General features: G+C 73.6%; 52 protein-coding genes and 1 pseudogene (1 of these 53 running past the window's edge). 17 read left to right on the top strand and 36 right to left on the bottom strand.

Annotated elements, in window-relative coordinates:
• On the top strand, positions 1-845 hold the 3' portion of the coding sequence (locus LWC33_RS13585) for a 2-oxoacid:ferredoxin oxidoreductase subunit beta (RefSeq protein WP_233304722.1). It extends 220 nt beyond the left edge of the window; 845 of the gene's 1065 nt are visible here — the last part of the coding sequence; the start codon falls outside the window, past its left edge; its stop codon occupies positions 843-845.
• A gap of 160 nt (positions 846-1005) precedes the next feature.
• On the opposite strand, the gene LWC33_RS13580 is transcribed toward LWC33_RS13585, so the two are convergent.
• Complete coding sequence (locus LWC33_RS13580) at positions 1006-1668, bottom strand: FadR/GntR family transcriptional regulator (protein WP_233304721.1); 663 nt, start codon at positions 1666-1668, stop codon at positions 1006-1008.
• A gap of 148 nt (positions 1669-1816) precedes the next feature.
• On the opposite strand from LWC33_RS13580, the gene LWC33_RS13575 reads away from it, so the two are divergent.
• From LWC33_RS13575 to LWC33_RS13565, 3 genes are all read left to right on the top strand, one after another.
• Positions 1817-2704, top strand: a complete 888-nt coding sequence (locus tag LWC33_RS13575) for a fumarylacetoacetate hydrolase family protein (protein WP_233304720.1) — start codon at positions 1817-1819, stop codon at positions 2702-2704.
• A gap of 43 nt (positions 2705-2747) precedes the next feature.
• Positions 2748-3509, top strand: a complete 762-nt coding sequence (locus LWC33_RS13570; protein ID WP_233304719.1) for an alpha/beta fold hydrolase — start codon at positions 2748-2750, stop codon at positions 3507-3509.
• 67 nt (positions 3510-3576) lie between these two features.
• Positions 3577-4872 (top strand): metal-dependent hydrolase family protein, encoded by a 1296-nt coding sequence (locus tag LWC33_RS13565; protein WP_233304718.1) that lies wholly within the window; start codon positions 3577-3579, stop codon positions 4870-4872.
• Positions 4873-4923: 51 nt separating this feature from the next.
• Here the strand turns inward: LWC33_RS13565 and LWC33_RS13560 are convergent, their stop codons facing one another.
• Positions 4924-5439, bottom strand: a complete 516-nt coding sequence (locus LWC33_RS13560) for a hypothetical protein (protein ID WP_233304717.1) — start codon at positions 5437-5439, stop codon at positions 4924-4926.
• A 45-nt stretch (positions 5440-5484) separates the two neighbouring features.
• Positions 5485-6036 carry an OmpA family protein gene (locus tag LWC33_RS35980; protein WP_233304716.1) on the bottom strand — a complete coding sequence of 184 codons (552 nt, stop codon included), beginning with the start codon at positions 6034-6036 and terminating at the stop codon, positions 5485-5487.
• Between the two features lie 151 nt (positions 6037-6187).
• On the opposite strand from LWC33_RS35980, the gene rarD reads away from it, so the two are divergent.
• Entirely contained in the window at positions 6188-7129 is a 942-nt protein-coding gene (rarD, locus tag LWC33_RS13550; RefSeq protein ID WP_233304715.1) for an EamA family transporter RarD, read from the top strand.
• Between the two features lie 85 nt (positions 7130-7214).
• Here rarD and LWC33_RS13545 read toward each other — a convergent pair whose 3' ends face one another.
• The 18 genes from LWC33_RS13545 to LWC33_RS13460 form a co-directional block, all read right to left on the bottom strand.
• Positions 7215-8213, bottom strand: a complete 999-nt coding sequence (locus LWC33_RS13545) for a polyprenyl synthetase family protein (RefSeq protein ID WP_233304714.1) — start codon at positions 8211-8213, stop codon at positions 7215-7217.
• A gap of 29 nt (positions 8214-8242) precedes the next feature.
• Complete coding sequence (nuoN, locus tag LWC33_RS13540; protein ID WP_233304713.1) at positions 8243-9859, bottom strand: NADH-quinone oxidoreductase subunit NuoN; 1617 nt, start codon at positions 9857-9859, stop codon at positions 8243-8245.
• Positions 9856-11514 (bottom strand): NADH-quinone oxidoreductase subunit M, encoded by a 1659-nt coding sequence (locus LWC33_RS13535; RefSeq protein ID WP_233304712.1) that lies wholly within the window; start codon positions 11512-11514, stop codon positions 9856-9858. The genes nuoN and LWC33_RS13535 overlap by 4 nt, the downstream gene beginning before the upstream one ends.
• Positions 11511-13505: an NADH-quinone oxidoreductase subunit L gene (gene nuoL / locus LWC33_RS13530; protein ID WP_233304711.1), complete on the bottom strand. Its 1995-nt coding sequence runs from the start codon at positions 13503-13505 to the stop codon at positions 11511-11513. Before nuoL ends, LWC33_RS13535 begins: the two co-directional genes overlap by 4 nt.
• An 18-nt stretch (positions 13506-13523) precedes the next feature.
• Positions 13524-13823 carry an NADH-quinone oxidoreductase subunit NuoK gene (nuoK, locus tag LWC33_RS13525; protein ID WP_233304710.1) on the bottom strand — a complete coding sequence of 100 codons (300 nt, stop codon included), beginning with the start codon at positions 13821-13823 and terminating at the stop codon, positions 13524-13526.
• Positions 13820-14674 carry an NADH-quinone oxidoreductase subunit J gene (locus LWC33_RS13520; protein WP_233304797.1) on the bottom strand — a complete coding sequence of 285 codons (855 nt, stop codon included), beginning with the start codon at positions 14672-14674 and terminating at the stop codon, positions 13820-13822. Before LWC33_RS13520 ends, nuoK begins: the two co-directional genes overlap by 4 nt.
• A gap of 20 nt (positions 14675-14694) precedes the next feature.
• The gene (gene nuoI, locus LWC33_RS13515) at positions 14695-15252 is read right to left on the bottom strand and encodes an NADH-quinone oxidoreductase subunit NuoI (protein WP_233304709.1); all 558 of its coding nucleotides are present in this window, start codon (positions 15250-15252) and stop codon (positions 14695-14697) included.
• A 3-nt stretch (positions 15253-15255) separates the two neighbouring features.
• Positions 15256-16527 carry an NADH-quinone oxidoreductase subunit NuoH gene (gene nuoH / locus LWC33_RS13510; RefSeq protein WP_233304796.1) on the bottom strand — a complete coding sequence of 424 codons (1272 nt, stop codon included), beginning with the start codon at positions 16525-16527 and terminating at the stop codon, positions 15256-15258.
• 26 nt (positions 16528-16553) lie between these two features.
• Positions 16554-19019, bottom strand: coding sequence for an NADH-quinone oxidoreductase subunit G (locus tag LWC33_RS13505; RefSeq protein ID WP_233304708.1), 2466 nt, complete (start codon positions 19017-19019; stop codon positions 16554-16556).
• Positions 19016-20386: an NADH-quinone oxidoreductase subunit NuoF gene (gene nuoF, locus LWC33_RS13500; RefSeq protein ID WP_233304707.1), complete on the bottom strand. Its 1371-nt coding sequence runs from the start codon at positions 20384-20386 to the stop codon at positions 19016-19018. Before nuoF ends, LWC33_RS13505 begins: the two co-directional genes overlap by 4 nt.
• A 1-nt stretch (position 20387) precedes the next feature.
• Positions 20388-21206: an NADH-quinone oxidoreductase subunit NuoE gene (nuoE, locus tag LWC33_RS13495; protein WP_233304706.1), complete on the bottom strand. Its 819-nt coding sequence runs from the start codon at positions 21204-21206 to the stop codon at positions 20388-20390.
• Positions 21203-22540 (bottom strand): NADH-quinone oxidoreductase subunit D, encoded by a 1338-nt coding sequence (locus LWC33_RS13490; protein ID WP_233304705.1) that lies wholly within the window; start codon positions 22538-22540, stop codon positions 21203-21205. The genes nuoE and LWC33_RS13490 overlap by 4 nt, the downstream gene beginning before the upstream one ends.
• Positions 22537-23391, bottom strand: a complete 855-nt coding sequence (locus tag LWC33_RS13485; protein WP_233304704.1) for an NADH-quinone oxidoreductase subunit C — start codon at positions 23389-23391, stop codon at positions 22537-22539. Before LWC33_RS13485 ends, LWC33_RS13490 begins: the two co-directional genes overlap by 4 nt.
• 4 nt (positions 23392-23395) lie before the next feature.
• Positions 23396-23947 (bottom strand): NuoB/complex I 20 kDa subunit family protein, encoded by a 552-nt coding sequence (locus tag LWC33_RS13480; protein WP_233304703.1) that lies wholly within the window; start codon positions 23945-23947, stop codon positions 23396-23398.
• 10 nt (positions 23948-23957) lie between these two features.
• The gene (locus LWC33_RS13475; protein WP_233304702.1) at positions 23958-24323 is read right to left on the bottom strand and encodes an NADH-quinone oxidoreductase subunit A; all 366 of its coding nucleotides are present in this window, start codon (positions 24321-24323) and stop codon (positions 23958-23960) included.
• A 126-nt stretch (positions 24324-24449) separates the two neighbouring features.
• Positions 24450-25847: a geranylgeranyl reductase family protein gene (locus LWC33_RS13470; RefSeq protein WP_233304701.1), complete on the bottom strand. Its 1398-nt coding sequence runs from the start codon at positions 25845-25847 to the stop codon at positions 24450-24452.
• Positions 25848-26319: 472 nt separating this feature from the next.
• Positions 26320-27012: a demethylmenaquinone methyltransferase gene (locus LWC33_RS13465; protein WP_233304700.1), complete on the bottom strand. Its 693-nt coding sequence runs from the start codon at positions 27010-27012 to the stop codon at positions 26320-26322.
• A gap of 277 nt (positions 27013-27289) precedes the next feature.
• Entirely contained in the window at positions 27290-27865 is a 576-nt protein-coding gene (locus LWC33_RS13460; protein ID WP_233304699.1) for a hypothetical protein, read from the bottom strand.
• 87 nt (positions 27866-27952) lie between these two features.
• Here LWC33_RS13460 and bla point away from each other — a divergent pair, with 87 nt between their 5' ends.
• Positions 27953-28855, top strand: a complete 903-nt coding sequence (gene bla / locus LWC33_RS13455; RefSeq protein ID WP_233304698.1) for a class A beta-lactamase — start codon at positions 27953-27955, stop codon at positions 28853-28855.
• A 28-nt stretch (positions 28856-28883) separates the two neighbouring features.
• On the opposite strand, the pseudogene LWC33_RS13450 reads toward bla, so the two are convergent.
• Positions 28884-29969 (bottom strand): annotated as a pseudogene (locus LWC33_RS13450) (glycosyltransferase); the annotation flags it as partial.
• Between the two features lies 1 nt (position 29970).
• Complete coding sequence (locus LWC33_RS13445) at positions 29971-31122, bottom strand: glycosyltransferase family 4 protein (RefSeq protein ID WP_233304697.1); 1152 nt, start codon at positions 31120-31122, stop codon at positions 29971-29973.
• Between the two features lie 156 nt (positions 31123-31278).
• Between LWC33_RS13445 and LWC33_RS13440 the strand changes: the two genes are divergently transcribed.
• Positions 31279-32076 carry an inositol monophosphatase family protein gene (locus tag LWC33_RS13440; protein ID WP_233304696.1) on the top strand — a complete coding sequence of 266 codons (798 nt, stop codon included), beginning with the start codon at positions 31279-31281 and terminating at the stop codon, positions 32074-32076.
• On the opposite strand, the gene LWC33_RS13435 is transcribed toward LWC33_RS13440, so the two are convergent.
• Positions 32055-32540 carry a DUF3592 domain-containing protein gene (locus LWC33_RS13435; RefSeq protein ID WP_233304695.1) on the bottom strand — a complete coding sequence of 162 codons (486 nt, stop codon included), beginning with the start codon at positions 32538-32540 and terminating at the stop codon, positions 32055-32057. The genes LWC33_RS13440 and LWC33_RS13435 overlap by 22 nt on opposite strands.
• 79 nt (positions 32541-32619) lie before the next feature.
• Between LWC33_RS13435 and LWC33_RS13430 the strand changes: the two genes are divergently transcribed.
• Positions 32620-33822, top strand: coding sequence for an isochorismate synthase (locus tag LWC33_RS13430; RefSeq protein ID WP_233304694.1), 1203 nt, complete (start codon positions 32620-32622; stop codon positions 33820-33822).
• A gap of 1326 nt (positions 33823-35148) precedes the next feature.
• Here the strand turns inward: LWC33_RS13430 and LWC33_RS13425 are convergent.
• From LWC33_RS13425 to LWC33_RS13415, 3 genes are all read right to left on the bottom strand, one after another.
• Positions 35149-36567 (bottom strand): hypothetical protein, encoded by a 1419-nt coding sequence (locus tag LWC33_RS13425; RefSeq protein ID WP_233304693.1) that lies wholly within the window; start codon positions 36565-36567, stop codon positions 35149-35151.
• Positions 36568-36767: 200 nt separating this feature from the next.
• Entirely contained in the window at positions 36768-38447 is a 1680-nt protein-coding gene (menD, locus tag LWC33_RS13420; protein ID WP_233304692.1) for a 2-succinyl-5-enolpyruvyl-6-hydroxy-3-cyclohexene-1-carboxylic-acid synthase, read from the bottom strand.
• Positions 38448-38518: 71 nt separating this feature from the next.
• The gene (locus tag LWC33_RS13415) at positions 38519-39235 is read right to left on the bottom strand and encodes a PIG-L deacetylase family protein (RefSeq protein ID WP_233304691.1); all 717 of its coding nucleotides are present in this window, start codon (positions 39233-39235) and stop codon (positions 38519-38521) included.
• 32 nt (positions 39236-39267) lie between these two features.
• Between LWC33_RS13415 and LWC33_RS13410 the strand changes: the two genes are divergently transcribed.
• From LWC33_RS13410 to LWC33_RS13390, 5 genes are all read left to right on the top strand, one after another.
• Positions 39268-40962, top strand: a complete 1695-nt coding sequence (locus tag LWC33_RS13410; protein WP_233304690.1) for an ABC-F family ATP-binding cassette domain-containing protein — start codon at positions 39268-39270, stop codon at positions 40960-40962.
• 164 nt (positions 40963-41126) lie between these two features.
• Entirely contained in the window at positions 41127-41453 is a 327-nt protein-coding gene (locus tag LWC33_RS13405; RefSeq protein WP_233304689.1) for an ArsR/SmtB family transcription factor, read from the top strand.
• The gene (locus tag LWC33_RS13400) at positions 41450-41959 is read left to right on the top strand and encodes an SRPBCC domain-containing protein (protein WP_233304688.1); all 510 of its coding nucleotides are present in this window, start codon (positions 41450-41452) and stop codon (positions 41957-41959) included. The genes LWC33_RS13405 and LWC33_RS13400 overlap by 4 nt, the downstream gene beginning before the upstream one ends.
• Entirely contained in the window at positions 41956-42249 is a 294-nt protein-coding gene (locus LWC33_RS13395) for a YciI family protein (protein ID WP_233304687.1), read from the top strand. Before LWC33_RS13400 ends, LWC33_RS13395 begins: the two co-directional genes overlap by 4 nt.
• A 33-nt stretch (positions 42250-42282) precedes the next feature.
• A complete protein-coding gene (locus LWC33_RS13390) occupies positions 42283-43179 on the top strand; it encodes an oxidoreductase (protein WP_233304686.1) in 897 nt (298 codons plus the stop codon).
• A gap of 167 nt (positions 43180-43346) precedes the next feature.
• Here the strand turns inward: LWC33_RS13390 and LWC33_RS13385 are convergent, their stop codons facing one another.
• The 9 genes from LWC33_RS13385 to LWC33_RS13345 all read right to left on the bottom strand — a co-directional run bounded on the left by LWC33_RS13385 (position 43347) and on the right by LWC33_RS13345 (position 52631).
• Complete coding sequence (locus tag LWC33_RS13385; protein ID WP_233304685.1) at positions 43347-43664, bottom strand: adhesin; 318 nt, start codon at positions 43662-43664, stop codon at positions 43347-43349.
• Positions 43665-43726: 62 nt separating this feature from the next.
• On the bottom strand, positions 43727-44560 hold the full coding sequence (locus tag LWC33_RS13380; protein WP_233304684.1) for an aldo/keto reductase: 834 nt from the start codon (positions 44558-44560) through the stop codon (positions 43727-43729).
• A 45-nt stretch (positions 44561-44605) separates the two neighbouring features.
• Complete coding sequence (locus LWC33_RS13375) at positions 44606-45286, bottom strand: DUF998 domain-containing protein (RefSeq protein ID WP_308190944.1); 681 nt, start codon at positions 45284-45286, stop codon at positions 44606-44608.
• A gap of 6 nt (positions 45287-45292) precedes the next feature.
• Positions 45293-46111 (bottom strand): ATP-binding protein, encoded by an 819-nt coding sequence (locus tag LWC33_RS13370; protein ID WP_233304683.1) that lies wholly within the window; start codon positions 46109-46111, stop codon positions 45293-45295.
• 72 nt (positions 46112-46183) lie between these two features.
• Positions 46184-49090, bottom strand: a complete 2907-nt coding sequence (locus LWC33_RS13365) for an FAD-binding and (Fe-S)-binding domain-containing protein (RefSeq protein WP_372476606.1) — start codon at positions 49088-49090, stop codon at positions 46184-46186.
• A 4-nt stretch (positions 49091-49094) separates the two neighbouring features.
• The gene (locus LWC33_RS13360) at positions 49095-49631 is read right to left on the bottom strand and encodes an FmdB family zinc ribbon protein (protein WP_233304682.1); all 537 of its coding nucleotides are present in this window, start codon (positions 49629-49631) and stop codon (positions 49095-49097) included.
• A 69-nt stretch (positions 49632-49700) separates the two neighbouring features.
• Complete coding sequence (locus LWC33_RS13355; protein WP_233304681.1) at positions 49701-50990, bottom strand: hydroxyacid-oxoacid transhydrogenase; 1290 nt, start codon at positions 50988-50990, stop codon at positions 49701-49703.
• The gene (locus tag LWC33_RS13350) at positions 50987-51799 is read right to left on the bottom strand and encodes an N-acyl homoserine lactonase family protein (protein WP_233304680.1); all 813 of its coding nucleotides are present in this window, start codon (positions 51797-51799) and stop codon (positions 50987-50989) included. The genes LWC33_RS13355 and LWC33_RS13350 overlap by 4 nt, the downstream gene beginning before the upstream one ends.
• Positions 51800-51905: 106 nt before the next feature.
• On the bottom strand, positions 51906-52631 hold the full coding sequence (locus LWC33_RS13345) for a GntR family transcriptional regulator (protein WP_233304679.1): 726 nt from the start codon (positions 52629-52631) through the stop codon (positions 51906-51908).
• 226 nt (positions 52632-52857) lie between these two features.
• Between LWC33_RS13345 and LWC33_RS13340 the strand changes: the two genes are divergently transcribed.
• The 4 genes from LWC33_RS13340 to LWC33_RS13325 form a co-directional block, all read left to right on the top strand.
• Positions 52858-53193, top strand: a complete 336-nt coding sequence (locus LWC33_RS13340) for an ANTAR domain-containing protein (RefSeq protein ID WP_233304678.1) — start codon at positions 52858-52860, stop codon at positions 53191-53193.
• 2 nt (positions 53194-53195) lie between these two features.
• Positions 53196-54116 (top strand): 1,4-dihydroxy-2-naphthoyl-CoA synthase, encoded by a 921-nt coding sequence (locus LWC33_RS13335; protein ID WP_233304677.1) that lies wholly within the window; start codon positions 53196-53198, stop codon positions 54114-54116.
• A gap of 102 nt (positions 54117-54218) precedes the next feature.
• Entirely contained in the window at positions 54219-55370 is a 1152-nt protein-coding gene (menE, locus tag LWC33_RS13330; RefSeq protein ID WP_372476605.1) for an o-succinylbenzoate--CoA ligase, read from the top strand.
• A 134-nt stretch (positions 55371-55504) separates the two neighbouring features.
• The coding region (locus LWC33_RS13325) for a DUF8814 domain-containing protein (protein ID WP_233304676.1) at positions 55505-57107 on the top strand (1603 nt) is incomplete at its 3' end.

Raw genomic sequence — 57107 nt, 5'->3', positions numbered from 1 at the left:
GCCGCTTCCCCTACTACCTGAACACCTACGGGATGCACTCCATCCACGGCCGCGCCCCGACCATCGCCACCGGCCTGGCCGTCTCTCGCCCGGACCTGTCGGTGTGGGTCGTGACCGGGGACGGCGACAGCCTCTCGATCGGCGGCAACCACCTGATCCACGCGCTGCGCCGCAACGTCAACCTCAAGATCCTGCTGTTCAACAACCGGATCTACGGGCTGACCAAGGGCCAGTACTCGCCCACCAGCGAGGTCGGGAAGGTCACCAAGTCCACCCCCATGGGCTCGCTGGACCACCCGTTCAACCCCATCTCACTGGCCCTCGGCGCCGAAGCGTCGTTCGTCGGGCGGGCGCTGGACTCCGACCGCAAGGGCCTCACCGAGGTCCTCGGCGCCGCCGCGGCCCACCGCGGGTCGGCGCTGGTGGAGATCTTCCAGGACTGCCCGATCTTCAACGACGGCTCCTTCGACCTGCTGCGCAAGCCGGAGACCAAGGACCAGCGCCTCGTCCCGGTCCGGCATGGCGAGCCGATCACCTTCGGGCCCGAGGACGACACGTTCGCCGTGGTCCAGCGCGGGTTCCGGCTCGAGGTCGTCAAGGCCGCCGACGTGGACCCGGTGGAGATCATGGTCCACGACGCGCGCAACCACGAGCTGGCCTTCGCCCTCTCGCGGCTGTCCGACCAGGACCTCAACCACACCGTCACGGGCATCTTCCGCAACGTCGACCGCACCACCTACGACGACGCCGCCCGCGCCCAGGTCCAGCAGGCCAAGGACAACAACCCCAACGCCGACCTGCAGGCCCTGCTCAACGGCCGCGACACCTGGACGATCGCCGGCTGACGCCTGCTTTCACCGCACCGGACCGGCGACGGCCCGACTCCCCTCCGGAGTCGGGCCGTCGCCCTTTCCGAGGGTGCCGACCCGGTGCCCGTCGCCGTGCTCAATCCGGTCCTCGGTGGTGTCCTCGGTGCCGCCCTCGGTGCTGCCCGCGGTGCCGCCCTCAGTGCCGCCCGAGCAGGTTGTCCGAGACGTGTTCGAGGTGCCGGCGCATCCCCGCCTCGGCGGACTCCGGGTCGCGATCGCGCAGCGCCTCGACGATCGCCGTGTGCTCCTCGTGGTAGCAGCGGCGCCGTTCCGGACTGGACGTGCGGCGCTTGAGGGTGCCCCACACCGGAAGGGCACGGGCGGTGGTCAGCACGTCGAACATGTTCATCAGCAGGCCGTTGTGGGCAGCGCTGGCGATGGCGCGGTGCAGCCGCGCGTCCCAGGACTCGAAGCCCTCGAAGTCCTCGCTGGCGCCCCCGCCGGCGAGACTCTCGCCGATCCGGTCGAGATCGGCCTGGGTGGCCACCCGCGCAGCCAGCGCGGCGACCCCGGGCTCGAGCAGCAGCCGGACCTGCATGATCTCCGCCGGGCTCGTGTCGGCCGGCGCGCCGTCGACCTGCTGGACCGCGGCCTCGGTCAGGAAGGTGCCGCGCCCGACGTGCCGGATCACCACACCGTCGCGCTCGAGTGTTTCCAGGGCCCGGCGGATCGCCGACCGCGGGACGGCGAGCTGCTCGACCAGGGCCCGCTCGGTCGGCAGCTTCGAGCCGGGCCGGAGGCTGCCGTCCTGGGCGCCCTCGGTCAGCAGGGCACGCAGGGACTGCTCGACCGTCTCCATCGCCCCACCTTACCCGTCGAGCAGAACCAATCAAGACCAATAGTGCACGGATCGAACCTGCCGAAATCTGCGCTCGACAGCTCCTCCCTTCCCGGCGTACGGTCTCACCCGGCCCCATTGGTTCGATTGGTTCAGATTGGTTCGCAGAATGAAGCTGGTGACCTTCACCGCCGAGGGAGCAGCGGCCCGGGTCGGAGTGGTCGACGACGACGCGGGCGAGCTCCGCGACGTCGGTGACCTCCTCCCGCCGGGCGCGGGGCTGCTCGAGGTGATCGACGGCTGGGCGGAGCTCGGCCCGCTGCTGGCGGGGCGGACCGCCGCGCTGCCGGCCCGGGCGCTGGACTCGGTGCGGCTGCTCGCGCCGATCCCGGTGCCGCGGCGCGACGTCTTCTGCGTGGGCAAGAACTATCGGGAGCACGTGGCCGAGTTCGGCCGCAGCGGCTACGACCAGCCCGACCGCTCGGAGGCGCTGCCGGAGCACCCGGTGGTGTTCGCGAAGGCCACGACCGCGGTGACCGGCCCCTTCGACGAGGTGCTGTCGCACCCGGGCGTGACCGCGGAACTCGACTACGAGGCCGAGCTCGCCGTGATCATCGGCACGGGCGGGCGCGGGATCTCGCGGGACGCGGCCTTCGACCACGTCTGGGGGTACACGATCGTCGACGACGTCACCGCCCGCGACCTGCAGCGCAAGCACAAGCAGTGGCTGCTGGGCAAGTCGCTGGACACGCACTGCCCGATGGGGCCCTACGCCGTGTCGGCCGACGAGATCCCCGACGTGACCGCGCTGCAGGTGCAGAGCCGGGTCAATGGCGAGCTCCGCCAGTCGGCCGCGGTGAAGGACCTGATCTTCGACATCCCCGAGCTGATCGCCACCATCTCGGCCGGCATCACCCTGCTGCCCGGCGACGTGATCGCCACCGGCACCCCCGCCGGGGTCGGCATCGGGTTCGACCCGCCGAGGTTCCTGGCGGCGGGCGACGTCGTCGAGGTGTCGATCACCGGCCTCGGCACGCAGCGCAACCGCATCGGCTGATCGGCCCGCCGGCACGCACACCCACCACCACCGAAGGAGAGACGTGAACGTCAACGGCAAGGAACTGGCCGTCGAGATCGAGGGCGAGGGCCCTGCGGTCCTGTTCGTGCACGGGCTCGGCGGGACCTCGAACTTCTACCAGGTCCAGGCCGACGCGCTCGCCGGCTCGCACACCGTGATCCGGGTCGACTCCGCCGGCGCGGGCCGTTCCCCGGTCGCCGACGGGATCGACATAGGGTCGCACGCCGACGACCTGGCGGGCGTGCTCGACCAGGCCGGCGTCGCGACGGCGCACGTGGTCGGGCACTCGATGGGCACCCTCGTGGTGCGCGAGTTCGCCCGCCGGTACCGCGACCGCGTCAGCTCCCTGACGCTGCTCGGTGCCGTCCGCGAGCCCGCCGAGGCCGGTCGCCAGGCGCAGCGCGACCGGGCCGCGGTCCTGCGCGAGCAGGGCACCGCCGCCGTCGCGCCCGGCGTCGTCGCCAACGCCCTGTCCGAGACCACCCGGACCGAGAAGCCGGAGGTCGCCGCGTTCGTCCGGGAGCTGGTCATGCGCCAGGACCCGGAGGGCTACGCGCGCAACTGCGAGGCCCTCGCCGACGCCACCGATCCGGGCCCCGTCGACCCCGCGCTGCCGCTGCTGCTGATCACCGGCGACGAGGACAAGGTCGGCCCGCCCGAGGCCAGCCGCGAGCTGGCCGAGGCCCACGGGTCCGCGACCGTCGAGATCCTGCCCGGTGTCGGCCACTGGACCGCGCTCGAGGCGGCCCGCCCGGTCACCGACCACCTGCTCAAGTTCCTCTGACCCACCCCTGCCCGGGGCGACCGCCCGGGGTGAGCCCGCCAGAACCTCAAGGAAGAGGAGGGGCACCGTGCCCACCACGACCAGCAAGACCCTGTTCCGTGACGTCTCGATCCTCGACTCCACCGGCGCCGACCCGTACCGCGGGGACGTCCTGGTCGAGGGCGACCGGATCACCGCGGTCGGCAGCGTCGACCCGTCCCGCACCGACGGGGCACGGGTGGTGGAGGGCCGCGGCCGGACCCTGATGTCCGGGCTGTGCGACGCCCACACCCACTTCACCTGGAACAACTCCGCCGACCTCGACGGCCTGGGCACCATGCCGGTCGAGGAACACCTGCTCTTCGCCATCGAGTCCGCGCGGACCTACATCGACTCCGGCTACACGATGTGCCTCGGTGCGGCCTCGGCCAAGGACCGGCTCGACGTCGTCTGCCGCGACGCGATCAACGCCGGCCGCATCCCCGGCCCCCGCTACCTGGCCAACGGGCCGGAGATTGCGGTGACCGGCGGGGCGCTGATCAAGTCGATCACCAAGTTCGCCGACGGGCCGGAGGGCATGCGCAAGGCCGTCCGCGAGCTGATCGACATCGGTGTGGACCAGATCAAGCTGTCGATGACCGGCGAGGAGATCACCGGCACCCAGCGCGCCGAGGACACCTACTTCTCCGACGAGGAGGTGGCCGCCGCCGTCGCCGAGGCGCACCGGCGCGGCAAGCGGGTCTGCGCCCACGCCCGCAGCGCCGAGAGCGTGAAGATGTGCGTGCGTCACCACGTCGACGTCATCTACCACGCCAGCTTCACCGACGCCGAGGGCATGGACATGCTCGAGGCCAACAAGGACTGGGTGTTCGTCGCACCCGGGATCAACTGGCTCGTCGCCACCCTGTACGAGGCCGAGGCCTTCGGGTTCCCGCAGGAGGCCGCCGAGGCCGTCGGGTACAAGAAGGAACTGGAGATGGCCATCGCCGGGCTGCGCGAGATGCACCGGCGCGGGATCAAGGTCCTGCCCGGCGGCGACTACGGCTTCGCCTGGACCCCGCACGGCACCTACGCCCGGGACCTGCAGCACTTCGTGGAGCTGCTGGGCTTCACCCCGATGGAGGCGATCATCTCCGCCACCGCCTGGGGCGGCGAGATCATGCTGCGGCCCGACGAGCTGGGCAAGGTCCAGCCCGGCTACCTCGCCGACCTGCTGCTCGTCGACGGCGACCCGCTCGCCGACATCACCGTCCTGCAGGACCGGACGAAGCTGCACTACATCATGAAGGACGGGAAGTTCCACAAGGAGGCCGGCGACGACGTGGCCGCCACTCCGCCGCTGCCCGGCAACGTGGACCGCAACCAGGCTCCGGCCGGGGTCTGACGGCCGCTCCCCGTCCGGGATCGAGGGCTGCCGCCCGACGCCGCGCCACGGTCAGCGCCGGTCGTCCGGGGGCTCGCGGCGCGGCGGGACGTCGGGCGGCTCGTCGGGCTCGGGTGCGCGCGGCTCGGGCGGGGTGAACAGGGCGTGCCCACGGTCCTGCGGCGGCACGACCGGCCCGTCGGAGCCGCCGCCACGCGGGCCGGGACCGGGCTGCGGTGGCACGACGGGCCCGTCGCCGGCCGCGTGCGACGCCCCCTCCGGGGTGCCGTGCCGCAGCCGGGCCGGCGCGCCGAGGGCCGACGAGCCCGACCGACGTCGGCGGCCGAGGGCGGGCAGCGCGTCGCCGTCGCGGGAGGTCCGGGCGTGCCGGGGCACGCCGGGGATCGGCGTCGGCGGGGCCTGGGCCGCGCGGACGGGATCCACCGGCTCGTCGCGACGTCCGGCCGCCGCCCGGGCGCGCGCCGCCTCCCGGCGGGCCGGACGGGCCACCAACAGCCAGGTCAGCAGCGCGCCGAGCAGGAACGCGACGAGGCAGAGCAGCCACATCTGTGCGAACAGTGCCCCCACGCCCGCCACCTCCCGCCCTGTCCATCGCTCCGGACCCGTGATCCGCTACCCCAGCAGCACCTCGACCCGCCGGCTCGCCTCCGGGGTGTCGAGCGGGCCCGCGTCGCCCACGCCGTCGGCCGTGATCCGCTGTGGATCGACCCCGGCCGCGAGCAGCGCCGCCGCCACGGCCTCGGCCCGCTCCCGGGACAGGCGCACCGCGCGCTCCGCCGGTCCGGGCAGGTCGGCGGTGTGCCCGACGAGCCGGACGGGGACGCCGGGCATGGCGTCGAGCAGGCGGGCGAGCTGCTGCACCGTGGCGGCCGTCGCGGGCCGCAGTCGTGCGCTCTCGCCGTCGAACAGCAGCGGCGACCCGGCGAGGAGGCGCTCGACGCCCGACCGGTCGACGGCCACGCCGGGCGGCGGCTCGGTGGCGGCGGTCGGCACGACGGCCGACGACGGCGGGGCCGTCACGGGTGCGCCACCGCCAGGGCCGGGGCCGTCGGGCGCGGGACGGACCCACAGCAGCCCGATCGCGGCCAGGCCCGCGGGCACCAGCACCGCGGCCGCGATCCACCGCGCACGCCGCGACCGGCCGACTCCTGCGGTCGTCCCCACCGCTCCCCTTCCGTCGACCGGAAGGACGACGTTCACCCATCGGCGTCACGGGGCGGTCTCGCGCGCGTCACGAGAGCGTGCCGGGTGCGGCCGCCCGAGCGCGATCTGTTTCACGCTCGAACATTCAGCGGTCGGATGTTCTGATGGAGCGGTGAGCGTCACGGAAGCCGCACCGGAGCTGGACCACCGGGGCGTCGGCCTCGGCGTCGCCGCACACGTCGTCTGGGGTCTCTTCCCGGCGTTCTGGCCGCTGCTCGATCCCTCCGGACCCGTCGAGGTCCTCGCGCACCGGATCCTGTGGACGATGGTCCTGATGGCGGGCCTGCTCACCCTGCTCCGGGGCTGGGGCGCGCTGCGGACCCTGTCGGGCCGCGGATGGCTGACGATCGCGGCCGCGGCCACGGTGATCACCGTCAACTGGGGCGTGTTCATCTACGGCGTCTCGATCCAGCGCGTCGTCGACATCGCCCTCGGCTACTACATGAGCCCGCTGGTGAGCGTGCTGCTCGGCGTCCTCGTGCTCCGGGAGCGGCCGAACCGCGCCCAGGTCGTGGCGTTGGGGATCGCGGCGCTCGCGGTCGTCGTGATCAGTGTGGGGAGCGGGAGCCCGCCCTGGCTCGGGCTGATCCTGGCCGTGTCGTTCGGGGTGTACGGGCTGATGAAGAAGAAGGTCGCGCTGCCCTCGACGGCGAGCCTGACGGGCGAGGGGCTCGTGGTCGGGCCGCTCGCGCTCGCGTTCGTGATCTACCTGCAGGTGAGCGGCCACGGCACGTTCACCTCGCTGGGCGGCTTCCACGCCGCGATGATGGTGCTCGCCGGCCCGGTCACCGCCCTGCCGTTGCTGCTCTACGGCGCCGCGGCCCGGCTGATCCCGCTCACCACGCTCGGCACGCTCATGTACCTCACGCCCACGATGCAGTTCCTCTACGGCGTGCTGGTCAACGGCGAGGCCATGCCGCTGTCCCGGTGGCTCGGCTTCGGGCTGGTGTGGATCGCCCTGGCCGTCTTCACCGTCGACCTGGTCCGGGCCACCCGCACCCGCACCCGTCCGGGCGCAGAGTTCCTGCCCACCCCCGCGCCCGAGACCCGCTGACCCCGACTCGCCGAAGCCCACACCCCGACTCGCGGGAGCCCACACCCCGACTCGCGCGGCCGGAACTCCGACTCGCGGGGGTGGGTCAGGCGATGCGGTCGATCGTGTAGCCCGTGAGGGTGCCGAGGGCCTCGGTGGCGGGGCAGGCGGGAAGCTTGCCCAGCTCGGCGCGGGCCTCCTGGGCGTACCCGGCGAGGGTGTCCTTGGCCTGCGGGATCCCGGGGCCGGAGCGCAGCAGCTCCAGGGCCTCCTCGACCTCCGCGTCGGCCTGGATGGGCGCGGACAGCAGCGACCGCAGCCGCTCGGGGCAGCCCGGGTCCTGCAGCGCGTACAGCATCGGCAGGGTGTGCACGCCCTCGCGCAGGTCCGTGCCCGGCGTCTTGCCCGAGTCGAGCGAGGGCGAGGCGATGTCGATGATGTCGTCCGAGATCTGGAAGGCCGTGCCGATCGTGGCGCCGAAGCGGTGCAGCGACTCGACCTGCTCGGGGGTGCAGCCGGAGAACATCCCGCCGTACCGGCCCGCGGTGGCGATCAGCGAGCCGGTCTTCTCGGCGATGACCTGCAGGTAGTGCCGCACCGGGTCGTCCGACGGACCGGGCCCGCGGGTCTCGCGCATCTGCCCCGTGACCAGCTCGGCGAAGGTCTCGGCGATGATCCGCACGGCGTCGGGCCCGAGGTCGGCCACGAGCCGTGACGCGTGCGCGAACAGGAAGTCGCCGGTCAGGATCGCGACCGTGTTGTCCCAGCGGTGGTTGGCGCTCTCGGCCCCGCGGCGCATGGTGGCCGAGTCCATGACGTCGTCGTGGTAGAGCGTGGCCAGGTGCACCAGCTCGACGACGGCGGCGGCCCGCACGACCTCGTCCCCGTCCGGCGCGGGCCCGATCTGCGCGCTGAGCAGGGTGAACAGCGGCCGGAACCGCTTCCCGCCGGCGTCGATCAGGTGCAGGGACGTCTCGCTGACGAAGTGGTAGTCGCTGTGCACCTCACGGTGCAGCAGCTCCTCCACCCCCTCGAGCCCGCGCGCCGTCGCGGCGGCCAGGTCCGGGTCGGCGAGCTCCACACCCGCCACGCTCTGCGTCTCCACGCGCACCAGCCTACGAGGCGTTCCCGTGGTCAGCCCGTGAGGCCGCCCGCGCCGGCCCAGCCGAGCACCAGCGTCGGGACGACACCCAGCAGCAGGGTCACCACGACGCCGAGCGTGACCGCGACCGTGGTGAACGCGCCCGGCACGGTGACCGTGGGCCCGTCCTCCGGCGTCTCGCTGAAGTACATCAGCACGATCACCCGCAGGTAGAAGAACGCGGCCACCGCCGAGAACACCAGCGCGATGACGACCAGCGGCGCCATCCCGTCCCCGAGCGCCGCCGAGAACACCGCGAACTTCGCGGTGAACCCGCTGGTGAGCGGGATGCCGGCGAGGCCGAGCAACAGGAAGGTCATCACACCGGCGAGGATCGGCGAGCGTTTCGCCAGCCCTGCCCACTGGGACAGGTGGGTGGCCTCGCCGTCGGCGTTGCGCACCAGCGAGATCACGCCGAACACGGCGAGCGTGGTGAAGCCGTAGGCCAGCAGGTAGAACAGCGTCGACGACACGCCCTCCGGCGTGATCGCCATGACACCGAGCAGCAGGAACCCGGCGTGCGCCACCGACGAGTAGGCGATCATGCGCTTGAGGTCGGTCTGGGTGAGGCCGAGCACCGCGCCGATCGCCATGGAGGCGATCGCGACGACCCACATCACCCCGCGCCACTCCCAGTGCGTGGACCCGAAGGCCACGTGCAGCACGCGCAGCAGCGCCCCGAACGCCGCGACCTTGGTGCAGGCCGCCATGAACGCGGTGATCGGCGTGGGCGCGCCCTGGTAGACGTCGGGCGTCCAGGTGTGGAACGGGCCGACCGAGCCCTTGAACAGCAGCCCGACGACGAGCAGCGCGAGCCCGCCGAACAGCAGCGCGTCGGACTTCGGCGTGCCCACCGCGGCGGTCGCGATGGCGACGAGCTTGACCGAGCCGGCGTAGCCGTAGAGCAGCGCGAGCCCGTAGAGGAAGAACGCCGACGCGAACGCCCCGAGCAGGAAGTACTTGACCGCGGCCTCCTGCGACAGCAGCCGCCGGCGCCGTGCCAGCCCGCACACCAGGTACAGCGGCAGCGAGAGCACCTCGAGCGCCACGAACATCGTGAGCAGGTCGTTCGCCGCGACGAAGGCCATCATCCCGCCGAGCGCGAACAGCACGAACGGGAAGACCTCGGTCTGCATCGTCGGCGCCTCGCCGGGCGCCCCGTAGGACCGGTCGACGTGCTCCGGGTCGACACCGGTGGGCCCGCTCGTGGTGCCCGGCGCGGCCGCGACCGACGCCCGCTCCACCGCGGAGGCGAGGAACGCGCCGCCCGGTTCCACCGAGCGGTCGGCGATCAACAGGAGCGAGCCGAACCCGAGCACCAGCAGCGTGCCCCACAGGAACAGCGTCGGGCCGTCGACGGACAGCGCCGTGGCCAGGGTGACGATCCCCGCCGCGGGCGCCGTGCCGGCGTAGACGCCGAGCGCGATCCCCGCGACCGCGACGACCAGCACGGACAGCGCGACCTGCGCGGGCCAGCGCTGGTGGCGCGGCAGGAACGCCTCGAACAGCACGGAGACGCACGCGCCGCCGAGCACGACGAGCAGCGGCGCGATGGCCGCGTAGTCGATGGGTGGCGCCGTCAGCGGGGCCACCTGGGCGAGCGCGATCACCGGACACCTCCCACGACGCCGCCGGCCGGCACCGGGTCGGGCAGCCCGACCTCGGTGATCGTCGACTGCACGGACGGATTGACCACGTCGAGCACCGGGCCCGGGAAGAACCCGAGCACCACGATGACGACGATCAGCGGGGCCAGCACGCCGATCTCACGCCTGGTGAGGTCGGGGAAGCCGGAGCCGCGCTCCGCGGCCACGGCGGGGTCGATCATCGCCCCCGGCCCGCCCACGCCGCCGGCCTCCAGCGCCCGGATCACGGCGTTGCCGCGCACCGGGCCCTGCATCGTCTGCTGGTAGAACCACAGGATGTAGAGCGCGGCGAAGATGATGCCGACGGTCGCGATGATCGTCGCGACCGGCTCCCGCGGGAACGACCCGACCAGCACCAGGAACTCGCTGACGAACGAGTTGGTGCCGGGCAGGGCCAGCGACGACATCCCCGCCAGCAGCAGGCAGCCGGCCAGCAGCGGCGCGAGCTTCGAGACGCCGCCGTAGTCGCGCGTCAGCCGGGACCCGCCGCGGGCCACCAGCAGGCCGACCATCACGAACAGCATGCCGGTGGAGAGCCCGTGGTTGACCATGTACAGCGTCGCGCCGGCGAAGGCCTGGCTGGAGAAGGCGAACGTGCCGAGCGCGATGAAGCCGAAGTGCGCGATCGACGTGTAGGCCACGAAGCGGCTCATGTCCTTCTGCCCCACGGCGAGCAGCGCGCCGTAGATGATCCCGATGACCGCCAGCACCAGCACCAGCGGCGCCAGGATCTGGCTGGCCTGCGGGAACAGCGGCAGGCAGTAGCGCAGGAAGCCGTAGGTGCCCACCTTGTCCAGCACGCCGACGAGCAGGACCGCGGCCACGATCGGGGCCTCGGCACCGGCGTCGGGCAGCCAGGTGTGGAAGGGCACCAGCGGCGCCTTGATCGCGAAGGCCACGAAGAAGCCCAGGAACAGCCAGATCTGGGTCGACGTCGGCGTGCTCTGCGCGATCGACTGCAGGTCGCTCCAGGTGAACGTGCCGGCGCCGAGCTGGTCGGCGCTCGTCACGTACAGCCCGATCAACGAGGCCAGCATGATCAGCCCGCCGAGCAGCGAGTACAGGAAGAACTTCACCGAGGCGTACTGCCGGTTCGGGCCGCCGAAGCGCCCGATGAGGAAGTACATCGGGATGAGCATCGCCTCGAAGAAGACGTAGAACAGGAACACGTCCGTGGCGGTGAAGACGCCCATCAGCGTGGCCTGGGTGGCCAGCAGCAGGGCGAAGTAGCCCGACGCCGTGCGGCCCTCCGGCAGCTTCTCCGCCCAGGCGAAGAGCATCAGGCCGGGCACGAGGAAGGCCGTCAGCGCGATCAGGACGAGCGCGATGCCGTCGATGCCGAAGGCCAGGTGCGTGCCGAACGCCGGGATCCACGGCACCGAGAACACGTACTGGAAGCGCTCGCCCGAGCTCGCGGCGTCGGTGGAGTACCCCACCCAGGTCACGACGACGAGGACGAACTCCAGCAGCGCCGTCGCCATCGCCACGGCCTTGGCCGCCGGGACGTTGGTCCGCAGCGGGTACATCAGCAGGGCGCCGAGGAGCGGCAGGAGGAGCAGGACCAGCAGCATCACGTTGCCGCCGGTGTCCGGAGCGGTGTTCATCACGGCGGTGTTCATGCGAACCTCACCGCCAGCAGGGCCGCGACGACGAACACGCTGCCGCCGAGCATCGAGAGCGCATACGAGCGCACGAACCCGGTCTGCAGCCGTCTCAACCGGGCCGAGCCTCCCCCGAGGCCGGCGGCCAGGCCGTTGACCAGCCCGTCGACGCCGCGGTTGTCGAGGAAGACCAGCGCGCGGGTGAGCCAGATGCCCGGGCGCTCGATGACGGTCTCGTTGAACGCGTTGGCGTAGAGGTCGCGGCGGGCCGCCTGGACCGGGAAGGAGACGGGCTCGGGCCGCTGGACCGGCGTCGGGCGGCGGCCGACCACGAGGTAGGCCACCAGCACGCCGAGCGCTGAGCAGGCCAGCACCAGCCACGGGACCAGCGCGTGCGGGAGCGCCCCGTCCGGCGACTCCTGCAGCTCGCCCAGCGACGGCGCGAGCCACTGGTTCAGGCCGACCGCGCTGAGCACGAAGCCGGCGAACACCGACCCGATCGCGAGCACGATCATCGGCCCGGTCATCACGGGCGACGACTCGTGCGGGTGGTAGTCCTCGCCGTCCGGCGCCTTGAGGTTCCGCCAGCGCTCCTCGCCGAAGAACGTCATGATCATCAGGCGGGTCATGTAGAAGGCGGTGAGCCCGGCGGCCAGCGTCGCCGTGATCCCGTACACCCAGCCCTGCCAGCCCTCCTGGCCGAACGCGGCCTCGATGATCGCGTCCTTGGAGAAGTAGCCGGACAGGAACGGGAAGCCGATCAGCGCGAGGTAGCCGAGGCCGAACGTCACGAACGTGATCGGCATCTTCCGGCCGAGGCCGCCGAAGTTCCGCATGTTCACGTCGTCGTTCATGGCGTGCATGACCGACCCGGCGCCGAGGAACAGCCCGGCCTTGAAGAAGCCGTGCGTGAGCAGGTGGAAGATGCCGAGCGCGTAGCCGGCCGGGCCGAGCCCGACCGCCAGGATCATGTACCCGATCTGGCTGACCGTGGAGTACGCGAGCACCTTCTTGATGTCGTCGTAGGCACAGCCGATGATCGCCCCGATCAGCAGCGTGACCACCCCGATCAGCGCGACGACCACGCGCCCGGTCGGGGTGAGGTCGTAGATCGGGTTCGTGCGGGCGATGAGGTACACGCCCGCGGTGACCATCGTGGCCGCGTGGATGAGGGCGGAGACCGGGGTCGGGCCCTCCATCGCGTCCGGGAGCCAGGACTGCAGCGGGAACTGGCCGGACTTGCCGCAGGCGCCGAGCAGCAGCAGGAGCGTGATCGCGAGGATCGTGCCGCCGGAGAGCTCGCCGATGCGGGCGAAGACCTCCGTGTACTGCAGCGTCCCGAGGTTCAGCCAGATCAGGAAGATCGCCAGCGCGAGCCCGACGTCGCCGACCCGGTTCATCAGGAAGGCCTTCTTCGCGGCCGTCGCCGCCGACGGGCGGTCCTGGTAGAAGCCGATGAGCAGGTACGACGCCAGGCCCACGCCCTCCCACCCGAGGTACAGCAGCACGAAGTTGTTGCCGAGGACCAGCACGAGCATGGCCGCGACGAACAGGTTGAGCTGCGCGAAGAAGCGCCGCCGGCTGGAGTCCGACGAGGGCTCGGCGTGCGCGTCCGCGTCGGCGCCGTGGCCGGAGGCGTGCGGCGCCATGTAGCCGACCGAGTAGATGTGGATCAGCGACCCGACGCCGGTGATCAGCAGCACGAACGTCAGCGACAGCGGGTCGATCCGCAGCCCGAAGTCGACGTTCAGCGTGCCGGAGGAGATCCACGAGTACAGCGACAGCTCGGTGGTCCGCTGGTCCGGCGCGACGCCCAGGGCCTGGACGAAGATCACCACACCCAGCAGGAACGACGCGAGCACGGACCCGACGCCGAGCACGTGGCCCCATGCGTTCGCGCGCTTGCCGGCCAGGAACAGCACCAGCGCGCTGACGGCGGGGATCGCGAAGAGCAGCCAGGCCACCGACGCGGCGCCGGTCGCCGGCAGCACCTCAGGGGGAGCGGTCATCGTCGAAAGCTCCAAGTCCTAGTACTTCAGCAGGTTCGCGTCGTCCACGGAGGACGAACGACGGGTCCGGAAGATCGACATGATGATGGCCAGCCCGACCACCACCTCGGCCGCGGCGACGACCATGACGAAGAACGCCATGACCTGGCCGTCGAGCTGGCCGTTCATGCGGGCGAAGGTCACCAGCGAGAGGTTCACCGCGTTGAGCATCAGCTCGATGCACATGAACACGACGATCGCGTTGCGGCGCACCAGCACCCCGATCGCGCCGACGGTGAACAACAGCGCGGAGAGCAGCAGGTAGTTGGTGGGGCTCATGTGCGGTCCTCCTCGCCGACCGTGGTGCGCACCGCGGTCCCCTCCGACACGCCCGGCCGCCCGTCGGTGAGGGCGTGGGCGTCGGCCGGCGGCCGCGGGAGCTCCTCGACCTCGTGGCCCTCGATGATCTCCGAGAGCGACTCGCGGGCGATCGAGCCGTCGGGCAGCAGCGCCGGCACGGCCACGGAGTTCGCGGTGGCGTAGACGCCGGGGCCGGGCAGCGGGGAGACGCGGGCGTGCTCGCCGCGGAGCCGGGCGACGACGGTCGCCCGCTGGCCGAGCTTGGCCTTCGGCTTCTTCTGCGCGAAGCCCAGCACGATCGCGCCGAGCGCCGCGGTGATCAGCAGCGCCGAGGTGAGCTCGAAGGGCAGCAGGTAGTCGGTGAAGACCAGCCGCCCGATGCCCGGCAGGTTGCCGTTCGACGCCGCGATCCCGAGGCCCACGGACGGGACCTCGAACATCGTCCGACCGACGCCCGCGACCAGCAGCAGCGCGAAGGCCAGGCCGAGCAGCACCGCCGCGACCCGCTGGCCGCGGAGCACCTCGACCACGGAGTCCGAGCTGTCCCTGCCCACCAGCATGAGCACGAACAGGAACAGCATCATCACGGCGCCCGTGTAGACGATGATCTGCACGAAGCCCAGGAACGGCGCCTGCTGCATCAGGTAGAAGACCGCCAGCGCGATCATCGTCTGCGCCAGGAACAGCGCCGAGTGCACCGCGTTGCGGGCGAGGACCATCCCGATCGCCGACGCCAGCGACACGGGGCCGAGGATCCAGAAGACGATCGCCTCGCCCACCCCGGCGTCGCCGCCGGTGGACGCGGCCTGCGCGAGCACGCTCGTCATCATCGGTTCGCTTGCAAGCGCGCTCACGGGACCTGCTCCCCCACCGGCTCGCCCGGCACGTCCTCACCGGCGGCGGACCTCCGCGCCAGGACGGGGCCCTGCACGTAGTAGTCCTGCTCGTCGGTGCCGAGACGCATCGGGTGCGGCGGCTGCTCCATCCCCGGCAGCAGCGGCGCCAGCAGCTGCTCCTTCGTGTAGATCAGGTCCTGCCGGTTGTCGTCGGCGAGCTCGTAGAAGTTCGTCATCGTGAGCGAGCGCGTGGGGCACGCCTCGATGCAGAGCCCGCAGCCGATGCAGCGCAGGTAGTTGATCTGGTAGATCGCGCCGTAGCGCTCCCCCGGGGAGTAGCGCGCCTCCTCGGTGTTGTCGCCGCCCTCGACGTAGATCGCGTCGGCCGGGCAGGCCCAGGCGCACAGCTCGCAGCCCACGCACTTCTCCAGCCCGTCCGGGTGCCGGTTGAGCTGGTGGCGGCCGTGGTAGCGCGGCGCGGCGGGCGGGAAGTCCTCCGGGTACTCCTCGGTGACGACCTTCTTGAACATCGTCGAGAAGGTGACGCCGAAGCCCTTGAAGAAGTCGAACATCGCCTACTCCTCCTCCTTCCCGGACAGCGCACCGGCGGGCTGCCGCTGCTCGACGGGGGTGCGGCGCTTGCGCGGCGCCGCCGGGACCTCCAGGTCCAGCGGCGGGACCGGGTAGTCCGACGCGACCTCGACGGTCTCGTCGGGGGTGCGGCGCTCGGGCAGCAGGAAGGCGATCGCGAGGATCACCAGCACCACGATGCCGATGGTGATCAGCAGCGCCGCCGTGGACGCGCCGCCCGTGCTGTTGCGGTAGGCACGGATCGCGAAGATCACCAGGATCCAGCCGAGGCTGATCGGGACCAGCACCTTCCAGCCCAGCCGCATGAACTGGTCGTAGCGGAAGCGGGGCAGCGTGCCGCGCAGCCAGATGAAGACGAACAGGAAGATCAGCGTCTTGATCAGGAACGCGATGAACATCAGCCAGCCGTTGTCGTTGAACGACGACAGCGGCCACGGCCAGCGCCCGCCGCCCAGGAAGAGCGTGGTCGCCATGGCCGAGACGGTGACCATGTTGACGTACTCGGCCAGGAAGAACAGCGCGAACTTCAGGCTCGTGTACTCGGTGTGGAAGCCGCCGACCAGCTCCGACTCGGCCTCCGGGAGGTCGAACGGCGCCCGGTTCGTCTCACCGACCATCGAGATCACGAAGATCACGAAGCTGGGGAGGAGCAGGTAGAAGTACCAGCCGGAGCCCTGCGCCGCCACGATGTCGGCGGTGGACAGCGACCGCGCGTAGAGCACGACCGCGACCACCGACAGGCCGAGCGCGATCTCGTAGGAGATCACCTGCGCCGCCGAGCGCAGCGCGCCGAGCAGCGAGTACGGCGAGCCGGAGGCCCAGCCGCCGAGCACGATGCCGTACACGCCGATGGAGGAACAGGCCAGCACGACGAGCACGCCGACCGGCAGGTCGACCAGCTGCAGGACCGTGCGCTCGCCGAAGATCGAGACCTCGCCGCCGAACGGGATGACCGAGAAGGCGAGGAACGCCGGGATCGTCGAGATCACCGGGGCGATGAAGTAGACCTTCTTGTCGGCGAGGACCGGCATGATGTCCTCTTTGAAGGCCAGCTTGAGCCCGTCGGCCAGCGACTGCAGCCAGCCGTTGGGCCCCACCCGGTTCGGCCCCGGACGCTGCTGCATCCGGGCCACGACCTTGCGCTCCCAGTTGATCATGAACAGGGTCAGCACGACACCGACCGCGAACAGCACGACGACCTTGAGGATCACCAGCCAGATCGGGTCGTCGGCCAGCAGCTGCTGGGTGCGCGTCATGCCGCTGACGGGGTCGACCGCGGGGTTCACCGCGCACCTCCGAGAGCACCGGCGGGGGCGACCCGGACCAGGGCGCCGTGCCCGACGCCGAGGGTGCTGCGCACCGCCGAGCCGGGTGAGTTCGCGGGGAGCCAGACCACGCCGTCGGGCAGGTCCGCCAGCTCCACCTGCAGGGTGATCGCGCCGCGGTCGGTCGCGACCGAGGCCGCCTCGCCCTCGACGAGCCCGAGGCGCTCGGCGGTCGCGGTGTTGGTGCGGACCCGCGGCGGCCGGGCGGTCCCGGCCAGCGCGGGCTCGTCGACCAGGAGCGAGCCGTCGTCGACCAGCTGCCGCCAGGTGGCCAGCACGGCCTGCCCGACCTGCGCCGGACGGGGCGTCGGCCCGGGCTCGGCGGTCGGCGCGGCGGCGGAGCCGGTGTGGCGGCCCAGCCGCTCGAGGTCGCCCGCCGCGGCCGCCGGCGTCTGCGTGAACAGGTCCTCGTCCATCTCGACGGCCAGGGTGTCGAGCACCCGGCAGTCCGGCAGCACGCCGCTGGCGTCGAGCGTGACGCCGAACGGCCGGCGCCGGCCCTCCCAGTTCAGGTAGCTGCCCTCGCGCTGGGCGTCGGGCGCCACCGGGAGCACGACGTCGGCGCGCTCGGTGACCGCCGAGGCGTGCAGCTCGAGGCTGACCAGGAAGCCGACCTTCTCCAGCGCCGCGAGCGCGACGGCCGGGTCGGCCAGGTCGTGCGGGTCCACCCCGCCGACGACCAGGCCGGACAGGTCGCCGGCCGCGGCCGCGGCCACGATCTCGTCCGTGCTGCGGCCGGGGGCGGCGGGCAGCGACCCCTCCGGGAGCCCCCAGGCCCGCTCGACCTCGGCGCGCGCGGCGGGGTCCGTGACCGGGCGGCCGCCGGGCAGCAGCGTCGGGACCGCGCCGGCCTCCAGGGCACCGCGGTCGCCGGCCCGGCGCGGGATCCAGGCGACCTTCGCACCCGTCCGGGTGGCCAGCGCGGCCACCGCCGAGTGCAGGCCCGGCACCTCGGCGGCGCGGTCGCCGACGAGGATCACCGCGCCCGGCGCGGACAGGGCGTCGACCAGCTGCTTGCCGGCGTCGTCGGTGACCGCCGCGAGCTCGCGGAGCACCGCGGCCTCGGCACCCGGGACCGACCGGACCAGCGTGGCCGTCGTCTTGCGGGCCCCGGCGGTGGTCCACTGGCCGAGCTGGAAGACCTTCTGTCCCCGCTTGCGGACGGCCTTGCGGATGCGGAGGAAGACGATGCCCGCCTCCTCCTCGAGGTCGAGCCCGACCGCGAGGACGGACGGCGCGGCCTCGACCGCCGCGAAGCTCACCCCGGTCTCCGGGGTGGTGCCCAGCGTGGTGGTGAGGAACTCCAGCTCCTCGGCGCTGTGCGGGCGGGCCCGGAAGTCGACGTCGTGGGTGCGGGCGGCGACCCGGGCGAACTTGGCGTAGGCGTAGGCGTCCTCGACGGTCAGCCGGCCGCCGGCCAGCACGCCGATCCCCCGCTGCGCCCGCGCGGCCAGCAGGCCCTGGGCCGCGACCCGCAGCGCCTCGGTCCAGGACGCCTCCACCAGCTGGCCCGAGGCGTCCCGGACCAGCGGGCGGGTGATCCGCTCCTTGGACTGCAGGTACCGGAAGGCGAACCGGCCCTTGTCGCAGTTCCACTCCTCGTTGACCTCGGGGTCGTTGCCCGCGAGCCGGCGCATCACCGTGCCGCGCCGGGAGTCGTTGCGCTGCGCGCAGCCGGAGCTGCAGTGCTCGCACACGCTCGGGGTGGAGCGCAGGTCGAACGGCCGGGAGCGGAACCGGTAGGCCGCGCTGGTCAGCGCGCCGACCGGGCAGATCTGGATCGTGTTGCCGGAGAAGTAGCTCTGGAAGGGCTTGTCCTCGGCGGTGCCGATCTGCTGGTTCGCGCCGCGCTCGAGCAGGTCGATGAACGGGTCGCCGGCGATCTGCTCGGAGAAGCGGGTACAGCGCTGGCAGAGCACGCAGCGCTCGCGGTCGAGCAGCACCTGGGAGCTGATCGGCAGCGGCTTGGGGAAGGTCCGCTTGGTCTCGACGAACCGGGAGTCCGTGCGGCCGCTCGACATGGCCTGGTTCTGCAGGGGGCACTCGCCGCCCTTGTCGCAGATCGGGCAGTCCAGCGGGTGGTTGATGAGCAGCAGCTCCATCACGCCCTGCTGGGCCTTGTCGGCCACGGGCGAGGTGTGCTGGGTCTTCACCACCATCCCGTCGGCCACGGTCATGGTGCAGCTGGCCTGCGGCTTCGGCATCGGCCGGCCGCCCATCTCCACCTCGACGAGGCACTGCCGGCAGGCGCCGGCCGGGTCGAGCAGCGGGTGGTCGCAGAACCGCGGGACGATGATCCCCAGCCGCTCACAGGTGCGGATGAGGATCTCGCCCTTGGGCGCGTCGACCTCGATGCCGTCGATGGTCAGCCGCACGTACCCCTCGGGGACCGGGGTCTTCTCGTTCTCGGGAGCGAGTGTCATGCGGGAGCTCCGCTCAGCTCGGTGTCGTCCGCCCGCTCCACGTCCGCCAGCTGCTCCGGCCGCGCGACCGCGGGCTGCTCGGCGATCAGGTCCAGGAACTCCTGGCGGAAGTACTTGATCGCGCTGGTGATCGGGCTGGTGGCGCCGTCACCCAGTGCGCAGAAGGAACGGCCGAGGATGTTGTCGCAGACGTCGAGCATGGTCTCGACGTCCTCCGGGGTGCCCTCGCCGTGCACCATCCGCTCCAGGATCTGCACCAGCCAGTAGGTGCCCTCCCGGCACGGCGTGCACTTGCCGCAGCTCTCGTGCTTGTAGAACTCGGTCCACTTCATGACCGCCCACGGCACCGAGACGGTCTCGTTGAAGACCTGCACGGCGGTGGTCCCCAGCATCGAGCCCGCGCCCGCCGCGCCCTCGAAGTCGAGGGGGACGTCGAGGTGCTCGGCGGTGAACATCGGGGTGGAGCTGCCGCCCGGCGTCCAGAACTTGAGCGGGATCCCGTCCTTCATCCCGCCGGCCAGCTCCAGCAGGGTGCGCAGCGTGGTGCCCATCGGCGCCTCGTACTGACCGGGCCGCTCGACGTGCCCCGACACCGAGTAGATCTTCGGGCCCGGCGACTTCTCCGAGCCCATGGTGCGGAACCAGTCCGAGCCGCCGGCCACGATGAACGGCACCGACGCGATCGTCTCCACGTTGTTGACCACCGTGGGCGACGCGTACAGCCCGGCCGTGGCCGGGAAGGGCGGCTTGAGCCGGGGCTGGCCGCGGCGGCCCTCCAGCGAGTCCAGCAGCGCCGTCTCCTCGCCGCAGATGTACGCACCCGCGCCGGCGTGCACCACGATGTCCAGGTCGAACCCGGTCCCGAGGACGTCCTTGCCGAGGTAGCCCTTCGCGTAGGCCTCGGCGACGGCGGCGCGGACCCGACGGATCGGGTGCAGCGCCTCCCCGCGCACGTAGATCGCGCAGAAGTTCGCGCGGATCGCGTAGCTGGTGATGATGCAGCCCTCGATGAGCGAGTGCGGGTCCGCCATCATCGTCGGGATGTCCTTGCAGGTCCCCGGCTCGCCCTCGTCGGCGTTGACCACCAGGTACTTCGGCTTGGCGCCCGGGCCCTCGGCGCCCTGCGGGATGAAGGACCACTTCATGCCCGTCGGGAAGCCGGCGCCGCCGCGACCGCGCAGGCCGGAGTCCTTCACCAGCGTGATCAGCTGGTCCGGGTGCGCCGCCAGCGCGGTGCGCAGGGCCCGGTAGCCGCCGGTCCGCTCGTAGGTCTCCAGCGTCCAGGAGCGCTCCTCGGACCACCGGCGGGTGAGGACGGGGGTGAGGGCGTCCGGGGTGGTCGCCGGGTTGATCTCGGTGCCTGTCATCTCACTTCTCCGGGAGAGGCGGCAGGGCCGGGGGCTCGTCGGGCAGCGCGGGGGCGGCCCAGCCGCGCTCGGCGGCCACGGTCGTCCCGCGCAGGGTCTCCGGCGCGGCCGACGGACCGGCGACGGCCGCCGCGGCGACCGTCTCGTCGTCGGTGAACCCGGCCAGCTCGAGCTCGACGGTGCGCAGGTCCGTCAGCGGGGCCCCGCGGGTCGGCGGCGGCTTCTCGCCGCGGCGCAGCGCCCCGACGAGCGCCACGGCCGACTCAGGAGTCTGGTTGTCGTAGTACTCGTAGTTGATCTGCAGCACCGGGCCGAGGTCGCAGGCCGCCAGGCACTCCGCGTGCTCCAGCGTGATCGAGCCGGGGGTGCCGGGCTCGCCCGCCGTCTCCTCGTGGCCGAGCGGGCGGCCGGGCTCGCCGAGGGTCTCGCACAGGCTGCGGTAGATGGCGTCGCCGCCGAGCGCCGCGCAGAGCGTGTTGGTGCAGACGCTCACCAGGTGCTCGCCGCACGGGGTGCGCTTGTACATCGTGTAGAACGTCACCACCGCGCTGACCTCGGCGGTCGTCAGCTCCAGCTGCTCGGCGCAGAACCGGATGCCGTCCTGGCTGACGTACCCCTCCACCGACTGCACGAGGTGCAGCAGCGGCAGCAGCGCCGAGCGCGCGACCGGGTAGCGGGCGATGACCTCCTTCGCCCGCTGGCGGGTGAGCTCGTCGAAGGTCGGCGAGACGGGGTGCTGGTCGGCCTGGGCCTCCCAGGTCCGCTCCGCCGGGGCCGCGGGCCCGGGCAGCTTCTCGGGGGTTCCTTCCGGCAGCGTCACCGGTCCACACCTCCCATGACGGGGTCGATGCTCGCGACGGCCGCGATGACGTCGGCGACCATGCCGCCCTCGCTCATCGCCGGCATGCTCTGCAGGTTCACGAAGCTGGGGTCCCGGACGTGGACGCGCACCGGGCGCGTCCCGCCGTCGGACACGAGGTGGTAGCCCAGCTCGCCGCGCGGCGACTCGACGGACGAGTACACCTGCCCCGGCGGGACGTGGAAGCCCTCGGTGACCAGCTTGAAGTGGTGGATCAGGGACTCCATGGACTGCCCCATGATCTTGCGGACGTGCTCGAGCGAGTTGCCCATGCCGTCGCTGCCGATGGACAGCTGGGCGGGCCACGCGATCTTGCGGTCCGCCACCATCACCGGACCGGGCTCGATCTTCGCCACGGCCTGCTCGATGATCTTCAGCGACTCGTGCATCTCGGCCACCCGCAGCCGGTAGCGGGCGTAGCAGTCCGCCTCGGTCGCCGTCGGGACCTCGAAGTCGAACTCTTCGTAGCAGGAGTACGGCTCGATCTTGCGCTGGTCCCAGGCCAGGCCCGCGCTGCGCAGGATCGGGCCGGTGGCGCCGAGGGCCAGGCAGCCGTCGACCGGCAGGTACCCGACGCCCTGGAGGCGCTGCTTCCAGATGGGCTGGCCGGTCAGGAGATTGTCGTAGTCGCGAAGGCGCGATCTCATCAGTTTGACGAAATCGGTGACCTTCTCCTTCCAGTCCTCCGGGAGGTCCTGGGCGAGCCCGCCGGGCCGGATGAACGCGTGGTTCATCCGCAGCCCGGTCAGGTACTCGAGCAGGTGCAGGACCTCCTCGCGCTCCCGGAACCCGGCCGTCATCCCGGTGAGCGCGCCGAGCTCCATGCCGCCGGTCGCGATGCACACCAGGTGCGAGCCGATCCGGTTGATCTCCATGAGCAGCACGCGGATCAGCTGCGCCCGGCGCGGGGCCTCGACCTCGAGCAGCTTCTCCACACCGAGGCAGTAGGCCGCCTCGTTGAACAGCGGCGCCAGGTAGTCCATGCGCGTCACGAACGTGACGCCCTGGGTCCAGTTCCGGTACTCGCAGTTCTTCTCGATGCCGGTGTGCAGGTAGCCGATCACCGACCGGGCCTGCGTCACGGTCTCGCCCTCGAGCTCCAGCACGAGCCGCAGCACGCCGTGCGTCGACGGGTGCTGCGGACCCATGTTGATCACGATGCGGTCGTCGTGCTCGTCGGCGGACACGCTGTCCAGCAACGAGTCCCAGTCGCCGCCGGTGACCGTGTAGACGGTGCCCTCGGTGGTCTCCCGGGACTCGGCGTAGGGGTCGCCGGAGAAATCGGTGCTGCTCACGAGTAGGCCCTCCGCTCGTCGGGCGGCGGTATCTCGGCGCCCTTGTACTCCACGGGGATCCCGCCCAGCGGGTAGTCCTTGCGCTGCGGGTGGCCCTGCCAGTCGTCCGGCATGAGGATCCGGGTCAGCGCGGGATGGCCGTCGAAGATCACGCCGAACATGTCCCAGGTCTCGCGCTCGTGCCAGTCCGCCGTCGGGTAGACCTCGACGACGCTGGGCACGTGCGGGTCGGCGACGTCGAGCGCGACCTCGAGCCGGATCCGCCGCCGGTAGGTCATCGACAGCAGCTGGTAGACGACGTGCAGCGGCTGGCGGACCTCGGCGCCGTCGGGCGCGGTGTAGTCCACGCCGGACACGCTCGAGCAGAGCTCGAAACGCAACGCCGGCTCGTCCCGCAGGAGGCGGCACAACTCGAGGATCTGCTCCCGCTCCACGTAGAACGTGATCTCGCCGCGGTCGATCGTGATCTGCCGGACCGCGGAGCGCGCGATCCCCTTGCGGTCCAGGGCCTCGGCGAGCTCGTCGGCCAGCTCGTCGAACCATCCGCCGTACGGCCGCTCGGCCGGGGCCGGGGCGTAGCCGGGGAGCGTGAGCCCGCCGAAGCCGGAGGTGTCGCCGGTGCCGCGCACGCCGAACATGCCGCGGCGCTCGCGGGTCGGGGCGAGCCGGGTGCCTCCCTCCGGCGAGGTGTCGGCCACGCCGTCGGCGCTCTGCTCCACCTCGCCCTCGCGCGGCGGCTCGCCGCCGCGGGCGCGCTGCTCCTCGGTGGCCGCACCGCTCGCCTCGGCCGAGGACTGCTTCCCGCCGGTGGGCTCGTGGTCGTCCTTGGACGTTCCCGTGGGTTCCGTCATCGCACTACTTCTTCTTCGCGTACTTGATGGACGAGGGGATGAGCTCCGTCTTGTGCCCGCTGGCGGCCAGCTCCGCGGCCCGCCTGCTGCCGAGCGGCTCGTCCATGATCTTCGCGTGGATCTTGAGGATCGCGTCCATGAGCATCTCCGGTCGCGGGGGGCAGCCGGGGAGGTACATGTCGACGGGTACGACGTGGTCGACGCCCTGCACGACCGCGTAGTTGTTGAACATCCCGCCGGAGCTGGCACAGACGCCCATCGCCAGCACCCACCGCGGTTCGGGCATCTGGTCGTAGATCTGCCGCAGGACCGGCGCCATCTTGTTGCTCACCCGGCCTGCCACGATCATCAGGTCCGCCTGGCGCGGCGAGGCCCGGAAGACCTCCATGCCGAACCGGGCGAGGTCGTAGCGCGGTGCACCGGTGGTCATCATCTCGATCGCGCAGCAGGCCAGACCGAAGGTGGCGGGCCACAGCGACGACTTCCGGGTCCAGTTGACCAGCTTCTCCACGCTGGTCAGCAGGACGCCGCTGGGCAGGTGCTCCTCGAGTCCCATTCCCGTTCCCCTAGTTCCAGTCGAGGCCGCCGCGGCGCCACACGTACGCGTACGCGAACCCCACGGTGACGATGAACAGGACGATCTCCACCAGGCCGAACAGGCCCAGCGCGTCCGCGTTCACCGCGAACGGGTAGAGGAAGACCATCTCGATGTCGAAGAGGATGAACAGCATCGCCGTGATGTAGTAGGCGACCGGCATCCGGCCGGTGCCCACCACCGGCTTGGGCGAGGGCTCGATCCCGCACTCGTAGGAGTCCAGCTTGGCGCGGTTGTACCGACGCGGCCCGACGTACGGCGCGGCCGTCACCGAGAACAGCGCGAACGCACCCGCGAGGACGAACATCAGGAACAACGCGAGATAGGGATCGAGCATCGTGCACCTTCGTTGTCTGCACTGCCGACTGGTCTGTTCGTGGCGGTCGGTGACCTGTCCGGCGACCCTACGTGTGCGGGGTCACGTCGGGGTGGTCAGGCCCGCCTTACCGGTTCGTCCGGGTTCTCAGAGGGCCGGGGTGAGCCGGGTCAACGCGCCGAGCATGCGGTCGCTCCACTCCCCCTCCTTCCGGTGGTGCGGGGTGGTCGGGTCGTCGTAGAGGTTGGCGAGCAGGTTGAGCAGCGCCTGCATGACCGAGCGCCGCGGCAGGCCGTGCCGCGTGGCCACCCGCATCACGGTCGGATTGCCGATCAGCCGGGCCGCCACGGTGCCGAACCGGTAGTAGCGGCCGAGCGCCCGGCTGATCTCCCGCGGGTAGGCGGCGAGCGCGGCCTCCCGGGAGTCGCCGGTCCGGGCGAGGGCCTGCACCGCGCACCGGGCGGCCACCGTGGCCGACTCCATCGCGTAGGCGATGCCCTCGCCGTTGAGCGGGTTGACCATGCCGCCGGCGTCGCCGACGAGGAGCAGGCCGGGGCGGTAGTGCGGGGTCCGGTTGAAGCCCATCGGCAGGGCGGCGCCACCGATGCCGCCGACGGCGTTGTCCTCCCGGTAGCCCCACTCCTCCGGCAGACCGTCCAGCCAGGACCGCAGCAGCGCCCGGTAGTCCCAGGAGCCGCCCTTGCGGTCCGTGGCGAGGACGCCGAGCCCGACGTTGGACGTGCCGTCGCCCATCCCGAAGATCCAGCCGTAGCCCGGGAGGAGCCGCGGGTGCTCCGGGTCGGAGCGGTCCCAGATCTCGAGGTGGGTCTCGAGATGGTCGTCGTGGGTGCGGGGGCTCTCGTAGTAGCGACGGACGGCGACCCCGAGCGGCTTGCGGTCGTCCTTCGCGATGCCGAGCGAGAGCGCGACCCGGGCCGAGACGCCGTCGCAAGCCAGGGTCAGCGGGGCGCGGTAGGACACCGGGCGCTTGTCCGGGCCCTCGTGCCCCTCGACGCCGACGACCCGGCCGGTGCGCTCGTCGGTGATCGCGGCGGTGACCGTGGTGGCCTCGCGCAGCCGGGCGCCCTGCTTCTCCGCGTGCCGGACCAGCAGCTCGTCGAAGTCCTGCCGGGGACGGACGGCGCCGAAGTCGGGGAAGTTCGCGAGCGTGGGCCAGGACAGGTCGAGGCTCACCCCGCCGGCCACCACGCGCAGGCCCCGGTTGTGCAGCCAGCCGTTCCCCTCGGAGCAGTCGATGCCCAGGTCGATGATCTGCTTCATGCCGCGCGGGGTGAAGCCGTCGCCGCAGACCTTGGGGCGGGGGAAGGTCGCCTTCTCCAGCACCAGCACGTCGAGGCCGGCGCGGGCGAGGTGGGCCGCGGTCGTCGACCCCGCGGGCCCGGCGCCGACGACGAGTACGTCCGCGTCGGCCGTCCGTGCGGTTCCGGTGGTTCCTGCTGCTCCCGCCGTCCGCCCGGCAGCGCCGTGCGCGTCCGCGGCCTGCGAGGCCGCGGCGCCGGTGGTGGTGGGCTCGGGCGCCTGCATTCCGCTCCTTGTGAACTGGTTCACGAGGCTCTTGTGAACTGTTTCACGAAGTCCGGCGCGATGTCCAGGCACCCCCGACCGAACGGGTCGCGAGCTGCGGAGTGATCACCTCGAAGATCGCCCCGGGCCCCCCGCGGGTCGCACTTACGCCACCCGCGAGTCGGGCTGTGGGCTCCCGCGAGTCGCGCTGTGGGCTCCCGCGAGTCGCGCTGTGGGCTCCCGCGAGTCGCGCTGTGAGCTCCGTCGGCGCATCCGGACGGGCGCGGCACATCACCCGAGGCCCCGTCGCACACCCCGAAGGTCAGCCGCACAGGGCGTCGATGGGGTGTGAGCGGGCGGAAGGGGTGTGCGGCCGGACTCGGCGGCGGGGCAGGCGGTGTGCCGCGCCCCGGCGAGAGCGCCACGCCTCGGGTGGGTGTGGCGCGCCCAAGGAGGGCGGTCGCCGCTTCGGTGCAGCCCGAGTTCGTCGCCGTCAGACCGGCTTGGTGGCGCGGTGGAGCGCCACGGCCCCGCCGGCGAGGTCGCGCCAGGCCACGCGGGACCATCCCGCGCCCGCCACGATCTCCGCGAGCCGGCGCTGCGGGTGCCAGTCGAGGATCGAGTCGCTCAGGTACGTGTAGGCCTCGGGGTTCGACGAGACGCGGCGCGCGATGGCCGGGAGGATGCGGCGCAGCACGAGGTCCTGGTAGGCGATCCGGTACGGCGTCCAGGTCGGGGTGCCGAACTCGCACACCACGAGCCGGCCGCCCGGTCTGGTGACACGGGCGAGCTCGGCGAGGGCGCCGGCGGTGTCGGCGACGTTGCGCAGGCCGAAGCTGATGGTGACGGCGTCGAAGGCGCCGTCGGCGAAGGGCAGGTGCAGCGCGTCGGCGGCCACCTTCGGCACCGGCCGCTGCGCCCCGGCCTCGAGCATCCCCAGGGAGAAGTCGGCCGCGACGGTCCAGGCCCCGGACTTCGCCAGCTCGACCGTCGACACGGCGGTTCCGGCGGCCAGGTCCAGCACCCGCTGTCCGGGCTGCAGCTCCAGGGCCTCCCGGGTCAGCCGCCGCCAACGCCGGTCCTGCCCGGCCGTCAGGACGGTGTTGGTGAGGTCGTAGCGCCGCGCGACGCCGTCGAACATCGCCGCGACGTCGTGCGGGTCCTTGTCGAGCTCGGCCCTGCCCACAGCGGGAAACCCTACGGCCCCTCCCGGACGGCCCGCCCGTCGGCCACGAGGACCCGACGAGGGGGCGACGACCCGACTCGGCGAAGCCCACACCCCGACTCGGCGAAGCCCACACCCCGACTCGCGGAAGCCCACACCCCGACTCGGCGAAGCCCACACACCCCGACTCGCGGAACAGGAAGTCCCGACTCGCGGAACGACAGCCCCTACACCCGCGAGTCGGGAGGTCCGGCGCCGCGAGCCGGGACTTCGACGTCATCGGGTCGGCGTTCTGGGGTCAGCGGGGGTGGGGGACGGTGCGGAGGGCGGTGCGGAGGCCCCCGAGGTACTCGGCGCGGGTGCGGGCGGCGAGGGCGTCCCACTCCTCCTCCGGCACCGAGAGCGGGCCCTCCGATCCGAGGTAGGCGCTCATCCCGTGCAGCGCGATCCAGCGGTGGTCGTACTCGTGCGGGGTGCGGCGGTCCCAGGCCACGGCGCGGATCACCGTGCGCCGCAACCCCTCGGGGTCGGTGAAGGCGAAGCGGTCGACGGGTCCGCCGAAGCGCTCGTCGAGCGCGTCGACGGCCGCCGCGGCGGTGGGGTCGGTGCACCGGCGGGCGTCGAAGCGGGCACGGACCTGGCCGGAGTAGAACCAGAAGGCGGCGTCGGCCGGGCGGCCCCGGTCGAGCAGCACCTCCGACAGCGCGTAGAGCACGGGCGGCGCGAGGCGCTCCGGCTCGAGCTGGATCAGCTCGGCCACCCGGCGTCGGACGTCCGGGTCGGCATCGAGGAGGCCGGCGACGGCGTCGCGGGCCAGGGCGGTGTCGATCGTCGCGTGCTCGCCGGTGGGCTCGACCACCACGGTCCTGTTCATGCCGAGCAGCCTCACCCGCGAGCACGGCACCGGGCATCCGTGACTCTACGGAGGACGGAGGGTGCACGACGTCCTACCGTGCGTCACATGATCGTCACGCTCCCCCGCCGCGCGGTCCTGCTCGCCGGGCTGGCCGGCCTGGGTGCCCTCGCCACCGGCTGCGCGGACGGCGCCGTCCCACCGGCCGCACCCGCCTTCGATCCCGCACCGGCCCAGGCCGAGCTGGCCGATCTCGAGCGACGGTCCGGTGGCCGCCTCGGGGTCTCCGCGCTGGACACCGGCTCCGGCGCCGCCCTCGGCCACCGCGCGGACGAGCGCTTCCTCCTGTGCTCCACCGGGAAGCTGCTGGCCGCCGCCGCGATCCTCCACCGGCGCCCGGACGAGCCGGGCATCCTCGACCGGCAGGTGCCCTACACCCCGGCCGACCTCGTCGCGAACTCGCCGGAGACGGGGCAGCACACGTCGATGACCGTCGGCGACCTCTGCCGCGCCGCCCTCACGCTCAGCGACAACACCGCCATGAACCTGCTGCTCGGCGTCCTGGGCGGGCCGGCGCAGGTCACGGCGTTCCTGCGCACCGCGGGCGATCCGATCAGCCGGGTGGACCGCACCGAGACCGCGCTCAACGTCCGCGACGGCGACCTGGACACCTCCACCCCTGCGCGGATGGCCGCGAACATCCGCCTCTTCGCCCTCGACGACGGCCTCGCCCCGGAGAACCGGGACGTCCTGATCGGCTGGCTGAAGGCCAACACGACCGGCGCGACCCGCATCAAGGCGGGGCTGTCCGCGGACTGGGTGGTCGGGGACAAGACCGGGGCGGGCGCGCAGGGCGAGGTGAACGACGTCGCCGTCGTCTGGCCGCCCGGCCGCGCCCCGCTGGTGATCGCCGTCTACACCGAGCCGCCGGGCCCCGACGTCGACGCCGCGCCGACGGTCGCCGAGGCCGCCCGGATCGTGGCCCGGTCCTTCGCCCGGACCTTCGCCTGATCCGGCCCGAGGGTCGATAAGGGATGAGGGCGGCCAGCATGCGGTCCACCGAGGCGGGCCAGCCGTAACCCTCGGCGCGGGTGCGGGCGGTGCTGCGGCGCACCCCCTCGTCGGCCGCGAGGTGGGTCGTGACGCCGCGGGCGAAGTCCTGCGGCGAGTCCTCGGCCCCGGGGTCGCCGACGATCTCGGGCAGCGCGGAGGACCGCGACACCACCACGGGCGTGCCGCTGGCCAGCGACTCCAGTGCCGAGAGCCCGAACGTCTCGTGCGGCCCGGGGGCGAGCGAGACGTCGGCCGACGCCAGCAGGGTCGCCAGCCGCGCCCGGTCCGGCACGAACCCGAGGAACGACACCGGCAGCCCGGCCGCCCGCCGCTCCAGCGCCGCCCGCCGCGGCCCGTCGCCCGCGACGACCAGCCGGACCCGGTGCCCGGCGTCGCGCAGGGCGGCGACCGTGTCGATGCTGCGCTCCGGGTGCTTCTCCGGCGACAACCGGCCGCAGTGGACGAGCAGCGCGTCGGCACCGCCGCCCAGCCGGGCCCGCAGCGTCGGGTCGTGCCGCAGCGGGGAGAAGGTCGCGAGGTCCACGCCGAGCGGGACCTGCCGGACGTTGCGCACCGCGATCCGGTCGAACTCCGCCCGGGCGAACCCCGTCGTGCAGACGACCGTGTCGTAGCCGGCGGCCATCCGCGCGTTGGCGTGGTCGGCGACCCGGCGGGCGGCGCCCTCCGGCAGCAGGAACTGGTGCAGCAGCCGGTCGAGCCGCTCGTGCGAGATCACCACGCTCGGGATGCCGCGGCGCGCGGCCCAGGCCCCCAGCCCGCGCAGGGTGAGCCGGTCGGAGACCTCGAGGGCGTCGGGCCGCAGCCGCTCGAGCAGTCGCTGCACCCGCCAGGGATCGACGGCCCGGTAGCCGCCGGTCGCGGGGATCCGCGGCGCCGGCATCGTGATCCGGCGGGTGCCGCCCGACAGCGTGCGGTCCTCCGCGCGCGGGCCCGGCACGACCAGCACGACCTCGTGACCGCGGGCGGCGTACCCGGTGCCGAGGGCGTCGAGGGCGGTGCGCAGGCCGCCCGAGCGCGGCCCGTAGAAGTTGGCGAGCTGGACGATCCGCACGTCAGGCGGCCTCGTTCTGCACGGAGCCGGACAGGCCGGAGACCTCGCAGTAGTGGCCGACGAGCTCGTCGCACACCGTGGACCAGGTGCGGCGCAGGACCGAGCGACGTGCCGCCGCGCCGAACTCGGCGCGCAGCCCCGGGTCGCGGAGCCGGTCGACGGCGGCGCGCAGCGCGGCGTCGGCGGCGGGCCGGCCCGCCTCGTCGTCGGGCAGGGGCGGGACGAGATAGCCGGTCCGGCCGGGCACGACGAGGTCGCGCGGGCCGCCGGCGTCGGGCGCGACGACCGGGAGCCCGGAGGCCAGCGCCTCCTGCACCGCCTGGCAGAAGGTCTCGGCGGGGCCGGTGTGGACGAACACGTCCAGGGACGCGTAGAGCTCGGCCAGCTCGTCGCCGCCCCGGAAGCCGAGGAACGCCGCGCCGGGCAGCGCGGCCCGCAGCCGCTCCTCGCTGGGACCGGCGCCGACCACCACGAGCCGGGTCCCGGGCATCCCGCGCAGCGCCGCCAGCCGTTCCACCTGCTTCTCCGGGGCGAGCCGGCCGACGTAGCCGACCAGCAGCTCGCCGTTCGGCGCCAGCCGCTCCCGTACCGCGACCGAGCGCCGGGCCGGGGTGAACCGCCGGGTGTCGACGCCGCGGGCCCACTGGTGCACGCGCGGCACCCCGCGCTCGCGCAATGCCTCCGTGGCCCAGCTGGACGGCGCCAGCGTCCGGTCGGCCTGCGCGTGCAGCCGGCAGGTCCAGCGCCAGGCGGCGCGGGCAGTCAGACCCAGCCCGTACGACGAGGCGAACCCGGCCACGTCGGTCTGGTAGACCGCGACCGTCGGGATCCCCAGCCGGCGGGCCGCCCACAGCCCCCGCGCCCCGACGACGAACGGCGCGGCCAGGTGCACGACGTCGGGCCGGAACGCGCGCAGGGCCTTCACGATCCGCCGGCTGGGCACCCCGACCGGCATCGAGCTCACGACCGGGAGCTCCAGCGCCGGCACCCGCACGACCGGGACGCCGTCGTGGGAGTCCGGCCCGTCGGCGCCGGGGGCGACGACGAGGACGTCGTGCCCGGCGTCGCGCAGGTGCTCGAGCACCCGCAGCACCGAGTTCGTGACGCCGTTGACCACGGGGAGGAAGCACTCGGACACGATCGCGACACGCACGTCGGGAAAGCTGTCCTGTCCGCCGCGCCACCCGCCGTCGGCGACGTGACCTGCGGGGGAACGTCCGGACAACAGCGCGAGAGTTCACGCGGGCCCACCCCGGGACGTCACCGGCGGGACGCCGGGGCGATACCCCGCTCCCCGACCCTCGTCGCCATGACGGTCCTCACCCGTACCCCGCCCGCGGTGGACCCCGGGCTGCTCTCCCGCGCCCTCGAGGTCGCGGGCCGGCTCGCCAACGACGCCGCGGAGGTGATCGCCGCGACCGCCGGCCGCGCGCCCGGGTCCGAGGCCAAGGCGGATCCCTTCGACTGGGTCACCGACACCGACCGCACGCTGGAGCGGCACACCCGCCGCGTGCTGGCCGCCGAGTTCCCCGGCATCCCCGTGGTGGGCGAGGAGTACGGCGCCGACGCGACGGCCGTCGGCTCGGCCTACCGCTGGATCGTCGACCCCGTCGACGGCACCGCCAACTACGTCGCCGGCTTCCCCTGGTGCGCCTACAGCCTCGGCCTGGTCGACGGCGACGGGCCGGTCGTCGGGGTCGTCGCGGACCCGAGCCGGGCCCAGATGTACGCGGCGGCGCGGGGCCGCGGGGTGCGGGCGAACGGCACGCCGGTGCGGGCGGCGACCCGCACCACCGCCGTCGGTGCGCTGGTCTGCGCCGAGTCGCCGTCGGCCCGGTTCACCGAGCGGGCGGCGGCGGCTCACACGGGCGTGCGCGTGCTGGGCTCGACCGCGCTCGCGATCACGCAGGTGGCGCTGGGCCGGGCGGTCGCCGCGGTGATCGACGGGTACCACGAGTGGGACGTCGCGGGCGCGCTCTGCCTGGCGGCGGAGGCCGGGGCCGTGGTCGTCGACCGGGCGGGGCGGCCGGATCCGATGCCGGCCGGCGGGCTCCTGGTGGCGGTCCCCGCCGTCGTCGAGCAGGTCTACTCGTGGTGGGCGGCCTGACGGCGCCTCCGCACGAGCACCGCCGCCCCGCCGAACACCACCCACGCGAGGGCGACGAACCCGATGGTCAGCGGCAGGCCCGAGAACGCCGTCCGCCCCGCCACCCGGACCAGGTCCGGGTCGGCGCGGTCGTACTCGACCAGGACGGACGTGCCGGGCTGCAGGCCGCGCGGGTAGTAGACGCCCCGGTCGGGGACGAGCAGCTGCCCGTCGGGCACCGGGAACCGGACGAGCGTGCGGGCGAAGGTGGTCCCTTCCAGCACGTCGGCGGTGGCCGTCGCGCGGTCGCGGCTGATGGCGACGTCGTCGGCCACGGCCCCGAGGAAGCCGACGACCGACAGGAACGTGGCCAGCACGGCGAGCCCGGTGAGGATCGTCGGCAGCCGCCTCCGGAGGGTGCGGCCGACGGCCCGGGCGGTGCGCCCGGCCTCGACGAACACCTCGCCCGCCACACTCCCGGCCATGGGCAGAGCATAGGAGTGTGGTTACCGCCTCCCCGCCGGGGACGGGCGCCGGCTGGTCGCTGTGCCTACGCTCGACGGCGTGACGACCGCTGCGCTGCCCATCGGTCTGGAGGTCCGGACCCGTGAGGTGGACCCGCCCGCGGGCGGCCTGTTGTCGCTCCTGCCCGAGGCGCGGGGCGCGCTGTCCTGGGTGCGCGGCGGCGAGGGACTGGTCGGCTGGGGCGAGGTCGCGCGCTTCACCGGCACCGGCGCGGGCCGGTTCGCCGAGGCCGACGCGTGGTGGCGCGGGCTGCTCGCCGAGATCGACGTCACCGACGAGGTGGGCCTGCCGGGCACCGGCGCCGTGGCCTTCGCGTCGCTGACCTTCGCCGACCGTTCGCCCGGGTCCGTGCTGGTGGTGCCGCGCGTCGTCGTCGGGATGCGGGGCGGGCGCGCATGGGTCACCGAGTTCGGCGACCCGCACCCCGTGACCTCGGCCGAGCCGGTGCGGCCCAGCGGACGGCTCCGCTACGCCGACGGCGACCTGTCCGTCGCGGGGTACCGCGCGGCCGTGGCCGAGGCGGTCCGGCGGATGCGGGAGGGCGAGCTCGACAAGGCTGCCCTGGCCCACGACCTCCTCGCGGTCGACGAGGCCCCGCACGACCCCCGGCACCTGCTCCGCGGCCTGGCCGAGCGCTACCCCACCTGCTGGGCGTTCGCCGTCGACGGGCTGGTGGGGGCCACCCCGGAACTGCTGCTGCGAAAGCGCGGCCCGGTCGTCGAGTCGCGGGTCCTGGCCGGCACCGTCTGGCCGGGCGAGGGATCGCTGAGCTCGGACAAGAACAGGGTCGAGCACGCCTACGCCGTCGACTCGCTGGCCGAGCGGCTGCGCCCCTTCTGCCGCTCGCTCGAGGTGCCGGCCGAGCCGTCGGTCCTGGCCCTGCACAACGTCTCGCACCTGGCCAGCGACGTCCGCGGCCGGGTCCGCGGCGACGCCTCCCTGCTCCGCATCGCCGGCGCGGTGCACCCGACCGCCGCGGTCGGCGGCACCCCGCGCGAGGAGGCCGTCGCGTTGATCGCCGCGTTGGAGGGCATGGACCGCGGCCGCTACGCCGGCCCCGTCGGCTGGATCGGCGCCGACGGCGGCGGAGAGCTCGGCGTCGCCCTCCGCTGCGCCCAGCTCGACGGCGCCGTCGCCCGTCTCTACGCGGGCTGCGGGATCGTCGCCGACTCCGATCCCGACACCGAGGTCCGCGAGGCCGCCGCCAAGCTCCTCGCGGTGCGGGAGGCGTTGGAGGGGTAGGTCGGGCCCCCGGCTCAGGGTGTTCGGGCGCGCGGGAGCGGTGCCGGACGACGAGCCGCGATCACGGGCGGGAGGTCGTTCCGGTCGCGTCACGGGGAGATGGTCGCCGGGAGAGCAGCCCTCGGGCCATGATCACCGAACGACGGTCGGGAGGCAGCCTTCTCACCGTGATCGTCGGGAAGGTCCTCCGAGATGGTGCCGCTACCGCTCGGCGGGACCTCGTCGGCCACGCTGAACGTGGTCTACACCCGTCCACCCCGACCGGCAGCCGGTCGAGATCACCACTCCGGGAGCCAGAGGGTCGCGCGTCGACCGGCTGCGTCCACGAGCGTCGATCACACCCAGATCGAGCCGCCCCTCGCCCGGCAGTCACGATCACGAGGCCTGGAGCGGGAAGGTCGATTCACGACTGCCGCGGTCCACGACCGGTGATCACGAGGGTGGAACCGGGCGTCGCGCTCCTGCCGCGCCATTCCCCTGTCATACGACGGCCCGAGCCCTGGGGCAGGTCGGCCCCGGGCCGTCGGCCGAGCGGGACACGAGGGCGCGGACGTGCTACTCCTCGAGGGCCCAGCAGGCCTACTCCGCCTCAGGTCCCGGTAGACAAGATCACCGCCTCGGACCTATTCCGGCCACCCACGGCCCCGAGGAGTCCCGAACAGCGATCACGACGAGCGTTCCATGGCCGGCGAGCACCACGACCACCAGTTCAGGAGCAGAACAGTCGATTCTCGACCGCCTACGCCCCCGAGCGACGATCACGGCAGAGGGAGCCGGCCCTCCGCAACCGAAACCACGGCATCGGAAGCGGGACAGTCGGCTTCCGGCCGCCCACGCCCACGCCCACGCCCACGAACGACGATCACGGCGCGCCCTAGCCGGCCGTCGGCGCCAAGATCACCGCTCCGGAGATCCCTCGGCCGCCCACGGCCTGAAAAGGTCCCGAGCAGCGATCACGACGAGGCCGCGCCAGGCCACCAGCGCCGAAGATCACCAGCTTCGGGGCAGTGCGGTCGAAATTCGACCGCCCACGCCCACCAACGACGATCACGGCAGATCCGAGCCGTCCACGCCGGCCAAGATCACGACTTCAGGACCGAGCAGGTCGAAATCCGACCGCCCACGCCCACGAACGATGATCACGGCAGATCCGAGCCCTCCTCCACGCCGGCCAAGATCACGACTTCAGGACCGAGCAGGTCGAAATCCAACCGCCCACGCCCACCAACGACGATCACGGCAGATCCGAGCCCTCCTCCGCACCCAAGATCACGAATTCAGGACCGGGCGGGTCGATTTCCGACTTCCGTGGTCCACGACCGGCGATCATGGACCACCCGTGGCACGGCTTGGTGAGTCGGCGGCGCCGGGTGGGACCCGGTCCGCACCCCTACCCCGACCACCCTCCTGCCGCGCTGCGGACGGGCCGGCGGTCGGGGAAGGCACGAGGCGCAGGGGGCCGCGGCTCGACCGACGGCGTTCGTCCACCGCATCGGCGAGCGCCAGGACCTCGGCGACCCCCGCGGATCCCGACTCGAGGCCGGCCCCATGGGTTCCGCGCCCGTCGAAGCCCGCCGAACCGCTGCCACGCCCCTCCGAGCCCGCCCAGCCGCGGCCGCGCCCCTCCGAGCCCGCCCAGCCGCTGCCACGCCCCTCCGAGCCCGCCGAACCGCGGCCGCGCCCGTCGAAGCCCGCCGAACCGCGGCCACGCCCCTCCGAGCCCGCCGAACCGCGGCCGCGCCTCTCCGAGCCCGCCCAGCCGCTGCCACGCCCCTCCGAGCCCGCCCAACCCGTCGCGCGCCCGTCCGAGCCCGAACCGGTTCGACGCCCGTCCGTCCCCGCCGACCGGAGGGCGGCGCGCAGCCGCTCCGCCTCCACCCGGTACGCCTCGCGCTGCTCCCACAGGCCTCGCACCGCGCTGAACAGGAACGGCACGGCGGCGGCCAGCAGCGCGAACGTCGCGGCGAGGGTCAGGGCCACGGGGACGACGACCGCGGCCCCCGACGCCCGGACCGCGGCGGAGGCGGCGAGCAGCGCGAAGGCGACGCCGACCCGGCGCAGCAGCGGACGGTCGCGCCGCAGACCCGCGCCGACGGCGAGCAGCCCGGCCGCCCCGGCACCGGCCCAGGCCGCGAGCGCGAGGTCGGCGACCAGCGCCCCGGGAAGGCCGACCCCGGGGGCGAGCCCGTACAGGGTGCCGGCGAGGGCGGCGGCACAGGCCAGCACGGTCGCGGCGACGGTCACGACGGGCCGCGTCGCGGGCGAGCGCCGGCGCACCGCCACCACCAGCAGCGCGACGACGCAGAGCTGCCCCACCACGGCCACGAGCGGCCAGAGGCCCGCCGCACCCCCGAGGTCGAGCGCCGCGGGCAGCGGACCGACGAGGGCGGCACCACCGACGGCGGCGGCGATCCGGCCCGCGCGCCGGCTGCCCGACGCCCGCCCGGCCACGGCGATCATCACGGCCGCGCTGATCCCGCCGGCGAACACGAGCACGGAGGCGATCCGCGCGGCCGGCAGCCCGGCGGCGTCGACGGCTCGGACCGTGGTCCACGCGATCCCGCCGGCCAGGGCGACCAGGCCGCACTCGAGCGCGAAGCACCGCGCCGCGACCGGCCGGACCCCGAACCGGTGCTCGACACGAGCGGGGTCCGCAGCCCCGCGGCGGCGCCGGCCCGTGGGCCATGCGTCGGGGGCGGGCCGCGCGGTGGGGGCATCCGCGCGGCTCCGGGTGCTGGAAGTCACCGGTACCTCGGTCGTTCGGGGGGCGGCCGGGCGCGGGGAGCGGGCGAGGCCGGGAGCGGCGGCTCCGCTCCCCTGTCGGCGCTCCACCACCGGCCGTTACGCAGAACGCACAGTAGCCGGCGCAGAGTGACCACTCGGACGAGCCCTCTACGCCGTCCGGCGCAGACCCGTTGCAGGCCAACGCCGTAGCGCGGAAGGAGCTACGTTCTGGCGGGCAGGGCGGCCAGGGCGGTGGCGACCTCGTCGGCCAGCGCGGCGTGACCGGCACGCAGCGACACGCGGTCGGCGCGGACCTCGACGATCCGCAGCCCCGGGCCGGTCGGCACGACGGCCTCGGCGAACTCCGACGGCACCGTGACCAGCACGTGGGCCGCGCCGAGCCCGGTGGCGACCGCGGCGAGGTCGGCCCGGTGCGGGGTGCCGAAGATCCGCTCGAACGACTCCGCGTGCGCCGGCGCTCCCTGCTCGAGCAGGCCGAAGATCCCGCCGCCGGAGTCGTTGAGCACCACGATCGACAGGGCGGGCCGCGGCTCGTCCGGGCCGATGAGCAGGCCGGTGGTGTCGTGCAGCAGCGTCAGGTCGCCGAGCAGCGCCACGGTGGGGCCGGGATGGGTCAGCGCGGCCCCGACGGCCGTGGAGACCGTCCCGTCGATGCCCGCGACGCCGCGGTTGGACAGCACCGACAGCCCGGGCCGGGGCACCGCGGCGAGCGCGACGTCGCGCACCGGGCTCGACGAGCCCAGGACCAGCCGGGAGCCGTCCGGCAGCGCGCCGACCAGCTCGCGGGCCAGTGACAGCCCCCGCGGTCCCTCGGGCAGCGCCCGGTCGAGCGCCGCGGACGCCACCTCGTCGGCCTCCTGCCACCGCTGCACCCACGCCCGCGGCGGCGCGAGCGCCGGTACCTCACCGACCGCCCGGACCGTGCCCGCGACGTCCGTCCACGGCGTGCCGTGCGGGTCCGCGGCGGCGTAGACGCGCAGGTCGGGGGCGGCGAGCAGGCGTGCGACCGCGCGGTGCAGGGTGGGCCGCCCGACGACGACCACCTGCGTGGGCCGCGGCGGGCCGCCGGGCGCCCCGAGCAGCCAGGGCCCGCTGCGCAGGGCGTGCGGCCACAGCGGCGACGACGGCTCGGCCACGATCGGCGCCCCGGCCAGCACCGACGGATCGATCCCCGCGCCGCCGCCGGCGATCACGAGGGTCGGCGCCGAGGGATCGAGCGGCAGCGGCGGCGCGGTGCGACGCGCCGGCGGGACCACGGTCCAGGGCGCCCCGTCCGGACGCCCGGGCGGGACCTCCGCGGCCGGGTCGGGGACCAGCGGCTCCGCGAAGGGGATGTTGAGGTGGACCGGTCCCGGTGGCTCGCCGAGTGCGCCGGTCGCCGCAGCGACGATCCGGTCGACCGCGGCGCGCCACCGGCCGGGCTCGCCCGGCGCGAGCCGGGCGACGGCCAGGGTGCCCGCCCGCCGGACCGCCCCGCCGAAGATCCCCTGCTGCTCGATCGTCTGGCTCGCCCCGGTGCCGACCAGCTCCGGCGGCCGGTCGGCGGTGAGCGCCAGCAGCGGCACGCCCGAGTGCGAGGCCTCCAGCACCGCCGGATGCAGATTGGCGACGGCCGTGCCCGAGGTCGTCACCACCGGGACCGGACGGCCGGAGCCGAGGGCCAGACCGAGCGCGAGGAACCCGCCCGTGCGCTCGTCGATCCGAACGTGCAGGCGCAGCCGACCGGCGGCGTCGGCCGCGTGCAGGGCGAAGGCGAGCGGCGCGTTGCGCGAGCCCGGGCACAGCACGGCGTCCGTGACGCCGAGGCGCACCAGCTCGTCCACGACCACGCGGGCCTGGACGGGCCCTGCCGCGGGGCCGTTCGTCGGTGCCGGGTTCACGCCGTCGACCCTATGTCGCCACCCGCCGGTCCCGCCGTGCTCCGCTGCTCACACCCGCGCGGGGCAGCCTCCTAGAGGGAGAACAGCTCGAAGCCGACCGCGAGCGCCGAGCCCGGGAACCGCTCCGCGACGGCCTCGGCGTGTGACCGCAGGAACGACTCCGGGTCGCTCATCGCCCCGTCCCCGAGCGCGGCCAGGTAGGCCCGGTGGGCCGAGAGCGACGCGACGGCCCGGTCGAACACCGGCCCGATGTCCACGGCGTGGGTGGGCTCCGGCGAGCCGGTGGCGGCGAGGTACCGCACACCCGTCCACGGGTCGCCGCCCGCGCCGGGGAAGACCCAGCGGTTGCCGGCGTCGCGGCAGGCGTCGAGCACCGCGCGGCCGGTGTGGACGTGGTCGGCCATGTTGAGCCCGCCGGCGGGCCAGCGGTCGGCGAAGTTCCCGGTGACGACGAGCTCGGGCCGGCGCCGCCGGACGACCGCGGCGATGTCGCGGCGCAGCGGGAGCCCGTACTCCACCACCCCGTCCGGATGGTCGAGGAACTCCACCTCCGCGACCCCGACGGCGGCGCAGGCCGCCCGCTGCTCGGCCTCCCGCAGCGGCCCGGCCTCCACCGGCGGGATGGTGTCGATGCCCGCCTCGCCGCGGGTGACCAGCAGGTACGCCACCTCCTTGCCGGCCGCCGTCCAGCGGGCGACGGCGCCCGCCCCGCCGTACTCCATGTCGTCGGGATGCGCGACGACGACGAGGGCGCGCGACCAGTCGTCGGGGAAGGGCTCCAGCGTCATGCGCACATCGTCCCCGTACCCTCGACCCTGTCATGAGCGCGACCCTCCGGGCCACGGGCCTGTCCGCCGGGCACGGTGCCCGCCTCCTGTTCAGCGACCTGGATCTCGTGGTCGCCCCCGGCGACGTCGTCGGGCTGGTCGGGGTCAACGGCGCCGGCAAGTCCACGCTGCTGCGCCTGCTCGCCGGCGAGGAGCCGGGTGGGCGGGAAGGCGACGTCGAGGGCGAGGTCGCGCTCAGCCCGCCCGACGCGACCGTCGGGCACCTGCCGCAGGAACCCGAGCGCCGTCCCGGCGAGACCGTGGCGCAGTACCTGGCCCGCCGGACCGGGGTGGCCGCCGCGCAGGCCGCGATGGACGCCGCCGCCGAGGAGCTCGGCGCGGGTGGCGACGGTGCCGATGCGGCCGCTCGCGGGCTCACGGCCGGCGAGGCCTATGCCGCCGCCCTCGACCGCTGGCTCGCCCTCGGCGGCGCGGACCTCGACGAGCGGGCCGGCGAGGTGGCCGCCGAGGTCGGCCTCGGCGTACCGCTCGACGCCCCGATGACCGTGCTCTCCGGTGGCCAGGCCGCGCGTGCCGGGCTGGCCGCGCTGCTGCTCTCCCGCTACGACGTCCTGCTGCTCGACGAGCCGACCAACGACCTGGACCTCGACGGCCTGGAGCGGCTGGAGAAGTTCGTGCAGGGCCTGCGCTCGCCCGCGGTGATCGTGTCGCACGACCGGGAGTTCCTGGCGCGCACCGTGAACCGGGTCGTGGAGCTGGACCTGCACCAGCGGCAGGTCGGGGTCTACGACGGCGGCTACGACAGCTACCTGGTCGAGCGCGACATCGCCCGTCGGCACGCCCGCGAGGCCTACGAGGAGTACGACGACAAGCTCGGTGCCCTGAAGGACCGCGCGCAGATGCAGCGGAACTGGATGGCGCAGGGCGTGCGCAACGCGCGGCGGAAGTCGAAGGACAACGACAAGAACGTCAAGGCCAAGCGGGCGGAGACCAGCGAGAAGCAGGCCGCCAAGGCCCGGCAGACCCAGCGGGCGATCGAGCGGCTGGAGGTCGTCGAGGAGCCTCGCAAGGAGTGGGAGCTGCGGATGACGATCGCCGCCGCCCCGCGTTCCGGGGCGGTCGCCGCCCGGCTCGACGGCGCGGTCGTGCGCAGGCCCGGGAGGGACGGCACCGCCTTCGTGCTCGGCCCGGTCACCGCGCAGGTCGACTGGGCGGACCGGGTGATCGTCACCGGTGCGAACGGGGCCGGGAAGACCACGCTGCTCGGTGCGCTGCTCGGCCGGATCCCGGTCGACGAGGGCTCCGCCGGCCTCGGCGCGGGCGTCACGGTCGGCGAGATCGACCAGGCCCGCGGCCTCTTCCTCGGCGACGAGCCGCTGGTCACGGCGTTCGGCCGGGCGGTGCCGGACTGGCCCGAGTCCGAGGTGCGCACGCTGCTGGCCAAGTTCGGGCTGACGAAGGAGCACGTGCCGCGGCCGGCCGCGTCGCTGTCCCCCGGCGAGCGCACCCGGACGGCGCTGGCCCTGCTGCAGGCCCGCGAGGTGAACCTCCTGGTGCTCGACGAGCCCACCAACCACCTCGACCTGCCGGCGATCGAGCAGCTCGAGCAGGCCCTCGACAGCTTCCCCGGCACCGTCCTGCTGGTCACGCACGACCGCCGGATGCTCGACACGGTCCGCGCCACCCGCCGGTGGCACGTCGAGGACGGCCGCCTGATCGAGGCGTAGCGCTGTGCGCGGGAAGTGACACCGGCGCACCACTCGCCGCGGGCAGGCGCTTGCGCATTCTGTCAGTAGATGCTAACGTTAGCGAACGCGCACGGAACAACTCGGGAGGTCGTGATGGGCAGTCCGGTCGCCATGTTCGAGATCGTCAGCACCGACCCCGGCCGGTGACCTCACCCGCCCCGCTCGACGACCGGGTCGGGGCCATGCTCCGGGCCCTCGCCGAGCCGCGCCGCCGGGCGATCCTGCGGCTGGTCGCCACCACCGAGCGCGCGGCCGGCGAGATCGCCGCGGAGTTCGAGGTGTCCCGCACGGCCGTCAGCCAGCACCTCACCGTGCTGAAGGAGTCCGGCCTGATCGCGGAGCGCCGCGAGGGCACCCGCCGGCTGTACCGTGCCCGCCGGGAGGCGGTCCGCGAGCTGCAGGCGGCCCTCGACGGCATCTGGTCCGACGCGCTCGACCGGGCGCGCGCCCTCGTGGAGGAGGAGAAGTGAGCACCGAACCGATCGCGGAGATCCTCGACCTCGCCCGCCCGCCCATCCGCCGGTCCACCGAGGTGGCGGCCGCCCGCGAGCGCACGTTCCGGGTGTTCGTCGACCGGCTCGCCGAGTGGTGGCCGCTCGACCCGTTCTCCCTGGGCGGCAGCGGACGGATCGCCTCGGTCAGCGTCGACGGCCGGGTGGGCGGCACGATCACCGAGCACTGGCACGACGGCAGCGCCCACGACTGGGGCACGCTGCTGGCCTGGGACCCACCGGCCGGCCTGACCATGACGTGGAACGTCACCGGCACGCCGACCGAGGTCGAGCTGCGGTTCGTGGAGCTGGCCGAGGGCGGCACGCGCGTGGACCTGGAGCACCGCGGCTGGGAGCGCCTCTCCCTCGAGGAGCTGCGGGCCGCCTGTGCGCTGCCCGGTGGCTACTCCGGCGGGGCCTTCGAGCGCGGCTGGGCCACGATCATGGGCGCCTTCGCCGACGCCGTCCGGGAGGACGCACCGTGAGCTGGTTCCTCTACCGTCTCCTGCCGCCGCGCCCGGACTTCGCCACGACGATGGACGAGCGCGAGCGTGCCGCGATGGCGGAGCACGTCGAGTACTGGCGGGGTCTCCTGGAGGCCGGCCGGACGATCTTCTTCGGGCCGGTGGCTGATCCCGCCGGGCCGTGGGGCCTCGGGATCGTCAACGGCGGGTCGCTCGACGACGCCGCCGCCCTCGGCGAGGCCGATCCGGCCGTGGTCGCCGGGGTCGCCCGGTTCGAGGTGCTGCCGATGCTCTCGGCCGTCACCCGCTGAGCCGGGCGCGGTTACCGGTGGTAGGAACCCCGTATGGCCTCCTGGACCACCGCGGACATCCCCGACCAGACGGGGCGGACGATCGCCGTGACCGGCGCCAACTCCGGGATCGGGCTGGAGGCGGCGCGGGCGCTCGTGGCCGCGGGCGCGCACGTCGTGCTGGCCTGCCGCAACACCGTGAAGGGCGAGGCGGCGGCCGCCGCGCTCACCGGGGCCGGCTCCACCGAGGTCCGTGAGCTGGACCTGGCCGACCTGAGCTCGGTCGGCCGGTTCGCCGCCGGCCTCGACCGCCCGGTGGACGTGCTCGTGAACAACGCCGGGCTGATGGCGGTCCCCGGGCAGCGGACGGCCGACGGCTTCGAGATGCAGATCGGCACCAACTTCCTCGGGCACTTCGCGCTGACCGGGCTGCTGCTGCCACGGATCACCGACCGCGTGGTCACGCTGTCGAGCCTCATGCACCGGATCGGGCGGATCGACCTCGACGACCTCACCTGGCAGCGGCGCCGCTACCAGCGCTGGCTCGCCTACGGGCAGTCGAAGCTCGCGGACCTCATGTTCGCCTACGAGCTGCAGCACCGGTTCGTGGCGGCCGGCTCGCTGCTGCGCTCCATGGCCGCGCACCCCGGCTACGCGGCGACGAACCTGCAGACCCGCACCGGGACCGTCCAGGACCGGTTCATGGCCGCGGCCAATCGGGTCGTCGCCCAGGACGCGGCCGGCGGGGCCCTGCCCACGCTGTACGCGGCCACCGTGCCGGACCTGCCGGGCGGCACGTACGTCGGGCCCGGCGGCCCGGGTGAGACCCGCGGCGCGCCCGTCCCGGTCGGGTCGAGCCGTGCCTCGCACGACCGGGAGGTGCAGCGGGCGCTCTGGGAGCGGGCGGAGGCGCTGACCGGCGTCTCGATCGCGGTGCCGCTGCGCCCCTGAGCAGCGATTCTCAACACGGCGGCCCCTGAGCAGGGCACCTGTGCACGGCTCCTGAGCAGGACCAGGGGACAGGGCACCTGGGCGCGACTCCTGAACACGCCGCCGGAGACGGCGAAGGGGCGGCCACCTCCGGGTGGAGGGACCGCCCCTGTCGGACGTGGGGTGCGTCAGGCCTGCGCGCCGGCCTCCGGCGCGCCCTGCGGGCCGATGGCGAAGCGCAGCTCCTCCTGGCCCTCCTCGTTCGTGAACGGCTGCACGTCGAGGACCTTGTCCTCGAGCACCTCCGCCGCCATCGGCTCGAGGAAGACGTTGAGCCCCTCGCCGTGGAGCACGGTGTCGCTCTGGTCCGCCTGCGCCGCCAGCGAGAGCTCGAGGCCCTGCTCGGGGTCGGTGGCCGCGATCCGCAGCCCCCCGCCGTCCGGCAGCTCGGCGTCCGTGGTCAGGGACTTGATGGCCTCGGCCGCGGTGTCCGTGATTGCCAACATTCGGCCGACCGTACCGAGAACCGGTCGGCCGTGCAGGCCGGGCGTCACCGATCGCCGGGGTGTCAGTTGAACTCGTCCGGGTGGGGGCCGAGGCGGGCGCCCGGGTCACTCCTGTCCAGCCCGCTGATCGTCGCGACGTCGTCGTCGGCCAGCTCGAAGTCGAAGATGTCGATGTTCTCCGCGATGCGCGAGGGCGTCACCGACTTGGGGAACACGATGTTGCCGAGCTGGATGTGCCAGCGGAGCACGACCTGGGCCGGGCTCTTGCCGTACTTCTCGGCGAGGGAGGTCACGGTCTCGTCCTTCAGGAGCTCGCCGCCCTGCCCGATCGGGCTCCACGCCTCGGTCGCGATGGCGTTGTCCCGGTGGTACTGGCGCAGCTGCGGCTGGGTGAAGGTGGGGTGCAGCTCGATCTGGTTGACCGAGGGCACCGTGTCCGTCTCCGTGGCGAGCTGGTCGAGGTGCGGGACCTGGAAGTTCGAGACCCCGATCGAGCGGGCCTTGCCCGCCGCCTTCGCCTGCTCGAGCCCGCGCCAGGTCTCCACGTAGTCGTCGCGCTTCGGCAGCGGCCAGTGGATCAGGAACAGGTCCACGTGGTCGAGGCCGAGCTTGGTGAGGCTCTCCTCGAGCGCCTTCTGGGCCTCGTCGCGGCCGTGCCGGCCGTTGTCGAGCTTCGTGGTGACGAAGATCTCGTCCCGGGAGAGACCGGACTCAGCGATGGCCTGCCCGACGCCCTCCTCGTTGCCGTACATCTGAGCGGTGTCGATGTGGCGGTAGCCCGCGTCGAACGCCTGCTTCACGGCGTCGACCGTCGCCTGCCCCGGGTCGATCTGGAAGACGCCGAAGCCGAACTGCGGGATCCGGGCACCGTCGTTGAGCGTGATCGTCGGAACCATGTCCTCGTGATACCGCGCGCGTGGACGCGTCAATCGCGGGACATCTCACGTGACGGCGGGGAATCCCCGACGGCATCGGGGGAAGTCGCGACGGGTGTCGGCCGGCCGGCGGCGAGCCCCCCACAGCGCCAGTGCGACCACGAGCAGTACCTCCGTGAGTGCCAGCCCCCGCTCGACCAGGCCCAACGGGACTGCCTGCCACCAGGACACGCCGGTGAACGGGCGCTGCACGAAGCCGACCAGGATCGGGGTGAACCACAGCAGGGACGCGACGCCGAGCCACCGGACCCATGCGGCGTTCCGGTCCCAGGGCCCCACGTCCGGCACGGCAGCCCGGCGGTACCGGCGGGCGACGAGGACCGCCGCGACCGGCAGAGCGAGGAAGGCCGCCAGGCTGGCGTAGCGGTGGATGGTGCCGCCCACGCTCGCTCCGACGGCCCAGTTCGTCTTCTCGAACACCACGACCGCGACGAGGCCCGCGGCGGCCAGCACCAGGCCGGCCGAGGCACCCGACACCACGCGGAGCAGGCCCGCCCGCACCAGGGCGACCGGCACACACAGCGCCGCGCCGGCGAAGGCCAGCACGCCCGCGTCGAAGATCGGCTCGAGGTCCGTGTGCAGGGCGTACTCGCTGATGGTGCGGCGGACGGGGTCGACCCGGCCGGTTCCCGGTTCCGGCCCGGGCCACTCCCGCCCGTGCCGATCGACCCGGCCGACCCTGCCGATGCCGACCTACGCGGTACGGGGGCGCTGCACCGGCACCACGGGCGCCGGGACCAGCGGGAGCATCGCCTCGACGAGGGTGCCGGGCAACCCGCGGCGGACCGTGCAGGCCCCGCCGACGGCCGCGGCCCAGCCGCGCATGGCGCGCACCCCGGCGCCGGCGGTGAACCCGGCCGGGACGCCCGGTCCGCGGTCGGCCACCGTGACGTCGAGGAAGCTCCCCCGGGCCCGGACCCGGACCCGGGCCGGTGCGCCCGGGGCGTGCCGGGCGGCGTTGCCGACCGCCTCGACGGCGATCCGGTAGGCCGCGACCTCGACGGCCGGGTGCAGCGCGGGCAGTGGCCACACCTCGACGGCCGCACCGCCGAGGGCGCGGGCGGCGGCCGTGAGGGCCACGACCAGACCACCGGGCACGCGGTCGCCGGTGAGGTCGCGGGTCGCGTGCACGGCGGCGTCGGCCACCGACGCCGCCCGGACGGCCCGCGCGAGCTGCCCGGCCAGCGCGTCGAGCAGCAGGGCGTCGCGGCGCCGCACGGGCGGCAGCACGAGCGCGCCGACGGTCTCGACGCCGTAGCCCAGCGGGACCCGCTCCACGTGCTCCGGCCACGCCCCGACGCCGGTGACGATCCGGCCGTCGACCTCCAGCGCGGCGAAGGGCACCCGCAGCGTCTCGGCCACGGTGGCCACCAGCGAGCCGAGCCACGTGGTGGACGTGCCGCGGGCGGGGCCGCCCTGGGTGATCTCCCGGACCGTGCTCATGAGGCCGTTCATCGCGGTGCTCCCGTCCGTGCCGTCCGCCCGGGACATCGCCGCGAAGATCGTCGGCATTACGCCGGAGGTGACACGAGTCGGCCGTCCACCCGGTCGAGTGAGGTGGACCGTCCGACAGCAAGCCCGTCCTTACCTCTGCAGACCCAACGCCCGTGCCGCCAGCTGGGCGAGGTGCACCGGTTCGCGGGTGCCCGCCTGGCGCAGCTGCGTGCGGCAGGAGAACCCGTCGGCCAGCACCTCGGTGTCGGGCGCCGCGCCGCGGACCGCCGGCAGCAGCACGCGCTCGGCGGCGGCCATCGAGACCTCGTAGTGGCCCTTCTCGAAGCCGAAGTTGCCGGCGAGGCCGCAGCAGCCCGAGTCGAGCACCTCCGCCTCGATGCCGAGCGCGGCCATCACCGCGCGGTCGGCCTCCGAGCCCAGGTCCGCGTACTGGTGGCAGTGCAGCTGGACCAGCGCCCGCGTGCCCGGGCCCGGGACGGCCGCGCGCAGCTCGTCGACGTGCCCGGCCAGCAGCTCCGCGAACGTCCGCACGCCACCGGACATCGCCTTGGCCAGCGGCTCCTCGGGCAGCAGCTCCTCCCCGTCGGCGCGCAGGGCCGCGGTGCACGAGGGCTCCAGCCCGACGACCGGCACCCCCTCGGTGAGCCACGGCTCGATCGTCCGCAGCGAGCGGCGCAGCACCCGTCGCGCCGCCCCGACCTGCCCGGTCGACGTCCAGGTCAGCCCGCAGCACACCCCGCGCGGCGGTAGCTCGACGGCGTAGCCGAGGAACTCCAGGACGGCCACGGCGTCGTCGGCGATGCCCGGGTCGAAGTGGTCGGTGAACGTGTCCGGCCACAGCAGCAGCCGCCCGCGCGAGGCCTGTTTCGCCGGGCCCGCCACGAGCGCGCGGGACCGGGCCGCGGTGGTGAACGTCTCGCGCGCGATCGCCGGGATCCCGCGCTCCGGCGCGATCCCGCCGGCCCGCTTGGCCAGCCCGGCCAGGAACGGGATCCGGGCCAGCGCGTTGAGCCCGTCGACCGCACCCGCCGGCAGCTTCCCGACGAGCCGCAGCCACCGCGGCAGCGCCCCCATCGAGTAGTGCGAGGCGGGGCGCAGCTTGTTCTTGTACCGGTTGGCGAGGAACTCGGTCTTGTACGCGGCCATGTCCACGCCGACCGGGCAGTCGGTCTTGCAGCCCTTGCAGGACAGGCAGAGGTCGAGGGCGTCGGCGACGTCGTCGTCCTGCCAGCCGCCGGTGACCACCTCCCCGTTGGCCATCTCGAACAGCAGCCGGGCCCGCCCGCGGGTGGAGTGCTTCTCGTCGCCGGTCGCCCGGTAGCTCGGGCACATCACGCCGCCGTGCGCGGTGACGCACTTGCCCACGCCCAGGCAGCGCCGGGTCGCCCGGGTGAACGAGCCGCGGTCGTGGCCGAAGGCGAGCTGCGGGTCGTCGGCGAGGGTCGGCATCCCCACGAAGATCCGCAGGTCCTCGTCCATCCGCGCGGACCGGACGATGCAGCCGGGGTTCATCCGGTCGTCCGGGTCGAAGACGCCCTTGAACTCCTCGAACGCCGCGATGACGTCCGGCGGGTACATCCGGGGCAGCAGCTCGGAACGGGCGCGCCCGTCGCCGTGCTCGCCGGAGAGCGAGCCGCCGTGCGCGACGACCGCGTCGGCCGCGTCCTCCATGAACGCCCGGAAGTTCGCGATCCCCGGCTCGCTGAGCAGGTCGAAGTCGATGCGGACGTGCAGGCAGCCGTCGCCGAAGTGGCCGTAGTACACGCCCTTGCGCCCGTGCCGCTCCAGCACCCGGTCGAACTCGCGCAGGTAGGAGCCGAACTTCTCGGGCGGGACGGCCGCGTCCTCCCAGCCGGGCCAGGCCTCGCCGCCGTCGGGGCTGCGGGTGAGGATGCCGGCGCCGTCCTCGCGGATCCGCCACAGCGCCTTCATCCGCTTCGGGTCGGACTCGACGACGGCCTCGGTCAGCCCGTACGGCCCCATCGCCTTCGCGACGGCCCGCGCCTTGTCCTCGGCCTCCTCCCGGGTCTCCCCGCCGGTCTCGACGTAGAGCCAGCCGCCACCCGGCGGCAGCGCCTTCCAGCCCGTCTCGACGGGGTTCTGGGCGCGCAGGGCGGCGATCAGCCCGGCGTCCATGCCCTCGATGGTGAGCGGCGCGTGCTGTCGGACGACCATGACGTTGTCCGCGGCGACGTAGGCGTCGGGGAAACCGAGGACGGCCAGGGCGCGCGCCGGCGGCGACTCGACCAGCTTCATGGTCGCGGCGACCGTGGTGGCGAGCGTGCCCTCGCCGCCGACCAGGGCCCGGGCCAGGTCGAACCCGTTCTCCGGGAGGAGCTGGTCGAGGTTGTAGCCGGACACGCGGCGGGTCAGGTCGGGGAAGGAGCTCCGGACGCGGTCGCCCACCCGGTCCGCGAGCGCTCGCAGCCGCGCGGGGATCTCGCCCGCCGGCAAGGCGGTGTCGAGCCGCTCGCCGCGGTAGGTGAGGACCTCCAGACCCACGGTGTTGTCGACGGTCTTGCCCCAGGCCACCGAGTGCGACCCACAGGCGTTGTTGCCGATCATCCCGCCGATCGTGCAGCGGTTGTGCGTCGACGGGTCCGGGCCGAAGGTCAGCCCGTGCGGGGCCGCGGCGTCGCGGAGCTGGTCGCAGATCACCCCGGGCTGGACGCGCGCGGTGCGGGCCTCCGGGTCGATCTCCAGGACCTTGTTCATGTGCCGGGTGAAGTCCAGCACCACCGCGGTGTTGACGGCCTGGCCCGCGATCGAGGTGCCCGCGCCGCGGGGCAGCACGGGGACCTGGTGCTCGCGGCAGACGGCCAGCGCCGCCGCGACGTCGGCCTCGTCCCGCGGGGAGACGACGCCGATCGGGACCTTGCGGTAGTTCGAGGCGTCGGCCGACCACATCGCGCGGTGCGCGGGATCGAACCGGACCTCCCCGCCGACGACCCGGCGGAGGTCGGCGGCCAGCGCCGCGGCGGCGCCGGTCTCGCCCGCGTCGGGCGCGGCGGGGTGGGTCGGGACGTGCGCACTCACGGGTTCAGTCTGACCGGGCGGGCGGCATGGGGCTCGGGGCGGGGGCGGCCCCGCCGGTTCCACCGGCGCCGTCGGACTTCGCCGGGGCGGCCGGCTTCTCGGCGTGGCCGTGTCCGTGGCCATGACCGTGGCCGTGGCCGTGCCCGTGACCCGCGACGCCCTGGCCGGGCATCGGCGCCGTGCCGGACAGCTGGATGTCGCCGGCCCGCAGGGGCGCGTCGTGGTACTTGCCCTCGTGGGCCAGGATGGGCCGCTGGTCGCCCGCGATCTCGGGGTACTTCTCCTCGAGCTTCTGCCGCGCGTCCCAGGTCCGGCGCATCGTGTCGATGTACTCGGAGCTGCCGTTGTAGACCCCGCGCCAGGTCTGGGGCATCTCGTCCTTGCTCAGGCCGGGGCTGGCCTGGCCGCCGAGCGAGAAGCCGGCCGGGACCTTGCGGGTCTCGCCGCCGCAGACGGGGCAGCCCGGGGTGGTGGTGTCGGACATGGACGCCAGGTGCTCGAAGCGCACGCCGCACTCGCACCGGAAGACGTAGATGGGCATTTCCGCAGGTCCTTAGAAGGTCGTGGGCGGCGGCCGCCCGCGCTGGTGGGGCAGCCGCCGCTCACGGGGTCACCAGTTCTCGACGGACTTCGTGAGGATGTCGGCGATGTCGTCCTCGGACGGGGTCCGCGGGCACGTCGCGAGCAGGCGCTGCTGCTTCATCGTGCCGGGCACCAGGTCCGGGACGTCCGACTCGGAGTAGCCGACCCCGCCGATCCCGTTCGGGATGCCGATGTCCTGCATCAGCCGCACGAGGACGGACGGCAGCTGCTCCTTGGGGTCGTTGACCTTGTCGGCCCGCGGGTCCATCAGCTCCGCGGCCCGCAGGTGCCGCTCGGGTGCGCTGTCGAAGGAGAACCGGAAGGCCTCCGGCGCGGTGAGCGACACCGACTGGCCGTGCGGGACCATCGGCTCGTCGGGCGGGTAGCCCTCGGGCACGTAGTCCTTGACCATGCCCGCGATCGGGTAGGCGTTGGCGTGCGGGATGTGCACGCCGGAGTTGCCGAACCCCATGCCGGCGAAGGTCGCCGCCATCATCATGTTCGACCGGGCCTCGACGTCCTCGGCCCCGTCGTGCACGGCCTTGCGGAAGGACTGCGCGATGAGGTTCATCGCCTTCTCGCACCACAGGTCCGACACCGGGTTCGAGCCGCAGTACGTGACCCGCTCCTCGGGCTTCTTGCGGTCGAAGGTCGCGTACCAGCGCGCCGTGTAGCTCTCCAGCGCGTGGCAGACGATGTCCATCCCCGCCGACGCGGTGACCTGCGGCGGGAGCGACATGGTCAGCAGCGGGTCGATCACGGCCAGGGTCGGGCGCAGACGCCAGTGGCTGATCCCGGTCTTGACCTTCATCGACAGGATGTCCAGCACGCACATGGCGGTGGACTCGGAGCCCGTGCCGGCCGTCGTCGGCACCGCGATCAGCGGCTTGAGCTGACCCGGCGGCACCTTGGCGTTGCCGATCGGCTTGTTGATGTAGTCCATCAGCTCGCCGGGGTGGCTGGTCAGCAGGTTGATCGCCTTGGCGGTGTCGATGGCCGATCCGCCACCGACGGCCACGAAGCCGTCCCACGGCCCCTGCGCCCGGGCGTACTCGGTCGCCTTGTTCATCGAGTCGTCCGTCGGCTCGACGTGCACGCCGTCGAAGATCTCGGAGTCGATGTCGTAGCGCTTGAGGTTGTCGGCCAGCCGCTGCGGCGCACCGAGGGCGTTGACGCCCGGGTCCGTGACGATCAGGACCCGCCGGACGCCGTACCCGCTGAGCTCGAAGCCGACCTCGTCGATCGCGCCGGCGCCGAACTTCAGGGGCGGGGCGCCCCAGGTGAAGATCGTCTCCTCGGTCAGTTCGGGGGTGGTCACGTGTACGAGCCCTCCGGCGCCTTGCGGAGCTCGTGGATCTGCTGGGCGTCGTGCCCGAAGACCATCGTCGCGTTGGTCTTCTCCTGGATCCCACGGAGCTTCTCGACGGACTGGAACCACTGCTCGAGGTTGTTGACGATCGCCGCCGGGGCCGCGGGCGGCCCGTAGCTCTCGCCCATGTAGACCGCGTCCGAGGTGAAGATCATCGTGCCCGAGTCCGGCAGGTCGACCTGCATCGACATGCAGCCGACGGTGTGGCCGGGGGCCTGGATGAGCTTGACGCCCGGCAGGAGCTCGGTGTCGCCGGAGACGGTCTCCCAGTTCAGGCCCTCGTAGTCGGCCTTGAGGTGGGCGCCGTTGAAGTCGCCCTCGAAGTTGAGCGCGAAGTCCTTCTCCTTGTCCGAGCAGATCAGCTTCGCGTTGGTGTTCTTGAACATCTGCGCGTTGCCGGCGTGGTCGAAGTGCAGGTGCGAGAGCACCACGTAGTCGATCTCGTCGAGGCCGACGCCCATCTTGTTGAGCTGCGCGTCGAGGTACTCGTCGTCGGCGACCTTGTCGTAGGGGAAGAACTCCTGCAGGCCGGTGGGCTTCCACCGGGTCTCCCAGTCGCTGGGACAGCTGGTGTCCCACAGCACCTTGCCCTCGTCGGTCTCGACGAGCACGCAGTGCGTGGGCACCTCGACCCAGTTGATCGGGGATTCCTTCTGGCCGCGGGGCATGATGCTCACCCCGGGCTTGAGCAGCAGGAACGTGAGGTCGGCGTGCATCGCCCCGCACGGGATGATGCTCAGCTTGTTCGCAGTGGCCATCGTGGTCCCTTCGGCGCTGGAGGGTCGCGCGCGTCACACGCGCGATTCCCTGGGAACCGTGGCATGTGGCATGCCACTCGTCAACGCATGGCGATGTCTCGATCGGTCAGTCGTGGTCACGGGCCGGACCCGTCCAGTCGAGATCGATGTCGACGGCCGCCAAACCCGGCCCCAGGTCCGCCCCCGCCTCCTGCGCGATGAGCAGCTCGGCGGTGTGCCGGACGTGCTCGCGCATGGCCTTCGCCGCCCCCTCGGCGTCGCCCGCCTCGATCAGGTCGAGGATCGCCCGGTGCTCGGCCACGATGTCGTCGAGGCTGCGGGACGCGCGTGCGGTCGACACGCCGCGGCGCAACACCATGTCGCGCAGTCCGTCGACGAACGCCGCCAGGCGCGCGTTGCCCGAGGCCTCGAGCAGGACGCGGTGGAAGCGCCGGTCGTGCTCGAACATCGTGAACTCGTCGTCGGCCCTCGCGGCCTTCTCCATGTGGGCGAACATCCGCCGCAGCTCGCGCCGCTGGTTCCCGTCGAGCCGGGTGGTCGCGCGCCGCACCGCCGGCGGCTCGAGCAGCAGCCGCAGGGCGAAGACCTCCTCCAGGTCGTGCAGGGAGGTGAGCAGGATGCGGACGCCGCGGTTGCGCTCGAAGCGCACCATGCCCTGCTGCGCGAGCTTGATCAGCGCCTCGCGGACGGGCGTGCGCGACACGCCGAGCTGGGTGGCGAGGTTCTGCACCGAGTGCAGGCTGCCGGGCGCCAGCTCACCGCTGATCACCGCGGCGCGGAGCGAGGCGAGGACCTGCGCGTTGACACTCGTGGTCTCGGGGAGCTGCTTCATCGGGTGCCACCCTGCACCGGGGCGAGAGTGGCATGCGACACGTCACCGGTCAAACGCCGACCCGCCGGGCACCGCACGGACCCCGGCGCGACACCGCAGGGACGCCGGGATCTTCCCGGGGTGTCCGCACCGGACTCCGGCCACCCACTTGATAACGTCTTGCGGCGCAGGTCCAGCAGCGAGGCCCGCGGTCCCCGGTAGACCGAGACCCGCTGGACAGGTGGACATGCCCGACGACCTCGATCCGTCGCGCCCGGACGAGGCCTCTCGCGAATCCGAGCTGCTCGAACGTGTCGTACAGCTCGAGACCGCGCTCCGCAGCCGACCCGCCATCGAACAGGCCAAAGGCATGATCATGGTGGTCCACCGCTGCGACGACGAGCAGGCCTTCCGGGTGCTGATCGCCGTCTCCCAGAGCTGCAACCGCAAGCTCCGTGAGGTCGCCGCCGAGATCGTCACGGCGCTCCCGGTCGACAAGCCGCTCCCGCCCGACATCGCCGTCGCCTTCGACAACGAGGTGCGCAGGCTGCAGGCGGGGGAACGCCGCGCACTAGGTTCCTGAACGTGACCAGCCCGGCATCCGACTTCGTGTCCGAGACCTTCGATCCCGCGGCCTGGGCGGCGGTGCCGGGGTTCTCGTTCACCGACATCACCTACCACCGGGCGGTGGACTGCGGGGTGGTGCGGATCGCGTTCGACCGCCCCGAGGTCCGCAACGCCTTCCGCCCCCACACCGTCGACGAGCTCTACACCGCCCTCGAACACGCCCGCACGACGGCCGACGTCGGCTGCGTGCTGCTCACCGGTAACGGCCCCTCCCCCAAGGACGGCGGCTGGGCGTTCTGCTCCGGCGGCGACCAGCGCATCCGCGGCCGCACCGGCTACCAGTACGCGTCCGGCGAGACGGCCGACACCGTCGACGCCGGCCGGGCCGGGCGGCTGCACATCCTCGAATGCCAGCGGCTGATCCGGTTCATGCCCAAACCCGTCATCGCCGTGGTCAACGGCTGGGCCGCCGGCGGCGGGCACTCCCTGCACGCCGTCGCCGACCTCACCCTGGCCTCGGCCGAGCACGCCCGGTTCAAGCAGACCGACGCCGACGTCGGCTCCTTCGACGGCGGCTACGGCTCGGCCTACCTCGCCCGCCAGGTCGGGCAGAAGTTCGCCCGCGAGATCTTCTTCCTCGGCCGCCCCTACACCGCCGAGCAGATGCACCACATGGGCGCCGTGAACGCCGTGGTCCCGCACGCCGAGCTCGAGGCCACCGCCCTGCAGTGGGGCCGGGAGATTCTCGGCAAGTCCCCGCAGGCCCAGCGGATGCTCAAGTACAGCTTCAACCTCATCGACGACGGCCTCGTCGGGCAGCAGCTGTTCGCCGGCGAGGCGACCCGGCTGGCCTACATGACGGACGAAGCCGTCGAAGGCCGGGACGCCTTCCTGCAGAAGCGCGACCCCGACTGGTCGCCCTACCCCTGGCACTACTAGAACTCTCGCGAGAACCCCCGCCGCGCCCGTGCGCGGTCGTTGGTGCCCGAGCACCGCTGACCGCGCACGGGCGGGTCGGGCGCCGGTGGGATCCTGGGGATCATGCGTCCCCTGCACGCGCTGCCCCTCGACGGCTCCCCCGACTCGCTCGACGCCCTCGTCCGCGCCCTCGACGCCGCGCTCGACGGGACCGGCCCGGCCGTCGTGCCGGGCGCGGCCACCGCGCCGGCGGCCGAGGTGCCCGAGGAGGTCGCGGTCGTCATCTCCACCTCGGGCTCCACGGGCACGCCCAAGCACGTGATGCTCAGCGCGGCGGCCCTGACCGCCTCGGCCCGCGCCACGGAGGCCCGGCTCGGCGGCCCCGCCCGCTGGGTGCTGGCGCTCCCGGCCGAGCACGTCGCCGGGGTGCAGGTGGTGCTGCGTGCCCTGCTCGCCGGCGCCCCGCCCGTCGTCCAGGACCTGCGGGAGGGCTTCCGGCCCGCGGGGTTCGCGCGCGCCACCGGCCTGCTGCCGCACGGCGCCCGCCGCTACACCAGCCTCGTACCCACCCAGCTCGGTCGCGTCCTCGACGAGGGCGGCGCCGCGATGTACGCCCTGGCGGGCTTCGACGCCGTGCTGATCGGCGGGGCGGCGCTCGCCCCCGCCCTGCGCGCGCGGGCCGAGGAGGTGGGCATCCGCGTCGTCACGACCTACGGGATGAGCGAGATGTGCGGCGGGTGCGTCTACGACGGCGTGCCGCTCGACGGCGTGCGGGTGGGGCTGGCCGCGGACGGGCGCCTCTCCCTCGGCGGGCCGATGATCGCGGAGGGCTACCTTGGTGACCCGGAGCTCACCGCCGCCTCCTTCGTCGACGGCATGTTCGTGACCGGCGACCTCGGGCAGTGGGCCGGCGACCGGCTCGTCGTCCTCGGCCGTGCCGACGACGTGATCGTGACGGGCGGGGAGAAGATCGCGCCCGCCGCGGTCGAACGGGTCCTCGCGGCCCAGCCCGGTGTCGGCGCGGTCTGCGTGGTGGGCGTGCCGGACCCCGAATGGGGGCAGGCGGTCGTGGCCGCCGTCGTCCCGACGGGGACCGGACCGGACGTCGAGGCGCTCCGCGCGGCCGTCCGGGCGGCGGTGGGACGCGCGGCCGTCCCCCGACGGGTGCGCCTGATGCCCGAGCTCCCGCTGCGGGGCGTGGGCAAGCCGGACCGCGCGGCGATCGCCGCCCTGCTCTCCACACCCGATCCGGTGGGAGACCGCCCGAAAAGATGACGGATCGTGACACCCCATGGGGGTTGTCACTCTCCGTTGATTGACGGTTACACCTTCATCCGATTGCCTGCTTCCCCATACGGCACTTCTTCACCTGCCGTCACAGGAACCACATGGGGGACGGGGGAGCACGGATGCGAACGAGGTGGCGTGCGGGCCTGGTCGTGGCCGCGGCGACGGCACTCGCGGCCGGCGGGGTCGCGCCGGCGGGCGCGAGCGGAGGCGGCTCCTCCACGACCTGGTCCGCGGACCTGGCCACGGGCGAGGCCGCCGGGGTCACGGACGACGGCGACGGCGTGCGGCTCGACCCGGCGACGGCCTTCACCGCGCCGGTCGAGCAGGGCGGGGCGACCGAGGAGGCCACGCCCGCCGACGCCGTACCGACCGGGCTGCTCACGCTCGCGCCGCAGGAGCTGGGCCGGCCGACCTCGCGGGTCGACTCGGTGGTCGACGGCGACCTTCCGCCCGGCACCACGGCGTCGGTCGACGTCCGCGGGCGCACCCCGTCGGGCCACTGGACCGAGTGGATCCCGGCGACGGCCTCGGGCGCGGACTCCGGGAGCGTCACGCTGCCGGGCTCGACCTCCGAGGTGCAGGGGCGGCTGGTGCTCACCGGCACCCCGCAGGGCGCCGCCCCCAGCGTGCGCGGTGTGACGCTCACCGCCGCGGCCGCGCCGGCGACGGAGGGCGGGCCGGACCTCACGGAGAACGCCCCGTTCAGCGCCGGCGTCTTCGCCACCCGTGAGGGGCTCGTCGGCGGCACGACCTCGAACGGACACGTGATCGCCGACCGGGACCACTTCGTCGCGCTGCCCTCGCGCCGCGCGCTCTCCCCGCGTGACACCAGCGACTACTCGGTGCGGGTGTGCGCCCCGAACGGGCGCTGCGCGTTCGCGCCGGTGTGGGACGTCGGGCCCTGGAACACCCGCGACGACTACTGGAACCCGCCGGGCCAGCGCCAGGACTGGAAGGACCTGCCGCAGGGCGTGCCGCAGGCGCAGGCGGCCTTCCGCGACGGCTACAACGGCGGCAACGACCAGTTCGGCCGCAAGCTCGTGAACCCCGCGGGCATCGACCTCGCCGACGGGGTGTTCTGGGACGCACTCGGTCTCAAGGACAACTCGCAGGTCCAGGTCGACTACCTGTGGACGGGGTCCGTGCGGCTGTCGAAGGTCGAGTCGGACTCCGAGGACGGGATCGCGCAGGTCCGGTCCGCGCCGTCGGACGACGCGGAGGTGGTCGGCGTGGCCGCGGACACCGCCGACGTGCCGGTCCAGTGCGCGACGGGCACCGGGGCGGACGCCTGGCTGCGGATCGGCGTCGGCCAGTTCCTCAGCGCCTCCGTGCTGCCGGACGCCGCCGACGTGCCGGCGTGCGACGACGCGGGTCCCGGCGCGGGTCCCGGCGCGGGTGCCGGCGCCGGTGCCGCGGGAGCGGGCTCCGGCGCGGCGGGTGCGGGCTCGGGGGCCGCGGGAGCGGGCGCCGGCTCGGCGGACCCGGCGGGGCCCGCGGACACGTCGGCCCCGGCCGACCCGGCTGCCTCGTCGGCACCGGCGGCGCAGGACGCGGCCAGCGCCGAGGTCGGCGGATCCGCCGCGGTGCGGGCGGGCGCCTCGACCGTGAACGGTGACCCCGTCGCCGGATCGGCGCCCGCTCCCACGGCCCCCACCGCATCCACGACCCCCGCTGCCTCCGCAACTCCCGCTGCCTCCGCACCTCCCGCTGCCTCCGCAACTC

The organism is Pseudonocardia terrae (genome assembly GCF_021343995.1).
Taxonomy (GTDB): Bacteria; Actinomycetota; Actinomycetes; order Mycobacteriales; family Pseudonocardiaceae; genus Pseudonocardia; species Pseudonocardia terrae.
This window is presented reverse-complemented; position numbering and strand designations above follow the sequence as displayed.

Excerpts from the sequence above, each read along its gene's own strand:
- LWC33_RS13460 (WP_233304699.1), bottom strand. The coding sequence starts at position 27,865 with ATGAACAGGACCGTGGTGGTCGAGCCCACCGGCGAGCACGCGACGATC.
- nuoL (WP_233304711.1), bottom strand. The coding sequence starts at position 13,505 with ATGACCGCTCCCCCTGAGGTGCTGCCGGCGACCGGCGCCGCGTCGGTG.
- nuoF (WP_233304707.1), bottom strand. The coding sequence starts at position 20,386 with ATGACAGGCACCGAGATCAACCCGGCGACCACCCCGGACGCCCTCACC.
- LWC33_RS13505 (WP_233304708.1), bottom strand. The coding sequence starts at position 19,019 with ATGACACTCGCTCCCGAGAACGAGAAGACCCCGGTCCCCGAGGGGTAC.
- LWC33_RS13480 (WP_233304703.1), bottom strand. The coding sequence starts at position 23,947 with ATGGGACTCGAGGAGCACCTGCCCAGCGGCGTCCTGCTGACCAGCGTG.
- LWC33_RS13390 (WP_233304686.1), top strand. The coding sequence starts at position 42,283 with ATGGCCTCCTGGACCACCGCGGACATCCCCGACCAGACGGGGCGGACG.
- bla (WP_233304698.1), top strand. The coding sequence starts at position 27,953 with ATGATCGTCACGCTCCCCCGCCGCGCGGTCCTGCTCGCCGGGCTGGCC.
- LWC33_RS13485 (WP_233304704.1), bottom strand. The coding sequence starts at position 23,391 with ATGACGGAACCCACGGGAACGTCCAAGGACGACCACGAGCCCACCGGC.
- LWC33_RS13385 (WP_233304685.1), bottom strand. The coding sequence starts at position 43,664 with ATGTTGGCAATCACGGACACCGCGGCCGAGGCCATCAAGTCCCTGACC.
- LWC33_RS13475 (WP_233304702.1), bottom strand. The coding sequence starts at position 24,323 with ATGCTCGATCCCTATCTCGCGTTGTTCCTGATGTTCGTCCTCGCGGGT.
- LWC33_RS13470 (WP_233304701.1), bottom strand. The coding sequence starts at position 25,847 with ATGCAGGCGCCCGAGCCCACCACCACCGGCGCCGCGGCCTCGCAGGCC.
- LWC33_RS13440 (WP_233304696.1), top strand. The coding sequence starts at position 31,279 with ATGACGGTCCTCACCCGTACCCCGCCCGCGGTGGACCCCGGGCTGCTC.
- LWC33_RS13575 (WP_233304720.1), top strand. The coding sequence starts at position 1,817 with ATGAAGCTGGTGACCTTCACCGCCGAGGGAGCAGCGGCCCGGGTCGGA.
- LWC33_RS13345 (WP_233304679.1), bottom strand. The coding sequence starts at position 52,631 with ATGAAGCAGCTCCCCGAGACCACGAGTGTCAACGCGCAGGTCCTCGCC.
- LWC33_RS13370 (WP_233304683.1), bottom strand. The coding sequence starts at position 46,111 with ATGCCGACGATCTTCGCGGCGATGTCCCGGGCGGACGGCACGGACGGG.
- menE (WP_372476605.1), top strand. The coding sequence starts at position 54,219 with ATGCGTCCCCTGCACGCGCTGCCCCTCGACGGCTCCCCCGACTCGCTC.
- nuoI (WP_233304709.1), bottom strand. The coding sequence starts at position 15,252 with ATGTTCGACTTCTTCAAGGGCTTCGGCGTCACCTTCTCGACGATGTTC.
- LWC33_RS13435 (WP_233304695.1), bottom strand. The coding sequence starts at position 32,540 with ATGGCCGGGAGTGTGGCGGGCGAGGTGTTCGTCGAGGCCGGGCGCACC.
- LWC33_RS13350 (WP_233304680.1), bottom strand. The coding sequence starts at position 51,799 with ATGGCCACTGCGAACAAGCTGAGCATCATCCCGTGCGGGGCGATGCAC.
- LWC33_RS13580 (WP_233304721.1), bottom strand. The coding sequence starts at position 1,668 with ATGGAGACGGTCGAGCAGTCCCTGCGTGCCCTGCTGACCGAGGGCGCC.
- LWC33_RS13410 (WP_233304690.1), top strand. The coding sequence starts at position 39,268 with ATGAGCGCGACCCTCCGGGCCACGGGCCTGTCCGCCGGGCACGGTGCC.
- LWC33_RS13380 (WP_233304684.1), bottom strand. The coding sequence starts at position 44,560 with ATGGTTCCGACGATCACGCTCAACGACGGTGCCCGGATCCCGCAGTTC.
- LWC33_RS13415 (WP_233304691.1), bottom strand. The coding sequence starts at position 39,235 with ATGACGCTGGAGCCCTTCCCCGACGACTGGTCGCGCGCCCTCGTCGTC.
- LWC33_RS13535 (WP_233304712.1), bottom strand. The coding sequence starts at position 11,514 with ATGAACACCGCCGTGATGAACACCGCTCCGGACACCGGCGGCAACGTG.
- nuoK (WP_233304710.1), bottom strand. The coding sequence starts at position 13,823 with ATGAGCCCCACCAACTACCTGCTGCTCTCCGCGCTGTTGTTCACCGTC.
- LWC33_RS13360 (WP_233304682.1), bottom strand. The coding sequence starts at position 49,631 with ATGCCCATCTACGTCTTCCGGTGCGAGTGCGGCGTGCGCTTCGAGCAC.
- nuoH (WP_233304796.1), bottom strand. The coding sequence starts at position 16,527 with ATGACGCGCACCCAGCAGCTGCTGGCCGACGACCCGATCTGGCTGGTG.
- LWC33_RS13340 (WP_233304678.1), top strand. The coding sequence starts at position 52,858 with ATGCCCGACGACCTCGATCCGTCGCGCCCGGACGAGGCCTCTCGCGAA.
- LWC33_RS13520 (WP_233304797.1), bottom strand. The coding sequence starts at position 14,674 with ATGATGACGAGCGTGCTCGCGCAGGCCGCGTCCACCGGCGGCGACGCC.